The organism is Pseudomonas sp. NPDC087626, from assembly GCF_044743405.1.
Classification (GTDB): domain Bacteria; phylum Pseudomonadota; class Gammaproteobacteria; order Pseudomonadales; family Pseudomonadaceae; genus Aquipseudomonas.
On sequence record NZ_JBIUWJ010000021.1, the window covers coordinates 1 to 57,671 of the forward strand.

The 57,671-nt window shown below is 61.3% G+C and carries 44 protein-coding genes and 1 pseudogene (1 of these 45 running past the window's edge); 9 read left to right on the top strand and 36 right to left on the bottom strand.

Annotated features, from left to right (window positions below; all coding sequences use genetic code 11):
• Positions 1-238: 238 nt before the first annotated feature.
• From ACIOVD_RS17840 to ACIOVD_RS17900, 13 genes are all read right to left on the bottom strand, one after another.
• Positions 239-1,303 (bottom strand): autotransporter domain-containing protein, encoded by a 1,065-nt coding sequence (locus tag ACIOVD_RS17840; RefSeq protein ID WP_401129361.1) that lies wholly within the window; start codon positions 1,301-1,303, stop codon positions 239-241.
• 314 nt (positions 1,304-1,617) lie between these two features.
• Positions 1,618-2,418, bottom strand: coding sequence for an endonuclease/exonuclease/phosphatase family protein (locus ACIOVD_RS17845; RefSeq protein ID WP_095170507.1), 801 nt, complete (start codon positions 2,416-2,418; stop codon positions 1,618-1,620).
• Between the two features lie 101 nt (positions 2,419-2,519).
• Complete coding sequence (locus tag ACIOVD_RS17850) at positions 2,520-3,278, bottom strand: PIG-L deacetylase family protein (protein WP_401129363.1); 759 nt, start codon at positions 3,276-3,278, stop codon at positions 2,520-2,522.
• A 203-nt stretch (positions 3,279-3,481) separates the two neighbouring features.
• The gene (glgX, locus tag ACIOVD_RS17855; protein ID WP_320332283.1) at positions 3,482-5,644 is read right to left on the bottom strand and encodes a glycogen debranching protein GlgX; all 2,163 of its coding nucleotides are present in this window, start codon (positions 5,642-5,644) and stop codon (positions 3,482-3,484) included.
• Between the two features lie 120 nt (positions 5,645-5,764).
• Positions 5,765-6,037: a DUF2934 domain-containing protein gene (locus ACIOVD_RS17860; protein ID WP_401129365.1), complete on the bottom strand. Its 273-nt coding sequence runs from the start codon at positions 6,035-6,037 to the stop codon at positions 5,765-5,767.
• A gap of 21 nt (positions 6,038-6,058) precedes the next feature.
• Positions 6,059-8,830, bottom strand: coding sequence for a malto-oligosyltrehalose synthase (locus ACIOVD_RS17865; protein ID WP_401129367.1), 2,772 nt, complete (start codon positions 8,828-8,830; stop codon positions 6,059-6,061).
• Positions 8,827-10,908 carry a 4-alpha-glucanotransferase gene (gene malQ, locus ACIOVD_RS17870; RefSeq protein WP_095170498.1) on the bottom strand — a complete coding sequence of 694 codons (2,082 nt, stop codon included), beginning with the start codon at positions 10,906-10,908 and terminating at the stop codon, positions 8,827-8,829. Before malQ ends, ACIOVD_RS17865 begins: the two co-directional genes overlap by 4 nt.
• A complete protein-coding gene (treZ, locus tag ACIOVD_RS17875) occupies positions 10,905-12,710 on the bottom strand; it encodes a malto-oligosyltrehalose trehalohydrolase (RefSeq protein ID WP_401129369.1) in 1,806 nt (601 codons plus the stop codon). The genes malQ and treZ overlap by 4 nt, the downstream gene beginning before the upstream one ends.
• Before the next feature lie 13 nt (positions 12,711-12,723).
• The gene (gene glgA, locus ACIOVD_RS17880; protein ID WP_320332280.1) at positions 12,724-14,292 is read right to left on the bottom strand and encodes a glycogen synthase GlgA; all 1,569 of its coding nucleotides are present in this window, start codon (positions 14,290-14,292) and stop codon (positions 12,724-12,726) included.
• A gap of 571 nt (positions 14,293-14,863) precedes the next feature.
• Positions 14,864-15,298, bottom strand: coding sequence for a YqaA family protein (locus tag ACIOVD_RS17885; RefSeq protein ID WP_401129372.1), 435 nt, complete (start codon positions 15,296-15,298; stop codon positions 14,864-14,866).
• Entirely contained in the window at positions 15,298-15,747 is a 450-nt protein-coding gene (locus tag ACIOVD_RS17890) for a DUF411 domain-containing protein (RefSeq protein WP_159996209.1), read from the bottom strand. The genes ACIOVD_RS17885 and ACIOVD_RS17890 overlap by 1 nt, the downstream gene beginning before the upstream one ends.
• Before the next feature lie 35 nt (positions 15,748-15,782).
• Positions 15,783-16,631 (bottom strand): copper resistance protein B, encoded by an 849-nt coding sequence (locus tag ACIOVD_RS17895; protein WP_401129374.1) that lies wholly within the window; start codon positions 16,629-16,631, stop codon positions 15,783-15,785.
• Positions 16,628-18,373 (bottom strand): copper resistance system multicopper oxidase, encoded by a 1,746-nt coding sequence (locus ACIOVD_RS17900; protein WP_401129376.1) that lies wholly within the window; start codon positions 18,371-18,373, stop codon positions 16,628-16,630. Before ACIOVD_RS17900 ends, ACIOVD_RS17895 begins: the two co-directional genes overlap by 4 nt.
• A gap of 220 nt (positions 18,374-18,593) precedes the next feature.
• Between ACIOVD_RS17900 and ACIOVD_RS17905 the strand changes: the two genes are divergently transcribed.
• A complete protein-coding gene (locus ACIOVD_RS17905; RefSeq protein WP_095170484.1) occupies positions 18,594-18,782 on the top strand; it encodes a hypothetical protein in 189 nt (62 codons plus the stop codon).
• 16 nt (positions 18,783-18,798) lie between these two features.
• Here ACIOVD_RS17905 and ACIOVD_RS17910 read toward each other — a convergent pair whose 3' ends face one another.
• From ACIOVD_RS17910 to ACIOVD_RS17920, 3 genes are all read right to left on the bottom strand, one after another.
• Positions 18,799-19,179, bottom strand: a complete 381-nt coding sequence (locus tag ACIOVD_RS17910; RefSeq protein ID WP_095170482.1) for a fe2+ zn2+ uptake regulation protein — start codon at positions 19,177-19,179, stop codon at positions 18,799-18,801.
• Positions 19,180-19,413: 234 nt separating this feature from the next.
• Entirely contained in the window at positions 19,414-20,400 is a 987-nt protein-coding gene (locus ACIOVD_RS17915; RefSeq protein ID WP_095170480.1) for a FecR family protein, read from the bottom strand.
• A 97-nt stretch (positions 20,401-20,497) separates the two neighbouring features.
• Positions 20,498-25,225 (bottom strand): dermonecrotic toxin domain-containing protein, encoded by a 4,728-nt coding sequence (locus tag ACIOVD_RS17920; RefSeq protein ID WP_401129379.1) that lies wholly within the window; start codon positions 25,223-25,225, stop codon positions 20,498-20,500.
• 208 nt (positions 25,226-25,433) lie between these two features.
• On the opposite strand from ACIOVD_RS17920, the gene ACIOVD_RS17925 reads away from it, so the two are divergent.
• Entirely contained in the window at positions 25,434-26,465 is a 1,032-nt protein-coding gene (locus ACIOVD_RS17925) for an Ldh family oxidoreductase (RefSeq protein WP_401129381.1), read from the top strand.
• Positions 26,466-26,600: 135 nt separating this feature from the next.
• Here the strand turns inward: ACIOVD_RS17925 and ACIOVD_RS17930 are convergent, their stop codons facing one another.
• Entirely contained in the window at positions 26,601-26,918 is a 318-nt protein-coding gene (locus tag ACIOVD_RS17930) for a YqjD family protein (RefSeq protein WP_095170474.1), read from the bottom strand.
• Between the two features lie 165 nt (positions 26,919-27,083).
• On the opposite strand from ACIOVD_RS17930, the gene ACIOVD_RS17935 reads away from it, so the two are divergent.
• Positions 27,084-27,335 carry a hypothetical protein gene (locus ACIOVD_RS17935; protein WP_095170472.1) on the top strand — a complete coding sequence of 84 codons (252 nt, stop codon included), beginning with the start codon at positions 27,084-27,086 and terminating at the stop codon, positions 27,333-27,335.
• Positions 27,336-27,402: 67 nt separating this feature from the next.
• On the opposite strand, the gene ACIOVD_RS17940 is transcribed toward ACIOVD_RS17935, so the two are convergent.
• Genes ACIOVD_RS17940 through ACIOVD_RS17950 form a run of 3 tightly spaced genes read right to left on the bottom strand, consistent with a single transcriptional unit; the run spans position 27,403 to position 29,985 of the window.
• Positions 27,403-27,945 carry a GNAT family N-acetyltransferase gene (locus ACIOVD_RS17940; RefSeq protein WP_401129384.1) on the bottom strand — a complete coding sequence of 181 codons (543 nt, stop codon included), beginning with the start codon at positions 27,943-27,945 and terminating at the stop codon, positions 27,403-27,405.
• Between the two features lie 38 nt (positions 27,946-27,983).
• Positions 27,984-28,457, bottom strand: coding sequence for an LEA type 2 family protein (locus ACIOVD_RS17945; protein ID WP_401129386.1), 474 nt, complete (start codon positions 28,455-28,457; stop codon positions 27,984-27,986).
• 55 nt (positions 28,458-28,512) lie between these two features.
• On the bottom strand, positions 28,513-29,985 hold the full coding sequence (locus tag ACIOVD_RS17950) for a nucleobase:cation symporter-2 family protein (protein ID WP_095170467.1): 1,473 nt from the start codon (positions 29,983-29,985) through the stop codon (positions 28,513-28,515).
• Between the two features lie 230 nt (positions 29,986-30,215).
• On the opposite strand from ACIOVD_RS17950, the gene zapE reads away from it, so the two are divergent.
• Both zapE and ACIOVD_RS17960 read left to right on the top strand, forming a co-directional pair.
• Positions 30,216-31,340 carry a cell division protein ZapE gene (gene zapE / locus ACIOVD_RS17955; protein WP_401129388.1) on the top strand — a complete coding sequence of 375 codons (1,125 nt, stop codon included), beginning with the start codon at positions 30,216-30,218 and terminating at the stop codon, positions 31,338-31,340.
• Positions 31,341-31,435: 95 nt separating this feature from the next.
• A complete protein-coding gene (locus ACIOVD_RS17960; RefSeq protein WP_095170463.1) occupies positions 31,436-31,927 on the top strand; it encodes a GNAT family N-acetyltransferase in 492 nt (163 codons plus the stop codon).
• Positions 31,928-31,968: 41 nt separating this feature from the next.
• On the opposite strand, the gene ACIOVD_RS17965 is transcribed toward ACIOVD_RS17960, so the two are convergent.
• Together ACIOVD_RS17965 and ACIOVD_RS17970 are read right to left on the bottom strand one after the other, a co-directional pair.
• Positions 31,969-34,215, bottom strand: a complete 2,247-nt coding sequence (locus tag ACIOVD_RS17965; protein ID WP_401129391.1) for a TonB-dependent siderophore receptor — start codon at positions 34,213-34,215, stop codon at positions 31,969-31,971.
• Between the two features lie 173 nt (positions 34,216-34,388).
• Positions 34,389-36,128 (bottom strand): phosphoethanolamine transferase CptA, encoded by a 1,740-nt coding sequence (locus ACIOVD_RS17970; protein ID WP_095170459.1) that lies wholly within the window; start codon positions 36,126-36,128, stop codon positions 34,389-34,391.
• Positions 36,129-36,367: 239 nt separating this feature from the next.
• Here ACIOVD_RS17970 and ACIOVD_RS17975 point away from each other — a divergent pair, with 239 nt between their 5' ends.
• A complete protein-coding gene (locus ACIOVD_RS17975; RefSeq protein WP_401129393.1) occupies positions 36,368-41,308 on the top strand; it encodes a dermonecrotic toxin domain-containing protein in 4,941 nt (1,646 codons plus the stop codon).
• A 71-nt stretch (positions 41,309-41,379) separates the two neighbouring features.
• On the opposite strand, the gene ACIOVD_RS17980 is transcribed toward ACIOVD_RS17975, so the two are convergent.
• Positions 41,380-41,565 (bottom strand): DUF6026 family protein, encoded by a 186-nt coding sequence (locus ACIOVD_RS17980; RefSeq protein ID WP_095170455.1) that lies wholly within the window; start codon positions 41,563-41,565, stop codon positions 41,380-41,382.
• 222 nt (positions 41,566-41,787) lie between these two features.
• Between ACIOVD_RS17980 and gnd the strand changes: the two genes are divergently transcribed.
• Together gnd and zwf are read left to right on the top strand one after the other, a co-directional pair.
• Positions 41,788-42,822, top strand: coding sequence for a phosphogluconate dehydrogenase (NAD(+)-dependent, decarboxylating) (gene gnd / locus ACIOVD_RS17985; RefSeq protein WP_335929850.1), 1,035 nt, complete (start codon positions 41,788-41,790; stop codon positions 42,820-42,822).
• The gene (gene zwf / locus ACIOVD_RS17990; RefSeq protein ID WP_320332269.1) at positions 42,819-44,339 is read left to right on the top strand and encodes a glucose-6-phosphate dehydrogenase; all 1,521 of its coding nucleotides are present in this window, start codon (positions 42,819-42,821) and stop codon (positions 44,337-44,339) included. Before gnd ends, zwf begins: the two co-directional genes overlap by 4 nt.
• A gap of 254 nt (positions 44,340-44,593) precedes the next feature.
• Here the strand turns inward: zwf and nhaB are convergent, their stop codons facing one another.
• The 3 genes from nhaB to ACIOVD_RS18005 form a co-directional block, all read right to left on the bottom strand.
• Entirely contained in the window at positions 44,594-46,096 is a 1,503-nt protein-coding gene (gene nhaB, locus ACIOVD_RS17995; protein ID WP_401129396.1) for a sodium/proton antiporter NhaB, read from the bottom strand.
• Between the two features lie 94 nt (positions 46,097-46,190).
• The gene (locus ACIOVD_RS18000) at positions 46,191-47,489 is read right to left on the bottom strand and encodes a hypothetical protein (protein ID WP_401129398.1); all 1,299 of its coding nucleotides are present in this window, start codon (positions 47,487-47,489) and stop codon (positions 46,191-46,193) included.
• Between the two features lie 305 nt (positions 47,490-47,794).
• Positions 47,795-48,061, bottom strand: a complete 267-nt coding sequence (locus tag ACIOVD_RS18005) for a hypothetical protein (RefSeq protein ID WP_095170447.1) — start codon at positions 48,059-48,061, stop codon at positions 47,795-47,797.
• A 343-nt stretch (positions 48,062-48,404) separates the two neighbouring features.
• Between ACIOVD_RS18005 and ACIOVD_RS18010 the strand changes: the two genes are divergently transcribed.
• A complete protein-coding gene (locus tag ACIOVD_RS18010; RefSeq protein WP_401129400.1) occupies positions 48,405-49,730 on the top strand; it encodes a sigma 54-interacting transcriptional regulator in 1,326 nt (441 codons plus the stop codon).
• 66 nt (positions 49,731-49,796) lie between these two features.
• Here ACIOVD_RS18010 and ACIOVD_RS18015 read toward each other — a convergent pair whose 3' ends face one another.
• From ACIOVD_RS18015 to ACIOVD_RS18060, 10 genes and pseudogenes are all read right to left on the bottom strand, one after another.
• Positions 49,797-51,110, bottom strand: coding sequence for a hypothetical protein (locus ACIOVD_RS18015; RefSeq protein ID WP_401129402.1), 1,314 nt, complete (start codon positions 51,108-51,110; stop codon positions 49,797-49,799).
• A 46-nt stretch (positions 51,111-51,156) separates the two neighbouring features.
• On the bottom strand, positions 51,157-51,912 hold the full coding sequence (locus tag ACIOVD_RS18020) for a hypothetical protein (protein ID WP_095170444.1): 756 nt from the start codon (positions 51,910-51,912) through the stop codon (positions 51,157-51,159).
• A 47-nt stretch (positions 51,913-51,959) separates the two neighbouring features.
• Complete coding sequence (locus ACIOVD_RS18025) at positions 51,960-52,640, bottom strand: C39 family peptidase (RefSeq protein ID WP_095170443.1); 681 nt, start codon at positions 52,638-52,640, stop codon at positions 51,960-51,962.
• 64 nt (positions 52,641-52,704) lie between these two features.
• Positions 52,705-53,682: a heme utilization protein gene (locus tag ACIOVD_RS18030; RefSeq protein ID WP_095170442.1), complete on the bottom strand. Its 978-nt coding sequence runs from the start codon at positions 53,680-53,682 to the stop codon at positions 52,705-52,707.
• Positions 53,683-53,746: 64 nt separating this feature from the next.
• Positions 53,747-54,325 carry an adhesin gene (locus ACIOVD_RS18035; protein WP_401129405.1) on the bottom strand — a complete coding sequence of 193 codons (579 nt, stop codon included), beginning with the start codon at positions 54,323-54,325 and terminating at the stop codon, positions 53,747-53,749.
• Between the two features lies 1 nt (position 54,326).
• Entirely contained in the window at positions 54,327-54,773 is a 447-nt protein-coding gene (locus ACIOVD_RS18040; RefSeq protein WP_095170440.1) for a hypothetical protein, read from the bottom strand.
• A 356-nt stretch (positions 54,774-55,129) separates the two neighbouring features.
• A complete protein-coding gene (locus ACIOVD_RS18045; RefSeq protein WP_401129407.1) occupies positions 55,130-55,654 on the bottom strand; it encodes an AAA family ATPase in 525 nt (174 codons plus the stop codon).
• Positions 55,651-56,214, bottom strand: a complete 564-nt coding sequence (gene pnuC, locus ACIOVD_RS18050; protein WP_320332258.1) for a nicotinamide riboside transporter PnuC — start codon at positions 56,212-56,214, stop codon at positions 55,651-55,653. Before pnuC ends, ACIOVD_RS18045 begins: the two co-directional genes overlap by 4 nt.
• Positions 56,215-56,509: 295 nt before the next feature.
• Entirely contained in the window at positions 56,510-57,244 is a 735-nt protein-coding gene (locus ACIOVD_RS18055; protein WP_401129463.1) for a methyl-accepting chemotaxis protein, read from the bottom strand.
• A 171-nt stretch (positions 57,245-57,415) separates the two neighbouring features.
• Positions 57,416-57,671 (bottom strand): annotated as a pseudogene (locus ACIOVD_RS18060) (cache domain-containing protein); its annotated part runs 473 nt beyond the window's last position; the annotation flags it as partial.

Below are 57,671 nucleotides of genomic sequence, written 5' to 3' on the forward strand. Positions count from 1 at the left end.
GGCACCGAGTGGTGGGGAAAGAGCGTTTTGCTTACTTTTGCGCTGTTCAAAAGTGAGCCGCCGTCAGGCGGAACCATAGGAGGCCGTTACCGCAAGAATGGATATGTACTCGGTCTAATCCAACACCCCAGAGGCCCACAGGTGCAACGTCGCACCACAGTTGTGTAGATACCTATGCCGCGATGGGGCCGGCACATCCAACCTGGATGGCTGCGGACCCACCGCTATCGCGGGCAACTCACCAACGCATCCGCACGCCAAGGCTGCCGATCAGGCCGTTGAGGTCGTTGTCGTCGACGTCGCTGCTGTAGTCGGCACTGACGTAGAGGCTGACGCTGGGGCTGACCCTGGCGACGAGGCCCAGGCCCAGTTCGACGGTGGAGGAGTAGCGGCTGCTGCTGATCTTGTCGACCTGGTCCAGGGTCACCGTGTCGCTGGTGTTGATCCGGTGCCACAGGTTAGTGCGTACATAGGGTTCGACCGGCAGGCCATTGATGTCGTAGCTCCCTTTCAAGCGCGCCCCGACACGGCCACTCCAGCTGTTCAGTTCATTGGCTTGGGCGTTGCCGTTGGCGTAGGGCGTGTCCAGGGAGATGCGCTGGTTGATCAACTGCGCCTGGGGTTCGATCACCCAGTTCTTGCTGATGCCGATGGGAAAGCCCCCTTCCACCGACAGGGTCACCGCGCTGCCTTCGGTGGCTTGGCGTTCGCCCTGGGCGTTACGGCTGAAACCGCTGACCCGGCCGCCACTGGCACTCAAGTCGACGTGCCAGCCGTTGGCACCGGTCAAGCTCCAGTACGCACCGAGACTGTCGCCCTGGACGTTCAGGCTGTCGGTGCCGAGGTTGCCCAGGGCCGGACCGACCAGCATGCCATTGCTGTTCCCCTGGATCTGGTTGCTCCCTCCCAGCAGGCCCACCCGTTGGGTACTGCCGCCATTGCCGTGCACGGTCACCAGTGCCGGCCCCTTGGCTAGCGCCGTACCTATCGTGGAGAACTGTGAGTTGAGGACATCCTGCTCGGCCTGGGTGGCGGCGTGGCCGTAGACCTGTTGCCATGCCGAAGGGGCGGCCTGTTCGATGCTCAACAGATGGTTGTCGAGCCCGGGCTGGCGCATGAACTGGCCGGGCTGAGGGATGGACGGGGCAGGGAAGGCGAAGGTCGGTACGTCCTGGCGAAACCAGGGGATCGCCTCCTCTTCGGCAGACGATGCCACAACCTCCATGGACGTACACAGCAGCAGCGAAGTCGACAGGGTGTACAGGGTAACGGTTATCTCGTGCTGGATAAGGGAGGTGTTCATGGAGGTCTACCTTGCTGCATACGCATGCCATATCTGGTCTTGGCGTCTCTCCTACCCCGAATGAGGGGCGACCGATTTCGTTGGGGCAAGCCTTGGCGGCCCGCTGGAACGGGAGCTTGCGGCCTGCCCCAGGAGTTACTTCCGGGGGTAGTAAGGATTAGCTAAGAAGACCCAGAGCCCTGCGTCAAGAAATTGAACGATGAGCGGTATGGCTAATTTAGGCGTCGCAACTGACTGAAAATTGACGAGTCTCTAAGCTGTTGTTTCACTGGAAAATCATCCGGGGACGGCTCTGCGTTACGCTTTTCGCCGGATCACAGATGCACCTCGACCGCTAGCGGCAAGTGGTCGGAAAGATGGCTCCAGGGTTTGTTGCCGAGGATTCTTGGGGCGTGGCTGCTGGCGTTGCGCAGGTATACGCGGTCCAGGCGCAACAGTGGGAAACGTGCCGGATAGGTTTTGGCCGGGCGGCCGTGATGGCGTTCGAAGGCCTCATGCAAGTCATCGCGCCGAGCGAGGGTCAGGTTGCCCTGCAACTGCCAGTCATTGAAGTCGCCGGCGATGATCACCGGAGCGTCTTCGGGCAGCGACTCGATCAACTGGCAGAGCAGCGCCAGTTGCAGTTGACGATGGCTTTCCAGCAGGCTCAGGTGCACGCAGATAGCGTGGACCTCGGCATGGCCCGGTACATCCAGCACGCAGTGCAGCAAACCCCGGCGTTCGGGGCCGGTGATCGATACGTCCAGATTGCGGTGGTGGCGGATCGGGTACTTGGACAGCAGCGCGTTGCCGTGGTGGCCGTCAGGGTACACCGCATTGCGCCCGTAGGCGAAGTCGCTCCACATGCTGTCGGCGAGGAACTCGTACTGTGACATCGACGGCCAGTTACTGTGGCGCGAGGCGTGGCGATCATGCTCGCCCAATACCTCCTGGAGAAACACCAGGTCGGCCGATGTACTGCGCACGGCCTCGCGCAACTCGGGCAGGATGAAACGCCGGTTGAGGGCGGTAAAACCTTTGTGGGTGTTGACGGTCAGCACCCTGAGCCGATGTACGGCCTGGGGTGCGTCCTGCGGGGGGACGGAGCCGGGTTGACGTTCTGGGTCGGGGTTCACATGCACTCCTGGAAAGTCGCGACGGGTTATCCATGCGACTGATGTTGCAGCCGGCAGTTCAGTGTTTCGCCGCCGATCGTCGACATCTGCGCGGGGCGGCCTTACACAAAAACAATCTCATAGGGTTGGCGCAAACGCTCCAGGACCACCTTGGGCAACAGCGGTGCGATGCCCATTTGCGGGTCGCCATCCAGTTGGCTGGCATAGGCGTGGATGGCATGGCGCTTGCGCGCGATCGTCCAGCTGTCCAGACGCACCTTGTGTGCGCGGTGCCAGGGGATCTGCCCTTGGTCGCGCACCGGCCAATGCCAGGCCCAGAAAGGCAGTTCGCACAGGCGGGCACCGACCATCTGGGCGGCCTTGGCACTGGCGCGCCCGACGGTGTCATGGTCGACGTCGCCGTCTTCGCGCCAGGTGCTGAACAGCACATCCTCAGGGCGCAGGTAGCGGGCAATGAAATGTGCCAACTGCGTCTCGCGCTCGGCCAGTGCCGTGTCGGCGAAACCGCCACGAATCCACTTCAGGCTATGCATGGGCAGCCCAAGCCTGCGCAGGGCATCGACACTTTCCTGGGGGCGAAACACGCTCAGGCGTCTCTCTGGCCACAGTTGCGAACCCGGGTAGCTGGCGCTGCCGTCGGTGACGGAGATCAGTTGCAGGGGATGCCCCAGGCTGGCGAACAATTGCAGCAGGCCGCCGCAGGTCACCACTTCATCGCCAGGGTGGGGTGCGATCACCACGGCTCGGGCGCCGGCCGGGATGATCGACTGAGTGTTGATGACCGGCAGGTTGTCCAGTTGGCGGGCGCCGTTCCAGATTTGCGCGGGCAGGTGGCCGTCGAGGATCGAGGTACTTTTCATATTGATACGTCCTTGTACGGGTGAGCTGTCGGTCGTCTCCAGACGCCTGACCGACAGGTTGAGTGTCCTGGGCCGCCGAAGTTCGCGGGGCACCGTGTGGTAGATACTCAAGGGCAGCGGGCAAAGTATTGCCCATGGTTCCGGGTTTCGCCTGCGTCGGGCGGTCCCCCAGACGTTTTTTGTGATTGGCCTGGGGGACCCGCTCAGTCCTCATCTTGATGCTGCAATTCGAACAGCAGCAGCGAGCGGCCGGTGACTGAATACTGGTGCTCGAATTCGAAGCGCTCCTGGCCGCGGATCGAGGGTTCGTTGGTGTCGATCATGCAGGTCCAGAAGCCACCGTCCGGCACCGCCGGCAGGCAGAAATTGACGATGTCATGGTGCGCGTTGACCACCAGCAGCAAGGTCGCATCGGCGCCCTTGCGGCGGATTCCGGTTTCCTGGGCGCGACCGTCGAGCAACATGCCCAGGCAGCGGCCATGCCCGTCTTCCCACTGTTCGGTGCTCATCTCGCTGCCATCCGGGGCCAGCCAGGTGACGTCCTTGACCCCGATATCTTCGTTGTAGCTGCCCACCAGGAATCGCCCGCGGCGCAGGATTGGGTAGGCCAGGCGCAGTTTGATCAGGCGCTTGACGAACTTGAGCAAGGCCTTGCCGTCTTCACTCAGGTCCCAGTTGATCCAGCCGATCTCGCTGTCCTGGCAGTAGGCGTTGTTGTTGCCGTGCTGGGTCCGGGCGAATTCGTCGCCGGCCACCAGCATCGGTGTGCCCTGGGCCAACAACAGGGTGGCGAAGAAATTGCGCATCTGCCGTTGGCGCAGCTCGTTGATCTCGGGATCGTCGCTCGGGCCTTCGACGCCATGGTTCCATGACAGGTTGTTGTTGCTGCCGTCCTGGTTGTCTTCGTCGTTGGCCTCGTTGTGTTTGTCGTTGTAGGACACCAGGTCGTTAAGGGTGAAACCGTCGTGGGCGGTGATGAAGTTCACCGAGGCGTACGGCCGGCGCCCGCGCTGGTTGAACATTTCGCCGGAGGCGGTCATGCGTCCGGCGAAGTCGGCCAATTGGCCGTCGTCACCTTTCCAGAACGCACGGACGGTGTCGCGAAAACGATCGTTCCATTCCACCCAGCCTGGTGGGAAGCCACCGACCTGGTAACCCCCGGGGCCGCAGTCCCAGGGTTCGGCGATCAGCTTGACCTGGCGCAGCACCGGGTCCTGGCGGCAGGCCACGAGGAAGCTGTGGCGCTCGTCGAAACCATCGTGGTAACGGCCGAGGATGGTTGCCAGGTCGAAGCGGAAACCGTCGACGTGCATCTCCGTGGCCCAGTAGCGCAGGGAGTCGGTGACCATCTGCAGCACGCAAGGGTGGCTCAGGTCGAGGGTGTTGCCGGTCCCTGAATCGTTGATGTAGAAACGTTTGTCGTCCGGCATCAGGCGGTAGTAGGAGGCGTTGTCGATGCCGCGCATGGACAGGGTCGGTCCCTGTTCGTTACCTTCTGCGGTGTGGTTGTAGACCACGTCGAGAATCACCTCCAGATTGGCTTCGTGCAGGTGCGCGACCATCTCCTTGAACTCGGCGATCTTGCCGCTGGCCAGGTAGCGTGGGTCGGGAGCAAAAAAGGCAATGCTGTTATAGCCCCAGTAGTTGGTCATGCCTTTATGCAGCAGGTGCTGGTCGTTGACGAAGGCATGGATCGGCAGCAGTTCCACCGACGACACCCCGAGCTTGCGGATATGGTCCAGCAGGTCATCGACCATCAGTCCGGCGAAGGTGCCGCGCACCGCCTCCGGAACCGCTGGGTGGCGCATGCTGATGCCGCGCACGTGAGTCTCATAAATGATCGTTTTGTCCCAGGGCACACTGACCCGGTGGTCGTGGCCCCAGGTGTGCGCCGGGTCGATCACCTTGCACTTGGGCACGAATGGTGCACTGTCGCGTTCGTCGAAACTGAGGTCGGCGTCCGGGTGGCCGATGGTGTAGCCAAACAGCGCTTCGGACCATTTCAGCTCGCCGACCAGTTGCTTGGCGTAGGGGTCGATCAACAGTTTGTGATGGTTGAAGCGATGACCGTTCTGCGGGTCGTACGGGCCATACACGCGATAGCCATAGATCAGCCCCGGATGGGCATCGGGCAGGTAACCGTGAAAGATCTCGTCGGTGTACTCGGGCAGTTCGATGCGTTCCAGTTCGACTTCCCCGGCATCGTCGAAAATGCACAGCTCGACCTTGGCCGCGTTTGCCGAGAAGATCGCGAAGTTGACCCCCAGACCATCCCAGGTCGCACCCAGCGGGAAGGGCAGGCCTTCACGGATCCGCGAGGCTTGCGCGCCTTGGGCTTGTGTTGCGGTGTTATCGGGCGTGGTCATAAAAACTCCTGTAGCGCATTACCGGCATCGGCCTGAGGTTGTCGACGTGGACGTCGTAGCAGCTGCTACGGGTCGTTTGCACAGGTCGGCAGTTGGCACGGGCCGCGGGGCGGTTGTGGGTCAACTGGCCGGTTTGCGTGGGGCGCGGGGCTTTTTCGTGGTGGCGCTTTTTTCCCCTGGAGGGGTGACGACCTGGGCGGCACCAGCCTTGGCCTTCGTCGCGGGTGCGGCCTTGGCTTTTGTCGCCTTTACCGGCTTGGCCGGGGCCAGGGCTTCGGCTTCCGCCAGCTTGCGGGCCATCTCCCAATGGCGGGCTTCCTGTCCTTCGGGTTTACCCTCGGACTCCCAGATCTGATAGGCAAATTCACGAACGCGTCTGTCATCGGTACTCATCGCAATGCTCCTGAGTTGAACTCAAGTCTGGATAAACAGATTGACCGGGAAGTCCCCCAGCGCGGCGCTGATCAGCAGCTCTGTGTGGTGTGTGACTTCCACTGTGGAAAAAAGTCCCTTCAGTTTTCCCTCGCGAGGGGTGAACGGTAGGGTGACTCGGGTATCGCCCCACTGCAGGGCAGGCACCAGCGGGGTGGCACTGCTTTCCAGCAGCGCGGCAACCCGCACCGGCACCAGCACGATCGCCCACTGGCCCTGGTGCTCGCGGGCAAACGCCAGCACGCGCTGCGCTTGGCTGCCTTGCACCGTCAAGGGCAGGTAGCGCCCGGCGCGGAACAGTTCGGCATGCGCGGCGCGCACTGCCAGGGTGCGGGTGATCAAGGCCTGCTTGATGCGCCCGTCCTGCCAGGTGTCGAGTAACCGGGACGGATTCTGCTGGCGCTCCAGTGCCTGGATCCGTGCCTGGAAATCCACCGGCCGCCGGTTGTCCGGGTCCACCAGGCTGAAATCCCAGAACTCATTGCCCTGGTACAGGTCTGGAATCCCCGGCACTGTCATGCGCAGCAAGGTTTGCGCCAATCCGTTGAGGGCACCGCCGCAGGCGATCACCGCTACGGCGTCGGCGATACGGCTGCGCAACGCCAGGCCCTCGGGGGCGAGCAGCAGGCGCTCGGTAAACGTGCGGGCGCTCTGCTCGTAAGCGTCGTTGGCGGCACTCCAACTGCTGTGCAGCTTGGCTTCGCGCAGGGCTTTTTGTTGCCACTGCCACAGGCGCCCGCGGTAATCAGTCAGGGCCGGCAGGTCGTCGCAACGCAAGCCCAGCGGCCAACTGCCGAGCAGCGCCTGGTAGAGGATCAGTTCGTCACCGGCTGCCGGCGCCTGGCTGTCGTCCCGTAGACTCGTGGCCTCGGTGCGCCAGGTGTCGACTTGTTGCGCATACCAGGTGCTGCGCTCGCTGAGCACGGCCAACCGCGCTCGGCTGTCTTCACCGCGCTTGTGGTCGTGGGTGGCGCTGGCCAGCAGATTGTCCGGGAAGGTCGCAAGACGCTGGATGCAGGCGGCATGGAAATCGTCCAAGGGCGCACTGAAGCGCTCGGTATCAAAACCGACATCGTTACGTGACAACAGCACGCCCGAACGATACAGCGCGGTGTCTTCTACGGCCTTGGCCGCCGCCGGTGACGTCAGTTGCTGGAACCGCACACAGGCGTGCTTGAGGATCTTGCGTTGGCGCCCCACCGGACGCTCGCGCCAAGGCTGGCCGCCCAGCCACAGGGCGATGCTGTCGAGCACCGGCCAGTCGGCTTCGCCCAGGGTCTGGCGGGCACCGTCCATGGCTTGCTGGAAAAAAACCTGGTCCTCGACGGAGCGTCCGCGCGGGCTGATGTAGGTGCGGTAAACCGGGAAATGCACGATCAGTTCCTGCAGTGCCCTGCGGATCGCGCCGAGGGTCAGGTCGCGGCTCATCACATCATCGCGGGCCACTTGCAACAGGGCCTGGGCGACACTCTCAAAATCGCCGGCCAGCGAGCCGTTGAGAATCTGCTGGCGGGACAGGCGCGCTTCTTCGATGAAGGCCGACGGACGTTCGCTATGGCGTACCCACAGCTCGCCCAGGGCCAACGCACCTTGCGGGTCGTGCTGCAGCAACGACAGTTGGTTCATGAATTCATAGCCGGTGGTGCCATCGACCCGCCAGTCGCGACGCAGGGTTTCCCCGGGACCGAGGATTTTTTCCACGTAGATCGGGATGTGCCGAGACGGGACCAGGGCGTCGACCCTGCGCCGCAGTTTGCGGCAGTAGCCCCGCGGGTCGGCGAGTCCGTCGATGTGGTCGATGCGCAAGCCGTCCACCAGGCCTGCGGCAAGCAACTCGAAGATCTTGCCGTGGGTGGCTTCGAACACGGCCGGGCGTTCGACCCGCAGGCCGCCCAGTTCATTGACGTCGAAGAAGCGCCGCCAATTGATGTCGTCCGCCGCCGTGCGCCAACTGGCCAGGCGATAACTCTGGCGCTCCAGCAGGTTGTGCAGGCGGGTGAAACCCTCGGGCTGGCGAGCGTCATGCAGGGCCAGGTTGTGTTCGATGCAACGGGCCAGCGCGGGCTCCCTGGCCAACTGCGCCAAGGCCTGTTGCAAGGGGCCGGCGAGCGTATGGGCGGCGGTCTGGTAATGCAGGCGAGTAAAACCCTCGGCGAGGGTTTTCAGTGCGGCGCGCTGATCGGCGTCCAGAGGCTCGTCCGGCATCAGCAATGCTGCATAGTCACTGGGACAGATCGGGAAATGGTGCTCGTAGTGCTCGGCATAAAACCGCCCCCGCGCCGAGTCAAAACGCAGCGCCAGGCTGCCGTCCTGCAAGGCGCTGCCATAGTCGCAGCCCAGGAATGGCAGGAGCAGCTGGCCTTCGAGCAGCGGGTCGGGCGAGTGCCACTGGATATCGAAGAATTCGCCATAGGGGCTGAGTCGCCCCCACTCCAGCAGATCCAGCCACCAGGGATTATCGGCGCCACCGACGGCCATGTGATTGGACACGACGTCGAGAATCAGGCCCATGTCGTGGGCGCGCAGGGCCTTGACCAGGCGCCGTAGTGCCGCCTCACCACCCAGTTGCGGGTTGACCTGGGTGGGGTCGACCACATCATAGCCGTGCATCGAACCGCTGCGGGCACTGAGCAGCGGCGAGGCATACAGGTGACTGATGCCAAGGCGAGCGAAATAGGGCACCAGCGGCACCGCATCATCCAGGGTGAAACCTTGATGAAACTGCAGCCTGACGGTGGCCCGCAGACTGCTCATCGATCACGCTCGCTGGCTTGCAGGCGTGCGCAGGCGAGCATTTCCAGGCGTCGCGCGGCGTCGGCATCGTCCAGCAGTTGTCTGCTCTCGCCAGGCAAGCGCCGGCGCCAGTTTGGGTGGGTGTCGACGGTGCCCGGCAGATTGGCCTGTTCGTCTAGGCCCAGGGCATCTTCCAGCGGCAGCAACACCAGTGGCGCCCGGGTATGCCCGAGAAAACGCACGCTGGCATCGAGCACCTGATCGGTCTCGTGCTGCTCTTCGCGAAAGTTCTGCGGGTCCTGGCTCAGGGCGCTGCGCAGGCTGTCACGCTCGCGCTGGCGGTGGGCGCGCCAATGGCTTTCGTCGTCGCTGGTCACAAGCCCCAGGCGAGCGTTCCATTCGATATCACGGCCGTGCCACCAGCCGTTGAGCGTGGGCAGGTCGTGGGTGCTGGTGGTGGCCAGCGCGTTATCGGGCCAGTCGAGAATCGGCCGAAAGCGTGTGCTGTGATCCTGTTCGAACAGCAATACGCGCATGCCCAGAATCGAGCGGGCGATGAGTTTGTCGCGCAGGCCATCGGGCACGGTGCCGAGGTCTTCGCCGAGGACGATCGCCTGGTGCCGGTGCGACTCCAGCGTCAGCAGGCGCAACAGGTCGTCTACCGGGTAATACAAGTAGGCGCCGTCACAGGGCGGCGCGCCGAGGGGGATGACCCACAGCCGTTGCAGGCCCATCACGTGGTCGATGCGCAAACCGCCGGCGTGGGCAAAGTTGGCCCGGAGCATTTCGATGAAGGCGCGAAAACCGTTGCGCACCAGGCCTTCGGGTGAAAACGCGGAGATGCCCCAGCCCTGGCCGGCGCGATTGAGAATGTCTGGGGGCGCGCCGACGGTGAGCGAAGCCAGCAGTTCGTCCTGGCGACTCCAGGCCTGGCTGCCCCCGCCGTCCGCTCCGACCGCCAGGTCAGCAATCAGGCCGATGCCCATGCCGCTACTGCGAGCGACGTTTTGCGCACGCTGCAGGCAGCGGGCGATCAGCCATTGGCAAAAGGCGTAGAAACCGATGCGTGCGGCATGCTGCTCGGCAAACGCGGCCAGCTCCGGGCTGCGCGGATTGCGCCAGGGCTCGGGCCAGTGGCGCCAGTCCAGGCTTTCGCCACGGGCAGCGCAGGCTTCTTGCAGGGCTTCGAAACGGCAGTGGTTTTCCAGGGCTTCGCCACCGCTGTGGCGAAAGCTGCTGAAGTCGGCGTGCAACGGGTGATCGCCGCGGGTAAACCCTTCATACAGGGCCTGGTAGAGTTTCTGTTTGGCCTGGGCAGCAGCGGGCCAGTCCACCAAGGGCTGGTTTTCCAGCTGGGCGAGTTCGTCGGCCAACTCCGTGGCGTCGATGGCCATGCGCAGTGCGCGTTCGCCAAGGATCTCGCCGGGAGCGGCGTACAGGCTATTGAGGAACAGCCGGCTGGACGGTGAGTAGGGACTGAAACGCTGGGTGTCGCAGCTGAACATTGCGTGCATCGGGCTGATCGCCAGTGCTTCGGCGCCGCGTTCACCGGCAACCCGGGCCAGCTCTTCAAGGGCCAGGGTGTCACCAAAACCGCCGTCGCCCGGGCGGCGCAAGGCGTACAGCTGCACGCTCAGGCCCCAGGCGCGCGGAGTGTCGCTGTCCACGGCCGAGGCGACGCTGTGGCAGTGCAGGGGCGCCACGGCCAGGGTGAAGTAGCGACCGGCGATGCTGACTTCCTGGTAACCCACCGGGATCAGCCCCGGCAATCGCGCCTCGTCGTCGAGTTTCAGATTGAGGATGGCGCCGTCTTCCAGATGAATCTCGCAGGGCGTGTGCGGTTCGAAGTAGCGCGCCAGGTCAAGCCCGGCACCGACATCCACGGTCAACAGCGGTGGCAACTGGCTGCGCGCCTGGCTCTGCTGCACCTGCAACAGGCTGGCGTCGATTTCCTGGGCGCTGCCGGCCGGGTGGCCGAGGCCGTTGAGGACCGCGCGCAGGACTGCCGGGGCAACTTTTTGCGCACGCCCATTGGCGTCGATCCAATCCACGGCCAGGCCGGCCCGGCTGGCGAGAATTTCCAGTTGCGCATCGCTCATTGGCGCTCTCCTGCGGGGGGTAGCATGGATGCCGCTGCCGTCAGGCTGACCAGCGCGCAATAGGGAGCCAGGGTGCCTTGCTGTAATCGGGTGCACGCCTGTGGCGGGTACTCGAACAGCAGTTGGGCCTGGGCTTGCGGTATATGGGCAACAGCGTTGGCGCTGAGGTTCAACTCAAAGTGCAGCATGCTGCCGTCCCCCAGTTGCCAACGCGCGCTGATCGCCCCTTCGCCGAGCACCGAAACACCCAGGGCGTGGGCGCCGGGCAGGCGTGGGATGATTTCGCGGTGGCGAATCAGCAGCAACTGCCGGTACAGGGCCTGGGTGCTGTGGCGTATGCCGTAGTCCCCGGGGGTGAGGTTGGGCCGCGAGTCTTCGAAGGTCTGTGGGGCATTGGGGTCGGGTATGCGCTCGCGACTGTGGGGGTCGGCAAAGGCTTTGAAGCAGGCGAACTCATTGCGCCGGCCTTCGCGCACCAGTTGCGCGAGGTCGCCGTGATGGCTGGTAAAAAACAGGAAGGGTTGATCGGCGGCCACTTCGTCGCCCATGAACAGCAGGGGAATCATCGGCGACAATAACAACAGCACCGTGGCAGCGTGCAGGGCTTGGGGCGGGCACAACTGGTGCAGGCGTTCGCCAAAGGCGCGATTGCCGATCTGGTCATGGTTCTGCAGGAACAGCACAAACGCGCTGGGGGGCAGGTGACCGCTAGGCTCTCCACGGGTCTGGCCATGGCGGTTGGTGTGGCCCTGGTAGACAAACCCCTGGCTCAGGCAGCGGGCCAGTTGCTCGGTGGGGTTGTGGGCGAAGTCGGCGTAGTAGGCATCGGTTTCCCCGGTCAGCAGGACATGCAGGGCATTGTGCCCGTCGTCGTTCCACTGGGCGTCGAACCGCTGCTCCAGCAAGCTGGCCTGGTTGTGCTCGTTTTCCACGGTGAGCCACACATGCCTTGCCGGATCGATCTGCTGATGGACCCGGTTTGCCAGATCCTGGAGAAAGTCCGGGTCGTCGATGGCGTGCACGGCGTCCAGGCGTAGGCCATCGAAGCGGTACTCGAGTAACCACATCAAGGCGTTGTCGATAAAGAAATCACGCACTTCGCGGCGCCGGAAATCAATGGCCGCGCCCCACGGCGTGTGCCGGTCTTCGCGAAAGAAGCTCTTGGCGTAATGGTGCAGGTAATTGCCGTCTGGCCCGAAATGGTTGTAGACCACGTCTATGATCACCGCCAGGCCCAGGCCGTGGGCGCAGTCGATCAACTGCTTGAGCGCTTCGGGCGAGCCATAGGACGATTGCGGGGCGTAGGGCAGCACGCCGTCATAACCCCAGTTGCGCTCGCCGGGAAACTGCGCCAGAGGCATCAACTCGATTGCCGTGATGCCCAGGTCCACCAGGTGCGGCAACTGCTGCTGGACTGCGGCGAACCCGCCGAGCAGGCCGACGTGTAGCTCGTAGATCACCGCCTCATGCCAGGGCCGGCCCTGCCAGGACGAGTGTTGCCAGCGGTAGGCGAGCGGGTCGACCACGATGCTGGCCGACTCCGGCCCCGCCTCCTGGGCGCGGGAGGCGGGGTCGGGAACGTCGTGTTCACCATCGATGTTAAAGCGGTAGCGGGTTCCGGCCGGGCAGGGGGTCTTGAGGACAAACCAGCCATTGGCCTGGGGCAGCATGGGCAGCGACGGCCCCTCGTCCAACTCGACACTCACATAAAATGCATCGGGTGCCCACAGCGCAAACCGGGTGTGTTGCGCATCCAGCATGACAGCGCCGTGGGGCCAGGTTTCCATAGTCCGTAACGGCATGCACAGTTCCCTCTTATAACTTGACCGATTTCCCCAGCGCCTTGGCCACCAGTTGTTCGTAGAGTTCAGCGTAGGGTTCGACGGCCTTGCACCAATTGAAGGGTGCGGCCATGGCCCGGCAGCGCATGGCATTGAGCAGGGCAGGGAAGGCAAAGACCTTGAAGGCCCGGCTCAGCGCCTCTTCGTAGCTGGGCACGGTGGACTCGTCGAACAGAAAACCGGTGACGCCATTTTCGATGGTGTCGGCCAGGCCCCCGGTATTACGCGCGACCGGCAAGGAGCCAAAACGCTGGGCGTACATCTGGCTCAGGCCGCAGGGCTCGTAGCGCGAGGGCATCAGCAGGAAGTCACTGCCGGCGAACATGCGCCGCGCATCGGTTTCATTGAAGCCGATGCGCACGCCGATCTGCCCTGGGAAGCGCAGGGCCAGGTTGCGCATGGCTTGTTCTTCCTCCGGTTCACCACGGCCGATAATTGCGATCTGCCCGCCGGATTTGACGATGTACTCGGCCACTCCTTCGGTCAGGTCCAGGCCTTTCTGGTAGACCAGGCGCGAGACCACGGCAAACAGCGGGCCCTCGCTGTCCTGCAGGCCGAACAAGTCGCGGACCTGGGCGGCATTGGCGGCCTTGCCGTCCCAGTCACCGATGGTGAAGGGGCAGGACAGGTGCGGGTCGGTGGCTGCGTCCCAGCTTTCATCGATGCCGTTGGGGATGCCACTGAGCAGGCCCTGTTGGGTCTTGCTGGCCAGAAAACCATCGAGGCCGCAGCCAAACGCCGGGGTGGTGATTTCCTGGGCGTAGGTCGCGCTGACCGTGGTGATGTGGCTGGAATAGGCCATGCCGGCCTTGAGAAAGGACAGTTTGCCGTAGAACTCCATGCCTTCTTGCTGCAGGGCGTGTTCGGGAATTCCCAGCTCCGGGCACGAAGCCAGGCTGACCACGCCCTGGTAGGCCAGGTTGTGGATGGTAAACAGGGTCGGGGTGCGCTGCCCACGCCAGTGCATGTAGGCCGGGGCCAGGCCGGCGGGCCAGTCATGGGCGTGCACCAGGTCCGGGCACCAGTGGATTTGCGCCAGGTTGGCGGCGATGTCGGCGGCAGCCAGGCCCAGGCGGGCAAACCGGATATGGTTGTCGGGCCAGTCACGGCCATTGTTGGCACCGTAGGGCGAACCTTCGCGCTCGTACAGTTCGGGGCAGATCAATACGTAGATCACCAGCCCGTCGGGCATGTCCATGCGTCCGATCTTGCACGGTGGCAGGGCCGCGTGGCCGCCGAGTTCGCCAATGATGTGGATCGGGTTATCGCTGTGCATGACTTGCGGGTAACCCGGGATCAGCACCCGGACGTCGTGCAGGTGGGCCATGGCCCGAGGCAGTGCGGCAGAGACGTCACCCAGGCCGCCGGTCTTCACCAGGTCAGCGATTTCCGACGTCACGAACAAGACTTTCTTTTTGTTCGGATTCTGACGTGGAGTGGGCAGTACCGTCTTTGCACCGGGGGCCAGGATCGCCATCGATGTCGCCTCGCCGATGGCCTGCTGAGTACGTTCTCCCTGGATTTCTAAAGCGGCACTGTTCATGTGTTTCTCCCGTTTTATTGATCTGCTTTAGGCATCTCACCCGTGCATCAAGCGGCCGTTTCCTGTGGCCAGGCGCAAATGCGCCACGCGTCGTGGCGCAAGCGCGGCCCGATGCGTTGAAGCTCCCAAGGCTGTTGTGAACATTGCAAGGATTGCACCAGCGGCCGTGACCCCTCTAATCACCTGACCCGTCGCTATAGCGGAAAGTTTCGAGTTTTTCTCCGTTATATGACCCGACGGTCTGGCCCCGCGAAATCCAGTCTAGGCCAGAACCTAGAGCGGGGTAGGCGGGTTTTCGGATTGTTCGACAATCGGTTTGGATCAGGAGAAGACAACTGGAAAATTGTGACAATTGCACCGACGAAGGGCAGGTTTTCAGTGGTGGTCGGTTAAAAAGAGGCAGGGGATGGGTGCCTGTGGAGCGTAGGGTTGCAGGTGGCTGCACCAAATAAGTGCGCGACTTGGAGGGGGTTGGCCTGGGAAATATGCGTCATCGTTGAAGACCATCGCCGGCAAGCCGGCTCCCACAGGGTTTGCGGCGCGCCTATGGATTGTGGCGGCCTGCTCGTGATCAGCCCTGCCAGCCGAGCGTGGCCAGGGCCAGGAGGCCGTACCGGGCGCCTTTGGCCAGGGTGACGATCAGCAGGAAACGCCCAAGCGGCTCGCGCATTACGCCGGCCACCAGGGTCAATGGATCGCCGATCACCGGCAACCAGCTGAGCAGCAACGACCAGTGCCCGTAACGCTGATAATGCCGGCGGGCCCTTTCCAGGTTGGTTGGGCTGACGGGGAACCAGCGGCGATCCTTGAAGCGCTCGATGCCGCGGCCCAGCCACCAGTTGACCAGCGACCCGAGGACATTGCCCAGGGTCGCGACGGCCAGTAGCAGCCACAACCAGTACTGGCTATTGAGCAGCAATCCCACCAGCACTGCCTCGGACTGCAAGGGCAATAGTGTGGCGGCACCGAATGCCGCCGCAAACAGCCCGAGGTACGCCAGCAGCACTACTTGGCCGGGTAGTCGGCGATCACCGTTTGACTGCCATCCCTGGACACGCCGATTACCTGGTACGGGTCGACGGTATCGCCCATTTCCATGCCCGGCGAACCGGTGACCATGCCCGGTACGGCCATGCCCAGCAAGTCGTCACGCTTGGCCAGGGCCAGCACCTGTTCGGCGGGGACGTGGCCTTCGACAAACTTGCCGTTGATCAGCGCGGTATGGCAGGACGCGAGGCGCGGCGCCACCCCCAGGCGTTGCTTGACTTCGCTCATGTTGGGTTCGACGTGGTCGGTGACTTTGAAGCCGTTGTCCTGCAGGTGGCTGATCCAGGCTTTGCAGCAACCGCAGTTGGCGTCGCGATGGACGTCGATCGGGATCAGTTCGGCCGCCAGGGCCTGGGTGCTGATGAACAGGGCGCCCAGGGCGGCCAGGCGAAGTGCTGTGGTGTGCATGGGGAATCTCTTTGTCGATCGTTGCGTTGATGGGCTCAGAACCAGAGCCGCACGCCGGCGACGAAGCGCGTTTGGTTGCGCTGTTCGTCATCCTCGCCAGTGTAGTCGGCGGTGTTGCCGTAGGTGCTGCTCCAGGTCACGCCAATGTACGGGGCAAATTCGGGGACGATTTCATAACGCAGGCGCACACCGGCTTCGGTGTTGGCCAACCCCGCGCCGATCCGCCGTTCGGGGTCGTTGCGGCTGTACAGGTTGAGCTCGGCGCTGGGCTGCAGGATCAGCCGGTTGCTCAGCAGAATGTCGTACTCGCCTTCCAGGCGGAGGGCATTTTGCCCCTTTTCACCGACGAAGAGCGTGGCTTGTGTTTCAAAGTTATACAGGGCCAGGCCTTGCACCCCGAACGCGGCCCAGGTCTGCGGCGAGCCTGGCTGGAAGTCCTGGCGCAGGCCGGCGACCAGGTCCCACCAGGGGCCGATGGCATGCCCCCACAACGCCTGCACTTCGGCTTTTTCGGTGTGGCCATTGTTGCGTTCACCTTCGGTGCGCAGCCACAGCCGGTCGATATCGCCGCCCACCCAACCACTCATGTCCCAGGCCAGGGCGCTGCCGTCGTCGGCATCCTGGTACTCCAGTTGGTCGATCAGCCAGAAGCCATTGAGCGCCTTGTCGTGAACCCCATGCCCATTGACCGCCGGGAAGGCTGCCCGGCGGTCCGCGTCGCTGGGCACGGGAATCGGCGTGCGGCTCTGCAGCGTGGGCATCTGGCTGTGGTCCATGGCAGGCATCGCGCCGTGGCCCATGGCCGCGTGGTCGATGCTTTCGGCCGACTGGGTCGGGCTCAGGTAAACGCCGCACAGTGCGGCCAGCAGCAGGCGAATGTTCATGTCGGGCTCCCCGGTTCATCGACGCGCACTTCACGGAACATGCCCATCTCCATGTGCAGCAGCAGGTGGCAGTGATAGGCCCAGCGGCCCAGGGCATCGGCGGTTACCCGATAACTGCGGCGGGTACCGGGCGGCATGTCGATGGTGTGCTTGCGCACCTGGAAGCGCCCGTGCTCGTCCTCAAGATCACTCCACAGGCCGTGCAGGTGAATCGGGTGGGTCATCATCGTGTCGTTGACCAGGGTGATGCGCAGCCGCTCGCCGTAGGTCAGGCGCAGGGGTTGGGCGTCGCTGAACTTGATGCCGTCGAATGACCAGGCGAAGCGCTCCATGTGCCCGGTCAGGTGCAACTCGAGCGTGCGCGAGGGCTCGCGCCCGTCGGGGTCGGCGAAGGTGCTCTTGAGGTCGGCGTAGGTCAACACTCGGCGGCCATTGTCGCGCAGGCCGATGCCCGGGTCGGCGAGCTTGGCGCTGGGGCGCATGGTCTGCATGTCCACCAGCGGATTGGCGGTTTCCGAAGCCGGATGGCTCTGCAGTGGGGCGGCCATGCCGGGCATGTTGCTGTGATCCATGCCGGCCATCTGGCTATGATCCATGCCCGCCATGCCCGCCATGCTGCCGTGGTCCATGCCCATGTCGGCCATGCTGATTAACGGGCGCGGGTCAGGCTGCGGGACGTCGGCGCTGAGCCCCTGGCTGGTGGCGAGCGTGCCGCGGGCATAACCACTGCGGTCCATCGATTGGGCGAACAGGGTGTAGGCGCGGGCGCCGGTGGGCTGGACGATGACGTCGTAGGTCTCGGCAACGGCGATGCGCAACTCGTCGACGGTGACCGGCTGCACGTACTGGCCATCGGCCGCGACCACGGTCATCTGCAGGCCGGGAATGCGAAAGTCGAAGTAACTCATGGCCGAGCCGTTGATCAGTCGCAGGCGCAGCTTTTCCCCCGGCTGAAACAGGGCGGTCCAGTTGGTTTGTGGCGTCTGGCCGTTCAGCAAGTAGTGGTAGGTTTCGCCGCTGACGTCTGCAAGGTCGGTGGGGCTCATGTTCATTTGGGCCCACATGGTGCGGTCCGCCACTGTCGCCGCCCAGCCGTCGCGGCTGACGTCGGTTATGAAGTCGCCGACCGTGCGCTGGTGTCGGTTGTAGTAGTCGGACTGCTTTTTCAGGGTGCGCATCAGGTGTTCCGGGGCCTGGTCGCTCCAGTCGCTGAGCATCACCACGTAGTCCCGGTCGTAGGCGAAGGGTTCGGGGTCGCGGGCGTCGATCACCAGTGGGCCATAGACGCCGGCCTGTTCCTGCAGGCCGGAATGGCTGTGGTACCAGTAGGTGCCGTTCTGCTTCAGGGTGAATTGGTATTCGTACAGGCCATCGGGGGCGATGCCGTGGAAGCTCAGGCCGGGCACGCCGTCCATGTTGGCCGGCAGGATAATCCCGTGCCAGTGGATCGAGGTGTCCTGCTTGAGTCGGTTGTGCACGCGCAAGGTCACCGTGTCGCCCTCACGCCAGCGCAGCAAGGGGCCGGGAATACCGCCGTTGATGGTCATGGCGGTGCGTGGGCTGCCACTGAAGTTGACTGGCGATTCGCCGATCCACAGGTCGAAGCGGCTACCGGTCAGGGTCGAGGAGGCTGTGTCTGCGGTCACGGCCCAACTGGTGGGGCGCCACAGGCCGGTGCCCGCCAGGACAGTACCGGCGGCCAGGCTTTTGAGCAAAGAGCGTCGCGAGGGTGTTGAAGGCATAAAAAAGTCCCGTCAATCCTGAAGCTTCAGGTTTGGCAGGACCTTAAATGGCCCGCGCTGTCAGTAAACTGAGGCGTGGATTACCGATTTGTCAGCTGCGTGGCGCGCCCGGCGAAACATCTTGGGTGTACCATGTGGCCCGCGCGCTGCTGGCGCCCCCGAACAGGAATGGGGCCGGCCCGCTGCAGGACTCACACATTCACAGGATCAGGAACCCGCAATGACCCAGTCGCAACGTTTGAAATACTCTATTCTGATTTCCCTGGTGGTCCTGGCGATCATGCTTGGGCTGTCATATCTGCAGAATGCCGGGATCATCAGCGAAACGCTGTTCCAGTACATCGCCATTGGCGTGGCCGTGTCGGTGGTGGTGATCAACGGCGTGATGCGGCGCAAGGTCAAGCCCTGAGCGAGGTGGGCCAGCGTCAGTCGAGGCGCTGGAGCACGGCAGCAGCCTGTGGATGCAGGCTGTAGCTTTTATCCGGGTTGAGCACGATCACGCCTTCGCTGCACAGGCGCTTCAAGACTTCACGCACGCTGAGAAAAGACAGCGGGATGTCCAGTTCCAGCAAGTGGCTGTGCACCCCACGCACGCCCAGCGGGTGGTCGTTTTCCGCGGCGCTGAGCAGTGCATCGATCACTTTCAAGCGTATCAGGCTGGTGCGCAGGCCAAAGCTCTTGAGCAGTTGGCGGATTCGTTCGTTACCGTGGCGCTCGACCGGTTTGCCGAACACAGTGACATCCTGACCCAGGGAAACACCTTTCGGCGCGGGTTTACCATCCGTTGGCAATTGCGAGTTGTACATGCAGAAAACTCCTTTTCAGAGCCTGATCAGGAAAATGTGATTTGTGCTCTCTGTCATTAAGACGAATGAGCGGGGCAAATCATGAAGCTCTGAATGTAGAAATTTTGTCGAAAGTACGTCAGCGAAGGGTGAGACGTCGGTATTTCGGGCCAATGGCCTGTCAATTATTTTCCGCCGAATCGTATCGATGGCAAGGCAAATAATGTTTTTTCCATTGCGGGACCGGCCCCGGGGTTACTTCGGCCGGGAGTTGAGCACGGTCCGGCCGTCGGCGTTGTGCGTCAGGTACACCGGCAACACCTTGGGCAGTGAAGGCACCAGGCTGTGTAGCTGGCTGATGTTGTAGACCCCGCCGATGCGGATCATCCCGGTGTCAGTGTCGGCCAGCAGCACCGGCTCCTGCAGGTAACGATTGATCAGCGGCAGGGCTTCGTTGAGCGTCAGGTTGTCGAGCACCAGGCGGCCATCGCGCCAACTGAGGGACGTGTCGTTGGCGTAGGTCTGATTGATCTGCGGTTGGTAGTCGCCACCCTTGTAGCGCGCTTGCATGCCAGGACCCAGGCGAAAGCCATCGCCGCGCTGGGCATCATTGCTGGTCACCAGGACCGAACCTTCGAGCAAGGTCACCCGGACCTGGTCCTGGTATTTCCAGACGTTGAACTGGGTGCCAGTGACGCGAATCTGGCCGTCTGCCGCCTTGACCACGAACGGATGGCTGGCGTCATGGCTGACTCGAAAGAAGGCTTCGCCCTGTTTCAGGGTGACCCGGCGCTGGTCTTTGTAATTGCTGTAGGTCAGCACCGTGCCCAGGTTCAGTTCAACCTGGCTGCCGTCGCTCAACGTCACCTGGCGCAGTGCACCTTGGGCCTCGAAGCGCTCGTAGGAGTCTGGCAACCAACCCAGCTGCCAGCCACTGAATGCGGCCAGCGGCAAGGCCAGGGCACAGACCGCCGCCGCCATTGCCAGCCGCTGCCAGCCTGGGCGGACCACAGGGCTGGGAGCTACGGCCAAGTGTCCCGGGCGGGGCAGATGGTCACTGACCTCCCAGATCTCCAGCATCGCCTCATACTCCAACGCATGCAGGGGATGGGCGTCGCGCCATTGCACAAATGCCTGGCGCTCGGCTGCGCTGCAGTCCTGGGCATGCAAGCGCATGCACCAATGCGCTGCGGCGTCAGTGACGGCGTCGTCGTCTGCTGGAGTGAGTGGGGTTTGGCTCATTGATGCTTCCTGGTTTCGCGCATTCTAACCTTCACCACCAGCCGGCGAGAACAGCCGTCATGGCGATTGAGCATCAATGAGCGGCTTTTTCGTCAATTTACGGGACTGGGTCCAGGCGCCGGCCCATTTCACATACCAGGCGTGCCACCGAATCGGCATTGCGCAGGATGGTGTCGATGCGTCGATCGGCTGAGTCCGGGTTGAGGAAGGCAATACGCGCCTCACGCATATTATTGGTGCCGGTGGCGGACCTGACCGCCGCGCGCAATAGGCTAGCTTCCGGGGCGTCGTCAAAACTTTCCCATTCACTTTCTGCGTCGTTCCAGTAGGCGAACAGTTCCTCCGCCGGCGTGCGCAGGGACAGCGCGTTACGCTGGAACTCCTCATGTGCGGCCTTGAGCAGGCGGTGAGCGTGGGTGAGGGTCGAGACCAGGTCGCTGAAGGGTCTGCGGGCTTCCAAGGTGGCGAAGTCATAGGTATTGGAAAACAGGTGCGAAAACTCGTGGATGAGGGTCGCGGCCTGGGCGTGGGCGGTAATATCGAACGCTTCGGTCAAGGCCCCCTCATACATGTCCAGTTGCTGGCTGAAGAAGTGCTCGGTGAAATGCACCGCGCGCTGCGCGTCCTCACTGACCACAAAAGCGATCACACCCTCCGAGGGATTCAGGTTGGAGCCAACCACAAATCGATTGTGGTTGAGTTGGTCCAGGCTCGGATCCACCAGGGCTTTGCACAGGGGCACAATTGCCTCTTTGATTTTGCGCAGCAGGTTTTCATCGACGCTGTCGACGTCAAACATTTCCTTGAAGAAGACCTCCAGGCGTGCCCCGCGCTGGGTGCTCTTGAGCTGGGCCAGGTTGTGCAGGCTGTTGAAGGCGTAGAACCGAGCAAGGTCGAGTGCTTGCACGATCTGCCTGGCTTTTTCCGGGAACAGTTGGCGGATCGATTCCATGCCCCGGGCCTCGATATTGATGAGCCTGCGTACCTGGTGCCGGGTTACCAGTTTGCTGTGCAGTTTCGACAGCGCCTTGCCGTAGTGAACGCTATGCACATCAGGATCCAGCAACCATTGGCTACCCCGGTTCTGTACATAGGGCCCCTGGCGCTGGCTCTCGATGATGCGCGGTGCGATGGCTTTCTTGCTGATTTGATAGACCTTGCCTTCCACCGGGGCATAGTGCTTCCCGACAGCCAAGGGGTAGCTGCCATCGGCAGCGCGCTTGCCGGAGAGGGTCATCTGCGTGGCTTCGAACGGCTGCAGCCGGGTCCGCACGGGCGCGCAGAGGTCGATGGCCTTGGTCTCGCGGCGCACCCCTTCGGGGACATGCAACAACTTGCCGAGCCTCACCAGTTGCGCAACACCGTTGATAAAACTCGGCAGCACGCTCCTCCAGTGATGATCCTGCAAGGCCTCGGCCGACTCCTTGAAGGATGTGTAGCTTTGCCAGAGCGCTATGGGAATCGCCAGTTTGCCCGGCAAAAAACTACCGCCGTATTTCAAACCCTTGGCGAACAGAGCCTTGAGCGCGTCCCAATCGGCCAGCGCGCTACGTTCGCCCTGACTGCCCAGCAGGTGTGACAGCAGAACGCTGTTGTCGCTGAACAAGCGATGCAGCAGGTTGCCCTGGATCGGCTGGCAGGCGAGCTGGATATCGCTGTCGGGGCCGCTAGCCAGCAGGTTCTGGTAGGTCGCCTTGTGCGGGTCGGGTAAGCGGCGCAGCAGCAAATCCTGCAGCGGCCCCGGGTGGTTGATCGCAGCCACCACGCTGGCAGCGTTTTCAAACTCGCTCAAGCCCAGGTGTTTGTCATAGGGCGCATAGAGAATCTGCGGCCCGCTCTCGGGTTCGCCGATCAGGTACAACCCCAACGCCTTGACGGCAGAGGCACCTTCGGTAGCGATCAGTTCAAGGGGCCGGACGATCGCCTTGGCCTCGCTGACGCTGGCGCGCGCCAATGCATCCGGCATGTCCAACACTTGCTCGACCAGGGCCAAGCCTTGCTCGGAGAGTGCACCCTGCAGGTTCAGTGCGTGGGCGTGCAGCAGCAATTGCCAGGGTAACTGCCGGACGAAACATTGCTGGCGCTTGAGGACCGCGCTGGTGTTGCCGCTCAGGTGTTGGTTCAGTCGTTCACGGTAGGCGGTCTTGATGTCCAGTTGTAGCAACAGCTTCCTGATTTCACTGGCAGTTACCTGCGCGGGGAGCGCCAGGGCACTGCCCGAAGTGATCGCGAAACCGGCGTCATGCAGCACATGGGTGGGGTTGAGTGCGAATTCACTCAGGGTCTGTACCGGGCCGGTCAAGGCCAGTGTAGGCGTCACCTGCAACTGATCGGGGTCAAGCTCGACTCCAGGGAATCGCGCACCAAGCAGTTGCTTGAGGCGCTCGCAGACGTAGGCTGAAAAGGGTTGCAGGTCATCCAGGTAATCGCTTCCGGGGTCAAGGCTGAGACGAAATTGCTCCAGCAATTCGGCATGCTGCTGCAGTTGTCCGAGAGAGGCAGCGCCGAGCCAAGCGGGTAATGAGCCACGGGTGATGATTGCCTGGGCAATCTGCATGGCATGTTCGAGATTGAGCGGCGTGGGCGACAATTTATGCCGTACGAAATCCGCGCGTACGCTGGCATCCGACAGTCCGAGTGCGCGGGTATGCCGGCGTGCGGCGATGAAGTGGTTGATCGCCGATTGCTGACGCTCCTGCAGTACATGGCCTTCAATCAGGCGCAATGGTCCCAGGGTGTAGTGACGATGAGGGCGGTAGAGGTCACGCGTCAGGTTTTCAAGCAGCCCCTGGCGCGCACCTTCATCGAGCAAGCGCTGGCCCAGTTCGAGCTGGGCGTGGGTGATGGAAGCGAAGGCCTCCAGCCCTTGTGCCGGCGTCCAGAGGATGGCCCGTCCCGAGTGTGATGGGTCCATGCCACCCCGTTCGGTCAGCAGCAAACAATTGGCCAGCGGCATCAGGTCAGGCTCGCCCGTGCAGTGCAGGGTCAACGACCAGGCGTCGGGCCGGAAGCCGCGTAATGCGTGGCGTTGTCGTCTGGTTGCGGCATCGGGATTGAGCGCAGTGTCGACGATGGCCTTGTCGTACGCACTGAACGTACTGAGCAGTTGGCGCAGAGCGGCTTCGCCGCGAATACCGACCGCCAGGGCGTGGCCGAGGTCGGGCTTGAGACCTTCGAGGAAGGTTTGCTGGAGTGCCAGGTTGTCCGCGGGGAACGTGGCGAATTTTGCAGTCAGGGAGTCGAGTACGCTGCGCAGGGACTTGAGGTGCAGCTTGGCCCTGTCCGTCACCACGATGGAGGGGTGATGCTCACCGCTGATCAACGGCCGCAGACTCCAGCGCTGCTGATCAGCCGACTCCAGCAACGCGCTGTCGAGCATGACGCGCACATCCAGTGACTGATCGAACAATGCCGGCAGGTCGATCGCCCCTTCGCTGTTGCGAAATACATCCAATGCGTGGCTGATGCTCTGCTGTTGCTTGCTGATGATGTCCGCCACCAGGCGCTGGAACAGGCTGCCGAACAGCGGTTCGCCAGACACTTGGGGCTGCTCCAGGCGCAGCAGCAGGTTGCGCTCCGGCAGGCTCAACAGGCTGTAGACCTGATCGTCATGCCCACTGCTGGTGACCATGCGTTGCACGGTCTGTTTCAGCTCGGCGTAGTTGCCCAGCACTTGCAGGCCCAGGGGCTGGCTATACAGGTACGCATTGCTGCGGTTGCTCAGCATCAGTGTGCTGGCCGGTTCGACAAATTGCTCAGGGTGCTCCCACAGGCGCACGGTTTCTGCCTGTAACTGTTCGGCGTCGTAGTTGGTGGGGGTGTCCGCACGCTCGAGCAGCGCCACCAGGGCCTGATGCTGTTCGGGGTCAAGGATTGCATCCTGGCGCTTGCGCAGCAGGTCGAGGCGCGCCTTGTCACGCATGGCCTGGGCAAAAAAAACCTGGCGCGTACCGACGACCCCGGCGTCCGCTGCCCAATAGCTGCGTAATCGCTCGGCCAACATGGGCGCTAGCCCTTGGGCGATGGTCTTGACTGCTTTTTCCCAGGGGGCAGGGTCACGGGCAGTTGGCGTCAGGCGCGGATTGGCAAACTGCCGGCTAAGGCCCGCAGGCCATGCGCGCTGCAGGAAAAAATCAAGCAGAGCCTGGGTCAAGGGTTTGCTGTCGACCTTGCTTCGTTGACCTTCAGTGCCAAGCGCGAAGAAATCGACACGGCTTTGGCGTTGATCCAGGCCGGGGAGCGCGCTACCCAGTTCACGGTCGAGCAATTGTTCAAGCAAGTGGCTCAAGGTGGGCAATTGTTCAAGTTGTTCGCGCATCAGGCTGAGGTTGTTGCCCTGGCTGGCCGCGAATTGTCGCGCCTGGTGCTCGAACACCAGGTCGTCGATGACCGCATGGCTCAGGCTGACGCTGTTGTCTTTGGGCCATGCTTCACGCCAGGCGATGGGCAGGAAGCGCAACAGTTCCAGCCGCTTGCCGGGGGCCTTGAGCGACTCTTGTAGTGCCTGAATCACGGCACGAGGGTTGTCGAACTTCTGCAACCCGCCGTAGGGCGTGTACAGCACCGCCTTATGGTCAACCGGGGTCGGGTGCAGCATGAAGCTGCCGGCCAGGGGCTGTGGCTCGCGGTCCTTGACCTTGAGCGCGATGGACTCGACGGTCATGGGGTTGGGCTGCGCCGCACGTATCGTGTGGCTGGCGAGTTCTACACTGCGCAACCAGGCCAGGTCCGCGAGGGTGAAATCCAGGGCCCGTAACCTCGGGCTGAGGACTTTGATGTCTTGCAGGGCTTCAGGGAAAAACAGCGGTAGGAGTTGGTCAGTCATGGTGTTGGTCTCGGTGTGACGCGACGATTTTCAGTCGCTGGGGGAAAGTCCAAGGCTAAGTTGGCCGAGACGGCGCAGGGCGGTAGATAGTTAGTGGGCTGCGGATCGCCTTTCGACGGTTGACAGCGGGCGCGTCAAGGGGTGTTTAATCAGCGCCTCAGGATCCCCCGCGCTGTTGCCCCCTCCAATAAAAAATCTGGAGCTTCAGATGTCTGTGTCACACGATCAAGCTGGCTCACATGCTGTGTCGTACCCAGCACTGGTGAATCTTCTGCAAGGGATTTTTCTGCGCCATGGCACCAGTCCCGAGGTCGCCGCGGTGCTGGCCAACAACTGTGCCGGGGCCGAGCGTGATGGCGCCCACAGCCATGGGGTGTTCCGCATTCCGGGATATGTCTCGACGCTTAAAAGCGGCTGGGTCAATGGCCAGGCGGTACCCGTGGTGGAAGATGTCGCCTCGGGGTTCGTGCGGGTCGATGCGCAAAACGGCTTCGCCCAGCCGGCTTTGGCTGCTGGCCGCGAATTACTGGTGGAGAAAGCCCGCAGCGCCGGGATCGCGGTCATGGCGATCCGCAATTCCCATCACTTTGCGGCGCTCTGGCCGGACGTCGAGCCCTTTGCCTATGAGGGGCTGGTTGCGCTCAGCGTGGTCAATAGCATGACCTGCGTCGTGCCCCATGGCGCCGACCGCCCACTGTTTGGCACCAACCCGATTGCGTTTGCCGCGCCACGGGCGGATGCCGAGCCGATCGTCTTCGACCTGGCCACCAGCGCCATCGCCCACGGCGATGTGCAAATCGCTGCACGCAAGGGCGAGCGCTTGCCTCCTGGCATGGGGGTGGACAGCCTGGGCCAGCCGACTACCGACCCGAAAGCGATCCTCGAGGGCGGTGCGTTGTTACCGTTTGGCGGGCACAAGGGATCGGCGCTGTCGATGATGGTCGAGTTGCTGGCGGCGGCGTTGACGGGGGGCAATTTTTCGTTCGAGTTCGACTGGTCCAACCACCCTGGCGCCAAAACCCCATGGACCGGGCAGTTGCTGATCGTCATCGACCCGAGCAAGGCAGCGGGGCAGAACTTTGCCGAGAGAAGCCAGGAGTTGGTGCGGCAGATGCATGCAGTCGGTTTGCACCGACTGCCGGGTGACCGCCGCCATCGCGAGCGGCGTAAAGCTGAGTCGGCCGGCATAGTGCTGGACGATGAAACCCTGGCGCAGTTGCGCAGCCTGGCAGAGGACTGACCTGCTGATTTGCCGGAACCGGCTGGTTATCAACCACAGGGTCCCTATACGTGTAGGAGCAAAGCTTGCTCGCGATGCCATCACCGCAAAGCCGAGCCTTGCTCCTGCACCACCATCAACGAAGTCTTGCGGGACTCAACGGCGCCCCAACAACAACCCCACCACCAGGCCAAACCCGGCGGAGATCGCCACAGTTTGCCAAGGATGCCCGCCGATGTAGGTTTCAGTCGCCTCGACCACCGGTTGGGTGCGTTCACGCACGCTGGTGACCGAGTCGCGAGCCTGCTGCAGTTTCAGGGCAATTTGCCCGCGCAGGGTCTCGGCTTCCTCGCCGACCAGGGCGGCGCTGCTTTTCAGGAGCTTTTCCGACTCTTCGATCAGCGCTTGCAGCTCACTGAACGCCTGATCCTTGATTTGCTCTTCGTGAGCCTGGGCGGCAGTTTTTCGGGCCATCGGGTAACTCCTTGCAGGGTAAAGGGACAGTGAACAATGGAGTGTAGGCGGCGGGTAAAAGTTGCAGATTTTTTCTGCGATGGCCCTTGGTCCGGGTAAATCCGTCGCCGGAGATTTCCACCTACAGTGTAAGATGTCGCCTATTTTATGCAGCAGGTAACTCCCATGAGCTTCAATCTGGCCGACAAGCCCCTTGCCGAGCGCGCAGCGCTTGAAGATGAAAAGTCCCGTCTGTTCGACCTCTGGCAGAGCAACCTGGGCAAATCCAAGGGTGAAGCGGCCCGTCTGTTCGGTGAGCGCTCCAAGCGCAAAGGCAAATGGGCCGAATGGGTCCGCGCGGAGCTGGACGCCATGTCGCCGCCGGAGTACGCCAACATGGTGCGCAGCGAAGTCAATCGCCTGATGGCGGCCAAGTAAACGCTGCGGGTTGGCAGCGCGGTGTTCTCGGGTCCATCGCGAGCACGCCGCAAGCGGGCACTCGCTCCTACAGGCGCTGCCACTGCTCGCGGGTGATTTCCCAGGTTTCTGTGGCGTAGCGACCGCCGACGAAGTTGCCTTCATCGACCCGGATCAGGCGCATGCCGCTGCGTTCCGAGAGTCGGCGTGACGCCAGGTTGGGCGAGGCCTTGGGCACTCGCATCAGCTCGCGCCCGAGGTCCTGGAACCAGTAGCGAGTGACCTCGGCCGAAGCTTCGGCCATCAGCCCCTGGCCCTGCCACGCAGTGCCCAGCCAGAAACCACGGTTATTGTCCTGTTCGTCCATCAGGCTGATGTTGCCGATCAGTTGCTCGGGGGCCGACTTCAAGCGAATCGACCAATGCCATTCCTCGCCTCGGGCAATCGCCGGCAGGGCGATGTCACGCAGGTAGACCAAGGCACCGTCCGCTGGATACGGCCAGGGCACCAGGGCATTGAGGTAGCGCACCACGTCCCAGTGGGCGAACTGCTGCTGGATGGCCGGGGCATCGGCGAGTTCCAGCGGCTTGAGAATCAAACGCTTGGTATACAGCGTGGGGTATGGGGCCATGTAGCAATCCACCTCCTTGGTGTGATCGGCGCGCGACGTCAGCGGACACCGGCAGTTGGGCCGGCCAGGCTCAATTGGCCGCTGTCGACAAAACGCTGGGTGCCGAACAGGCCGCCCGCCAATTTTCCGCGTAGCACGTAGGGCAGGTTGTCCAGGGACTGGGTCTGGCTCAGCCCCAGGGTCTGGCGCATCACCGAGAACGCCGAAATGCTCACCGGCACGCTGATCAGCGCCTCGCTGAAGCGGGGGATCGAGCCTTGCTGGTCACTGACGCCGCTAGCCAGTGGTTGGCCGTTGACCTCAAGGTTGAGGGCCACGCCGTTGTAGTCGATCGGATTGTCGTTGGGGTTCTGCAGGCGGATCTTGACCGCAAATCGTACCTCCAGGCCCTGGCTTGGCAGCGGCTCGAGGCCGACCACGTTGACGTTCAACGGGTCGCGATCGGGAAACAGCGCGCAGCCACTCAGGCTGAGCAGCAACAGGGCAAGGCCGGCAACGATGAATCGGCGCATAGAGGGGCTCTCATCAACAAGGGTCGAACCGCCAGCGGCTCGACCCACCAGCGGGTTAGCGCTTCAAGGATGCGACCGCCGCGGGCTTGAGCGGTTCACCCGGGTGGCTGACATCGGGGTTTTCCATGACCTGGAGAATCGAGGCCTCGGGGTCGAAGTCGTCTTCTTCCAGCTCGATGAACTCCTCGGGCAAAAAGATATTCAGCACGATAGCGCACAACGCACCGACGGTGATCGGTGACTCGAAGATGTTGTGCAACGCCTTGGGCAACTCACGCAGCACTTCCGGCACTGCCGCGACACCCAGGCCCATGCCCAGGGAGATCGCCACGATCAGCATGTTACGCCGGTGCAGCCCGGCCTCGGCGAGGATCTTGATCCCGGCCACGGCCACCGTGCCGAACATCACCAGTTCAGCGCCGCCCAGTACCGGCTTGGGCATCAGTTGCAACACTGCGCCAATCATCGGGAACAGCCCCAGCAATACCAGCAGGCCGGCGATGAAAAACGCCACATAGCGGCTGGCGACGCCGGTCAGCTGGATCACCCCGTTGTTCTGGGCGAAGGTCACCATCGGCATGCTGTTGAATACCGCGGCCATCGCCGAGTTGAGACCGTCGGCCAATAGCCCGGACTTGATCCGGCGGATGTACAGCGGGCCCTTGACCGGTTGTTGCGAGATCATCGAGTTGGCCGTCAGGTCGCCCGCGGCCTCCAGGGGCGAGACCAGGAAAATCACCGCGATCGGAATGAACGCCACCCAGTCGAAATTAAACCCGTACTTGAATGGCACCGGCACGCTCATCAGGGGCACGGCGGTCATGTTGGCGAAGTCGACGTCGCCCATCAACCAGGCCACCAGGTAACCCAGGGTCAGGCCGATGACGATGGCCCCCAGGCGCAGGAATGGCACGTCGACCCGGTTCAGTACCACGATAGTGCCCAGCACCAGGGCGGCCAGCAGTAAATGGTGGGCGCCACCCAGGTCAGTCGCGCCAAAGCCGCCGGCGATGTCGGTCATGGCGACCTTGATCAGCGACAGGCCCATCAGGGTGATGATGGTGCCGGTGACGACCGGGGTGATCAGCATGCGCAGCTTGCCGATGAACTGGCTCAGCACCACCTCGATGAACGCGGCAAAAAAACACACGCCGAAAATCGTCGAGAGGATTTCATCGGTGCCGCCACCCCGCGCCTTGACCATGAAGCCGGCGCTCAGGATCACGCTGATAAACGAGAAGCTGGTGCCTTGCAGGCACAGCAGGCCGGAACCGACCGGGCCGAATCGGCGTGCCTGGACAAAAGTGCCGAGGCCGGAAACGAACAGCGCCATGCTGATCAGGTAGGGGATTTCGCTCTGCAGCCCCAGGGCGCTGCCCATGATCAGGGTCGGGGTGATGATCCCGACGAAACTCGCCAGTACGTGCTGCAGCGCGGCAAACACGGTCGCAGTGAAGTGTGGGCGGTCGTACAGGCCGTAGATCAGGTCGGAACGCAGGGCAGTTTTTGCGTGGTCAGATGAGGTCACGGGGAGAGTGCCATTAAGGCCAGGTCAGAAAATGGAGGCGCAGGATGCCAGAAAGGGGGGGCGGCCAGAAGTGCCAAGGCACTAAAGCGTTGAAGTTTGTGGGTATATCCGTTGGTGCGGTGATGGCTGATTAGGGTTCAGCCCTTACGGCCGGTCTCTACCTGGCATCTGGCGGATTATCCCTGTGGGCATGCGATACTCGGTTTTTTCCGCACTGACCCCAGGCAGCCATGACCGTCGATTCACCTCTCAGCGCTTATCAATCGGCCATCCGTCAGCAGGGCTTTGTTGTCGACGCTGCGCAGGAACGCGCAGTGTTGGCGTTGCAGGAGTGTCACCAGGCCCTGCATCAAGGCCAGGCGCCGATCACTGGGGTTTATCTGTGGGGGCCGGTGGGGCGGGGCAAGACCTGGTTGATGGATCAGTTCTACCAGACCCTGCGGGTTACGGCGCGCCGGCAGCATTTTCATCATTTCATGGCCTGGGTGCATCAGCGTTCGTTTCAACTGACCGGCACCGCCGACCCGCTGCGGGCGTTGGCCCGGGAGTTGAGCCGGGAGGTGCGGGTGCTGTGTTTTGACGAGCTGTTCGTCAATGATATTGGTGACGCGCTGATCCTCGGCCGCTTGTTCCAGGTGATGTTCGATGAAGGCGTGGTGTTGGTTTGCACTTCCAACCAACCGCCCGAGCAGTTGTATGCGGATGGCTTCAACCGTGACCGTTTTGTGCCGGCGATTGCCGCGATCCAGGCGCATATGCAGGTGGTGGCGGTGGACGGCGGTGAGGATCACCGCTTGCATCCGGGGGTGAATCTGCAGCGCTATTGGGTCTGCGAAGCAGGTGAGCCTGGGGGGCTGAGTCAGGTCTTTGCCGAGCTGACCGCGGGCCAGCCGGTGTCCAGCGCGCCGGTGACTATCGGTTACCGTACGGTGGCGGTGGTCCAGGCCAGTGACAAGGTGCTCTGGTGCCGTTATGCCGACCTCTGCGAGCAACCGTTGGCCGCCATGGACTTCATGGCGCTGTGTGATCGCTTCAGCGCTATTTTGATCAGCGAAGTGCCTAATCTCAGTGCCCGGCAACGCCCTGGGCGGATTGCCCGCGGTACCGAAGATGGCAGTGCCCGTGTCGCTGCCGGTGATCGCGAGTTGCCGCAGCTGTCCGTCCACGATGACAGCGTGCGGCGCTTCATTGCCTTGGTCGATGAGTGCTACGACCGCAAGGTCCCGTTGTATCTGGAGGCGCAGGTGCCGATGGATCAGCTGTATACCGAGGGCTACCTGGAGTTTGCCTTTCGCCGCACCTTGAGCCGTTTGAAGGAGATGCAGTTGCGGCGGTTTGCCCAGGCCCAGGGCTGATGCCACTGTTGTCCGGGCGCGCGTCACAGGGTAATGTCGATTGCCCCGGGCGCTAGCCGCAGGGATGCCCGCTTATTGTTCGATCGAGGAAGGAAATGGAATCCGCAGACATCCTGGTACTCCAGGCCAGCTACAGCAACCCGACTCACGCCGAAGCCATAGGCGTGGTACTGGACCACTATGCGCAAGACCCGATGGGCAGTGGCGCACCGTTGCCCGCCGACGTATTGCAGCAATTACCCGGTGAATTGGCCAAGCGTCCCCATGCGTTCAGCGTCCTGGCTTTCGTCAATGGTGAGCCGGCCGGGCTGGTGAATTGTTTCGAGGGGTTTTCGACCTTTGCCTGTCGCCCGCTGGTCAACGTCCATGACGTTGCGGTGGTCGGCAAGTTTCGCGGTCTGGGGCTGAGTCAGAAGATGTTGCTCAAGGTCGAGGAGATTGCCCGTCAGCGTGGCTGCTGCAAGATCACCCTGGAAGTACTGGAAGGCAACGCCGTTGCACAGGCGGCGTATGACAAATTTGGCTTCGCCCCCGGCATGTTCGATCCGGACCACGGGCGGATGCTGTTCTGGACCAAGCCGCTGTAACGTGCAGGAGCGCCGGACGGCGCTCCTGCAGTACGTGAGAGTTAGAGCTTGTAGTCCAGGCTCAAGGTGACGGTGCGCGGGTCACCCCAGAACACACCGTTGTAGAAGCCGACGTTGTCGTAGTACTTCTCGTCGAACAGGTTGTCGACGTTCAACGATGCGGTGAGGTGCTTGTCGAACTCGTAGCGCGACATCAGCTTGACCACCGAATAGCTGTTCTGGTTGATCCGGGTTTCCTTGGTCACGATGTCACCATCGGCGTCACGTCCGACGGGGCGGCTGGCGAATTCGTAGATATCGCTCTGCCAGTTCACTGCACCCCCCACCGTCAGCGCATTCCATTCACCCGGCAGGCGATACGCCGTCGAGATGCGCAGCATGTTCAATGGCTGGTTGGTGACGTTGCGCTCACCTTCACCGTTTTTCGAATGGGTGTAGGTGTAGCCGGCCGTCATGTTCCAGCCCTGCATCACCTCGCCCGATACTTCAGCCTCGAAACCGTTGACCTTGTTGCCCTTGCCGCCGGACTTGTAGAAGTCTTCACCGGTGGTTGGGTCCGGCCGCACCGAGTCATCCAATTCAGCGACGTTGTCCTGTTTGCTCCAGAACACCGCCGTGGCGACGTTCAGGCGCTCATCGAGCAAGCTGCCCTTGAGCCCCAGTTCGTAGTTCTGGCCGACAATCGGGTCCAGGTACTTACGGCTGGAATCACGCTCGGTCTGCGGCTTGAAGATGTCGGTGTAGCTGACATACGCCGTGTACTCAGGGGTGATGTCGTACAGCAAGCCGGCGTACGGGGTGAAGACGTCGTTTTGGGTCTGGCTGCTGTGATCGTTGCCGGTGCGCTGGTTCTGGTCGTTGAAGCTGTAGGAGTTGCTGTCGGTTTTCCAGCTGCCATAACGGCTGCCCAGGACCGCATGCCACTGCTCGGCCAGGCTCAGGCGGGTGGCCAGGTAACCGGCTTTTTGCTTGGTGCTGTCGTTTGAGCCTTCGATACCGGTGTCGGTGTCGCGGAACTTGGCGATGTTGCCCATGTACTTCCAGTCGGCAATGTTGTCGTAGCCCGCTGGCGTCGGTGCAGACACCAGGTACGGGTTGGACGCGCTGCGTTCGGCCTCGCCGTAGCCGATCATCAACTCGTGTTCGCGTCCGAGCAACTGATAGGGGCCGGCGAAGTTGAAGTCATAGACTTCCATCTTCTGCTCGCCCTTCATGTGGCTGCGGTAGGCGACCATGCCGCTGCGGTCGTCGTTGGGGTAACCGCCACCGCCGTAGTAGACCTTGCCGTCGGTGTCACTCTCACGGTAGGTATAGGCGCCCTTCATGTGCCAGCCATTGCCCAGGTTCTGGTCAAGGTTGGCGAAGGCGGTCTTGTCCTTCAGGGGCCAGGAGCTCCATTTGGTCGCCATGTTGGTCGAACGCGACAGGTTGGCCTTGTCGCCGTTGGATTTCCAGTACGGCACCGTGCCCCAGGACGTGCCCTGGACCTGTTTGTCCTGATAGTCGTAACCCACCGCCAGCACGGTGTCATCGGTGAGGTCCGCTTCGAGGATCCCGTAGCCGACTTCCCGTTGCAGTTGGTAGTGGTCACGGAACGATTTGCTGTCGCGGTAGGCCAGCACGCTGCGGCCACGCAGGCGGCCGTCGAACGCCAGCGGGCCACCAACATCGACGTAGCTGTAGTAATCGTCATAACTGCCGCCGCTGACGCCGGTCTTGGCTTCCCATTGAGCGGTCGGACGCTTGCGCACCATGTTGATGGTGGCCGAAGGGTCGCCCGCACCGGTGGTCAGGCCGGTGGCGCCGCGGACCACTTCGATGCGGTCGTAGATGATGGTGTCCGAGTCGGACTTCATGCGCCCGAAGGTGTTGAGCATGCCATCGATCTGGAAGTTGTTGATCGAGTAGCCGCGCGAGGAATAGCTGACCCGGTCGGAGTCGTTGTGCTGGACCACCACGCCGGTGGTCTGGCTCATGGCCTCGGACAGGGTGGTGAGCTTGAAGTCGTCCATCTGCTGGCGAGTGACCACCGAGACCGACTGCGGGGTTTCCTTGATGGAAAGATTGAGCCGTGTCGCCGTACTCATTGCACCGGTGGTGTAGGAGTCGGTGTTTTCAGTGGTGGTACCCAGACCCACTGCATTGACGTTGGTGGTATCCAGCTCGAGCGCCTTGGCGGCAGGCTCCTGCTGTTTATCCGGCTTGGTGTCCGCATGGGCGGAAGGGCACAGGGCGAGACTGCACAGGCCCAGGGTCAAGGTCATGGAACGGGTAATAGGCGCGAACATCGCAGCCGACTCCTTGTCTTCGATGGAAAATTTCCGTTTGCTCAAAGACGAAGGTGAATCAGAAAATTTAGCTCAAATGCGAATAATTATTAATCTATTTTATTCGAGGGGCTTTCGCGAAGGCTCATGGCCAGCAAAAACGGGGGGCCGGAACCGACCCCCGCAGGGTTCACTTATTGGGTAACGACGGCCGCGGTAGGCGCCTTGGGCTTCATCAGGCTGAAGTCGATCAGCGCCTTCTGCTCACGTTCGTAGGGGTTGCCAATCAACAGCGGGCGCGCCTTGAAGCTGTCGCTGACCAGGCTCTTGCTGTGGTCCAGTTCGTCGAAGCTCAAGCCGGCCAGGTCCGCCCAGGTGTGGATCAGGTGCGAACTGCTGTAGGGCCGCTGCAAGTCGCCGGCAAAATCCCAGGCGTGGTTTGCCCGCCATTTCGGCGAAGCCCAGGCCATGAACGGAATGGTGTACATGGGGGCAGTGGGTTTGGACTCGTTACGACCCAGGGTGTTGTGACCCGCCGAGTCGAACACGTCTTCGCCGTGGTCGGAGAGGTACAGCAAGAAGCCGTTCGGATCGGTCTTGGCGTAGTCCTTGATCAGGCTCGAGACCACGAAGTCGTTGTAACGCACCGCGTTGTCGTAGCTGTTGTAGGTTGGCAACTGGTCGTCGCTGACCCCGGGCGGCACGCCCTGACGGTCCTTGAAGGTGTCGTAGGTCGCAGGATAGCGGTACTGGTAGCTCATGTGGGTGCCCAGCAGATGCACCACGATGAATTTACGCGGCGCACTGTCGGCCAGGGCCTTGGTGAAGGGCTCCAGCACGTCACCATCGTACTGGCGGGCGTTCTGGTTGCGATTGTTGTTCAGGTAGACCTGCTCATCCGCCTGCTCGGAGAACGTGGTGAGCATGGTGTTGCGCTTGGTCATGGTCTGCTGGTTGGTGATCCAGTAGGTCTTGTAGCCGGCCTGCTTCATCACGCTGACCAACGATGGGGTCTTGAGGTACAGGTCCGGGTTCTCTTCGTCGGCGAAGGTCAGTACCTGTTGCAGCGCTTCAATGGTGTAGGGGCGCGGGGTGATCACGTTGTCGAACACCGCCAGTTGGTCCTTGAGCTTGTCCAGCTCCGGCGTGGTTTGCCGTGGATAGCCGTACAGGCTCATGCGCTGGCGGTTGGTCGATTCACCGATCACCAGGACCAGGGTCGCGGGCTGGCCGGCCATCGAGTCCTTGAAGTTGTGCAGCGGCGGTACCTGGCTGGCGTTGTCGAGCATGCCTTGCATGCTGGCCAGGGTTTCGCCGTAGCGGCGATAGGCAACCAGCATCTGCCATGGCACCGCCGGTTCGATGCGGGTTTCGAATTTTTCGTAGCCGGCGGCCAGGCTGCCGGTGCGCGCGGTCTGCTTGACCAGCGGGTAGCCAATGACCGCGACCAGGATTGCCGTGGCTGCCAGCAAGGCCTTGCCGCGCGGCAGGTAAACCGGGCGCAGGCGGCTCCAGAGGAACAGGGCCACGGCGGTGTGCGCGAGGAATGCGGCCACCATCCACCAGGCAAAGTACTGCGTCATGTACTCGCCGGCTTCCGAGACGTTCGACTCGAACATGATGAAGATGACGCTCTGCGAGAACTCCTGCTGGTAGATGAAGAAGTAACCCAGGCTAGCCATCGAACAGGCCCAGAGCACCACGCCAATCACCGCCGCGAGCAGGCGCGTACGGGCCGGGAACAGCAGCATCGGCGCGAGCCAGATGGCGGACATCACGAAGGCCTGGCGAAAACCGGTGAACCCGGAGGTGCCGGTCAACAGGATCAATAGTTGGGTGATGCCGGAAAAATACCAGAAGAACAGGAACAGCCAGCCCAAGCCTGCCCAATCAAACCCTTTTGCAGGCGTACTGCTGCGTTTAAACATCGCCATTCAGCGCTCCAGCTGATTAATGACTTCAACCACTGAAAGTGTTGAGCGCCAGTGACAAAAAAACGCTCGAAAATCGAGCGTCAACAGTGTTTACAAGTATCTGTAAGTTCATGTGAAAGTTTTGTGAAGCTATGGGTGAGGATACTTAGTTACCGCACGTTCTTCAGTGAAACCGCATTACATCCGGTTGAAGCAGGCCAGGGCGCCTGCTGCTCATTCCATGACAACAGGATGCTGAAATGACAGGCACTCGCGCAACACCCGAGGACGTTTCCGACACATTGGCGCAGGCGGTATACGAAGAGTTCAAGGGGCGACCGATAGTGGTCACAGCGGCCCTGAAACAATTCGGCGCGGCCCTGAACAATCGGTATCCCGGGCTGAACATCGACGTGTTGACGACCACGCTCAATTCACCCAACTGGGTCCGCACAAGTCGGGCGGCGCTAGAGGGAGAGGGCGATAGCGGACACCTCGTCGAGCACGACGATCCCTGGATCGACGGCTACACCACAACACCGCTGTTTGAAGTGATGATTCACGCCATCACTGCCAGCGCCCAATTGACCTTCACCCGTGAGCACTATTTGAGCGACGGGGACGACAGGCGAATCGCCGTCGAAATGCGCGAAGTCGAAGACCTTTTGCGACGACTGCCCAAGGTCATGCTTGCTGCATTGCAGCAGGCGCTGACGGATTACTGGAATGAGCCGGCGGTTGACGGCACCAGCCGCTGGCAATGGCTTGGCGATGTGCTCAGAAGCGCATTACTGGTCAGCATGGGGCCTTCGGGCAGCGGTGCGTTTCTGGATGCCGGGCAGGTCGATACCGTCCTGCAAGTCATTCGTTGCCCCATCAAGGAGGACCGAGTGGCTCGTTACGGACCGGACTGCACACAGGTTTTCCTCATCGACTATCACGCCCGGACCGGACGTACTCACAAAGCTCACCTGGCGTTTGATCTGGTAGCCGTGCGCACGGTATCGACGCGGGACATTGTGATGGGGTTTAGCACCAGCGGCGTTATCGAGACTTACGACACATGGCAGGCCTTCGCTGATTCAGAGGGCGACAAATGGGGGCGCAGGCAGGAACTCAGTGTGCTTGAGTTGCAACCCTATGAGTCGTTCGGCGATGTCTTTGTGACTCAGGCCCAGGCGCTGCTCAATAATCAACTTGAAAGCTTGAGCTTCTTCGGGGTATTCGAAGGCCAGGACCTGAAAGTGCTGGAAGAGCGCTATGCGAGTCTGACGGATCTGGCTCCCCATTTGCTCAAGCAGAACCCCGGTGCGTATGAGCAAGTACTGTACAGCGAAGTCGGCAGCCAGTTGCCTGACTGGATAGAACTGGCCACGCCCGCCGAGACCCAGGAGTACAGTCGCTACATGTTTCGCCTGGCCGCCCTCCAGTTGGCGAGCAAGGGGCAGGAGTACAGCCACGGGATTCGTACGGCTGAGCAATTCGCCCGGGAAGTCCTGCAGGACGGCATGGCCGCGTACGGCGAGGCGGTGGATCCAGACCAGGTCGACATCACTCAGTATCGCAATGAAGACGGTTTGTTGGTGATCGTAGGGCCAGGAACCGGACGGTTTACCAGTGAAACCCTCAGCCTGACTCATCGAGCGTTGAACAATCTTGCCGGCGTGCCTTTCCTGGTCTCTGAGTTCAAGCGCAAGGACGGTTCGGCGGCACCGGCCTGGATGACCCTCGACACCGTCAGGGAACTGATTCGCGATGCCGATATCGGCAAAAACTACCCCGATGAAGTCAAAAGGCTACTGCTCGATGATCCGGTACAGCGAGCCGAGCGCGAAAAGCTGTTCAGCGACCAATTGCGCATTCAATTACCGATGCTGGCACTGGAGAACAGGATCAGGAAGCGCTCGGGGTTCACTGATGCCGGGTATCGCTGTGTGGCGGCCATCATGGAGTCGGATCCGCAAGCCCGGCGTGTGAGCGGGCAAGTGATGCTGGCCAGGACCCTGGCCTTCAAGACCGACGTATCGAACCACACGCATGTGGTTGCCGATATGTTTGTGTTTGGCCCCGCTGATGTGACGGCCGGGCCCCATGTGCTGTATCGGCCGCTGTACCCCGAACCATTGATCGAGTTTGCTTCGCTCGACGCCTTGATGGCTGAGATCGTGAGCAATAACCCTCGAACTGCGATGTCGGCTCTCCCGGATGGCAAGTCCAACCCCTCGCTACAGCAAAGCATTCTCGACTGGCTGGCGCCCGATGCACGGAAAATCTATGACAATGGCGGTTTTCTGGAACCCCACCCGGTGGGAATCATATTCGAAACGCAGCTATGGCCATCGGCTCCCGCCCGATTCGATCTGCAGCAGCTCGACGATAAGGTGCTGGCTCATTTGTATGAAGCCAACGCCAACGTCCTGGCCCAGTTGGCTGACGAACAGACGCTGTCCAATGCCGAGTACCGCTGGAATACGCTGAAAGAGATGGGCTTGATCATCTTCAATAGCGTGCTTAACACGGTATTACCCTTTGTCAGCGGACCTGCAGCTGCCGTTGGCTGGTTGTTAGTGGTGGAAACCGCGGTTCTGGAGGCCCTTGAGCCACTGGTGAGCGGCGACAGCGCGCCGGCCAAGGACTTCACCTACAACCTGCTCATCAATCTGGCAGTGGCCCTGCTGATCCAGCGTCTTTCACCGGGCGCCGGTACAGCGGTAAAACCCTTCGAGCACCATGCGATCGTCCCCCGGCCGGGTGCTCTTGAAGTCAGCGCAGTGATCAAACCACCCATTGGGCCGGGTGCGGCCAGCGCCATCAGTGACAGCGTGCTGGATTTCTCTACCCCGGTATCGGGTGACTCGCGTCGATTGCTGGAGCGTTTCCTGAGCACCGATCAGGCCGGACGCGGGCGGGAGGTCACAACGCCAGCGCCCCAAGGCATCGTAGTGGTCGGGGGGCGCTGGTATGCAAAAGTGCCGGCTCGCCTGCGTGGGTACGGATGGGCCAATGTAGAGCCCGCCGAGGGCGGCAATGTGGTCATCCTCGATCATCTTGGGAGGCCGATAAAAGGACTGGAACTGAAGAACAATGGCCAGGATCTCTGGGAGGTAGCGCCGGAGTTTCGTGTGCGCGGGGGTGGACCGGGCATGAGTCGCTACCTGTCGGATGTCTTCGCCGATTCGCAGCTGCGGGCGCGACGTGCCGACTATGCGCTGAAAGTCAAAAGACTCAAGGATCGCCTGCCGGAACTGGATGCCAGCATCAAGCAGGCACAGGAAATTGGGCAGGCGGCACAGGAAAAGGTACTGCAACTCGCCGAAGAAATTGCGCGCAAGACGACGGCGATTGAGGCTTCCAGTGACGCCGAGCGGAGCCGGCTGCTGGAGGAACGTGTGGCGCTGAGAAAGAAATTGCACGCCGCGGACATCGAATACAAGAAGAAGGCCAGGACCTACATTGATGGCCATCTGGGGCGGATCAAACTGTGTGAGGAGATTGATGGCCTGCTTGCAAAGGACAAAGACTACCAACGTGACGCCATACTGGAAAATCTCCAGGGAATCGTTTCCGGTTATGGTGTTGTCGACGAAAACCTGATCAGGATGTCGGCGGTATGGGAAGAGTCAGGGGTTTCAATTCGGACCCTTTTTCCACTGGCCTTTGAGCTGCGCACGGCTGTCACCGATGTGCCGTACAGCGTGTTGCTGGAAGCCAGGAAACGCATCGTCAATGGATTTGTGGAGCGTATCAGGATCAGTACCCAGCTCGAGAAGACAATGACGGAACTTGAGGTTCTGGATCGCAGCGTTCGAAAAGGCTATCTGCAAAGAACCGGCTATCTATCGGAAAATACTCAAAGGCTCAAGGACATACTGGACAAGCGGGTGAGTAACACCGACTGGCTAATCGTGCATGAGATGGTGTGTTTGCGCGGTGCATTAGTGGGTGACCCTGCGCTTGAACCCAGCCTGGCGGAAGTCGCAGGACTGGAAGGGCTGGGTAAGGCGAAACTGGGCGTGGTGACGGATAACGTTTTGCGCTTGAGCACGACGCAGGGGTTTGAGCCCAGGCAACGTGTTGAGCTACTGCAGGCCGCGATCTATGTCTACAACGATGCGGAGCTGATGGCGGCCAACCTGCGCAAGATTGGCGATCGACAAAGCTACGTGGCGCAGTTTTTTCTCGAGAAATTTCTTGATGCTCTGAGGCGGGCACGAGCGATCGCGGAAACAGAACTCAGCGAATCAATCAGTGAAGACTTGCAGGAAGAGCCCGCGGAGCAAGAGGGCACGCTACCTGCCGAAGAGCGGGTGAAAAAAACCAGGAGGAGAGTCAAGCGCCCCAACGAGCGTCTGATCCAAACGGCGGATGGTTATCGAGTGGGCGATGTCCGCGAGCAAAGTTCAGGTGAAACCGGCGAAACGGTGGTGGTCCAGGACGCGGCAACGGACAAGCAGATCATTTTCTACAAGGATGAAGGGCAAGATCTTTACCGGCAGCGGGAGGAGAAGCCTGAAGTACCTGTGGTAGCTCCACCGAAGCCGGCCCTGGCGCTCCAATCGCTGCTGGACAACGGCAGGAAACTGGTCGAAGGGATAACCCCGCTGATCGCAAACTATAAAAAAGATGTCTCCCGGTACCGCGAGCCCGCCAGTGTGGAAGACCGGTTTTTGTCTCAGGCCCAAAAACTCTCGGAGCTGGCTACGCAAATCCAACATGGAATGCAAGGTGTTACAGGTGCGGATCGGGGGAGGGCAGTCAAGATATATCAGGATCTCAACAGCGCTCGAGAACAATTGATCCGCGAAGGGAAAAAGCTGCGCGTCGAGATTACCAAACAGCTGCCACCGAATGCCGGAAGCTTCGAGTACCTGCTAGGGGAGCGGGAGGTCCGCGTCGAGAATCCGTCCTGGACCGACAAGTCTACTGCCAATCAAACAAGCTATTTGCTGGAATACGACATCGTCGACAGCGCCAGCCGCATTGGTAGAAAGGTACTGTGGTACGCACACTTTCACTGTACGGCCAAATCGGTCCTGACCCTGACCGAAGCCCACCTGAAACTGGCGCGCCTGCGGTTCGTCACGGTCAAGGATCAGGTGCAACACCCCGAGCTCAACGCGGGAAAAGTGGTGTACCCGGGGGGAATGAAGGCGGCGTTCGCGAAAAAGTACTTTTTCGATGCCGTTCCACCGACGGCATAGCATGCCCTGGTGTCCTGATCAGTGCGTTGCGCTTGCCGGGGAAGCAGGCGCAACCTTTCAGGCGGGGGTGATCAATCCAGTGAGCGTATCGGCATGCGCGCAGTCAACCCTTCACCGCGCTGCGCCTGTAGCTGCTGACGCAGGTGCGCGACTTCGTTGAGCAACTGCTCGCGTTCGGCCTTGAGTTGGCGCAGTTCATCACGACGAACGGTGACGTACAGGGTTTGTACTGGGAGTGCGGTTACTACTGTGCCCATTGCTCACCTCGCAAATGGCGTCTGACAACGGTGGTCCGGCACGCAGAAGCGTGTGCGCAGCCACTTTCGACGGCGATTTTGATTTCTTTTGCCGTTGAAGGGAACTTTTTTATTTTACGTTGTCCCTGTGTCTTCGCCATTGTTTGGGACGTTATCCCTATAGTTCAGGCAAAATGCCCGGAAACTATGTAGCAACGCTCTGGACTAAGCTTGACTTGGTTCGTGGCGCTATCGACTTTTGGCACACTATTTTTTCGCAGTAAGGAGCATCAGCACATGCAATTAGGGATCATTGGACTGGGCCGCATGGGCGGCAACATTGCACGGCGCCTGATGCTCAACGGGCATAGCACTGTGGTCTACGACCGCAACACCGCGTTCGTTGATACCCTGGCTCAAGAAGGCGCGACCGGCGTTGCCGACCTGCCGGCACTGGTGGCTGGCCTGGCCAAGCCGCGCGCGGTATGGGTCATGTTGCCCGCTGGCGCACCGACCGAAGACACCATCGAAACCCTGAGCGAGCTGCTGGAAGCCGGTGACGTGATCATCGACGGCGGCAACACCTTCTATAAAGACGATATCCGTCGTGCCAAGACCTTGGCGCAAAAAGGCCTGAAGTACATCGACGTCGGCACTTCCGGCGGCGTGTGGGGCCTGGAGCGTGGTTATTGCATGATGATCGGCGGCGACTGCGACGAAGTGAAGCGTTTGGACCCGTTGTTCGAGGCGCTGGCCCCGGGCATGGGCGATATCCCGCGGACCAAGGACCGGGTGTCGGAAGATGACCGTGCCGAGCGCGGCTATATCCACGCCGGCCCCGCCGGTTCCGGGCACTTCGTTAAGATGATTCACAACGGTATTGAATACGGGATGATGCAGGCGTTTGCCGAAGGCTTCGACATCCTCAAGACCAAATCCTCGGAAATGCTGCCGGAAGACCAGCGTTTTAACCTGAACGTCGCCGATATCGCAGAGGTCTGGCGTCGTGGCAGCGTGGTTTCGTCCTGGTTGCTGGACCTGACCGCCGATGCGCTGGCCAGCGATCCGAAGCTTGAGGGTTACTCCGGCTCCGTGGCTGACAGCGGTGAAGGGCGCTGGACCATCGAGGCGGCCATGGAACAGGCAGTACCGGTGCCGGTGTTGTCCAGCTCGCTGTTCTCCCGTTATCGCTCGCGCCAGCAAGGCGTCTACGGTGACAAGATCCTTTCGGCCCAGCGCTTCGGTTTTGGTGGCCACGTCGAGACTCCGAAAAAATGACCTCGATCCGCAAGAAGTCCAAGGCACAACCAGCACCGGCGACCACACTGTTTCTGTTCGGTGCCCATGGCGACCTGGTCAAGCGCTTGCTGATGCCGGCGCTGTACAACCTCAGTCGCGATGGTTTGTTGGGGGACAACTTGCGGATCATCGGGGTGGATCACAACGCCATCAGCGATCTCGACTTCGCGAAAAAACTCGAAGACTTCATCCGCAACGAGGCGGCGAACAAGGTCGGTAACGGCCATGACTCCCTGGACCCGGCGCTCTGGGCCAAGCTGGCCAAGGGCATCAGCTACGTCCAGGGTGACTTTCTCGACGCCAGCACCTACCAGGCGCTGGCGGCGAAAATCGCCGAGAGCGGCACAGGCAATGCGGTGTTCTACCTGGCCACCGCACCGCGTTTCTTCAGCGAAGTGGTGCGCCAGCTCGGCTCGGCCGGGCTGCTGGAGGAGGGCCCCGAGGCTTTTCGCCGGGTGGTGATTGAAAAGCCCTTTGGTTCCGACCTGCATACCGCCGAAGCCTTGAACGCGTGTCTGCTCAAGGTGATGACGGAAAAGCAGATCTACCGGATCGACCACTACCTGGGCAAGGAAACCGTGCAGAACATTCTGGTCAGCCGGTTTTCCAACAGCCTGTTCGAAGCGTTCTGGAACAACCATTACATCGACCACGTCCAGATCACCGCCGCGGAAACCGTCGGCGTCGAGACCCGTGGCAGTTTTTACGAGCACACTGGCGCCCTGCGCGACATGGTGCCCAACCATCTGTTCCAGCTGTTGGCCATGGTTGCCATGGAACCGCCGGCGGCGTTTGGCGCCGATGCGGTCCGCGGTGAAAAGGCCAAGGTGGTGGGGGCGATCCGCCCCTGGTCAACGGCTGAGGCGCGTGCCAACTCGGTACGTGGTCAGTACAGCGCGGGAGACAGCGGCGGCCAGCCGGTGGCCGGTTATCGCGAGGAGCCCAAAGTGGCGCCTGACAGCACCACGGAAACCTTCGTGGCGCTCAAAGTGATGATCGACAACTGGCGCTGGGTCGGCGTGCCGTTCTACCTGCGCACCGGCAAGCGCATGAGCGTGCGCGACACGGAAATTGCCATCTGCTTCAAGCCTGCGCCCTACGCGCAGTTTCGCGATACGGAAGTCGATGAGCTACAACCGACTTACCTCAGAATTCAGATCCAGCCCAATGAAGGCATGTGGTTCGACCTGCTGGCCAAACGTCCGGGCCCGGCGCTGGACATGGCCAACATCGAACTCGGGTTTGCCTACAAGGATTTCTTCGAAATGCAGCCCTCCACGGGCTACGAAACCTTGATCTACGATTGCCTGACCGGCGATCAGACCCTGTTCCAGCGCGCCGACAACATCGAAAACGGCTGGCGTGCGGTGCAACCCTTCCTCGATGCCTGGCAGGAAGACGCCAGCGTCCAGGCCTATGCCGCCGGCACCGACGGCCCCAGCGCCGCCGACGAACTGCTGGCCCGCGACGGCCGCAAGTGGCACAGCCTGGGCTGACCCCGACGCCAGGCCGACGCGTTATCGTTGGCGACCGCGGCGCGCCCCAGACCATCGCGAGCAAGCTCGCAAGCGGGCGCCGCAAGCGGGCGCCACAATGTGAACGCTACCCCTTGTAGGAGCGAGCCTGCTCGCGAAGAACTCAAGAACGACGCGTAAATCCAGAATAAACGCGGCGCGCTCCAGACCATCGCGAGCAAGCTCGCTCCCACAAGGTTACGCGTTCAGCCTGGAGCGCGCTCGCTCGCACACCACTACAACCAGTAGCTCACCGCATACCAACCCAATACGCCCATCACCACGGTATAGGGCAACGCCATCCACACCATGCGCCCGTACGACAGGCGAATCAGCGGCGCGATCGCCGAGGTCAGCAGGAACAGGAATGCCGCCTGACCGTTGGGAGTGGCAACGCTGGGCAGGTTAGTACCGGTGTTGATGGCAATCGCCAGGGTCTCGAAGTGCTCCCGGCTCATGTGGCCGGAGAGGAACGCCTGCTTGACCTCGGTGATGTAGATAGTCGCGACGAACACATTGTCACTGATCGCCGACAACAGGCCATTGGCAATGAACAGCATGCCCGGTTGCTGCTCGACGGGCAGGGCCAGCACCCACTGGATCAACGGGGTGAACAGTTGTTGATCGTGAATGACTGCCACCACGGCAAAAAAAGCTACCAGCAGCGCGGTAAAGGGCATGGCGTCCTTGAAGGCGTTGCCGAGGCGATGTTCATCGGTAATCCCGGTCAGCGAAGTGATCAACACAATCACCATCAGCCCGATCAGGCCCACTTCAGCCACGTGCAGCGCCAGGCAGATGATCAGGATCACCGCCGCTGCGCCTTGCACCAACAAGGCTGCGCGCTGGCGGTTGGTGCGTTCGGCGTTGTCCTGCGCCGCGTAGTCGGCCAGCACCGTACGTACGGAGTCTGGGAGCAGCGTGCCATACCCGAACCAGCGCAGTTTCTCCAGCAGCACACAGGTCACCAGGCCGGCGGCCAGTACCGGCAGCGAGACCGGTGCGACCTTGAGGAAGAATTCTGCAAAGTGCCAGCCCATCTCATGGCCGATCAGCAGGTTCTGCGGCTCACCCACCAGGGTGCAGACGCCACCCAGGGCAGTCCCCACCGCGCCGTGCATCAACAGGCTGCGCAGGAAGGCGCGGAACTGTTCGAGGTCTTCGTGGTGCAACACCGGCAAGTCGTGGTCTTCATTGAACGCACTGTCCTGGCGCGGATCGTTGCCCGAGGCGACGCGGTGATAGACCGAGTAAAACCCCACCGCCGCGCTGATGATCACCGCCGTCACAGTCAAGGCGTCGAGAAACGCCGAAAGAAAGGCTGAGAGAAAGCAGAACAGCAACGCCAGCACGGCCTTGGAGCGCACGCCCAGCAACAACCGGGAAAACAGGAACAGCAGCAGGTCCTTCATGAAGTAAATCCCGGCCACCATGAACATCAGCAGCAGGATCACCGGGAAGTTGTGTAGCAACTCGTCATACAGCGCCTGGGGCGTGGTCATGCCCAGCAGCAGCGCCTCGACCATCAGCAAGCCACCCGGCATCAAGGGGTAGCACTTGAGGGCCATGGCCAGGCAGAAGATGAACTCGGCCACCAGCAACCAGCCAGCCACCACCGGGCCAGCGGTCCACAGCAGCAAGGGGTTGAGTATCAGGAAAGCGAGAATGCTCGCCTTGTACCAGCGCGGCGAATGCCCGAGGAAATTATGCGCAAACGCCTGGGCCATTGAACCGGACATCGGCTGCTCCTTTGATTAAGAAGCGCGCAACTTGCCGTAACACTCGGACAAGATCAAGTTCTTGAGTTTTATTGTTGTTCATGAAAGACCGGGGTTAAGCCCGATAGCGAACCAGCACGGCCCGATAGTGACCGTCCAGCGAGTAGCCGCCGACCACGATGCCTTCGTCCTCCTGCACCACCAGTGAGGTCGCGGTGTTCAGGCTATGCCCCAGGCGGGTGCGAGCCCAGCCGTTACCCTCGCCGAAATCCAGGTCCGGGCGGCCGTCGGCCAGGTGCCGGGCGATCAGGAAGTCTGCCTCGACCCCGCCGATAGTGGCACCCACGCTGAGCACCCGACCATCCGGGCAGGTAGTTGCAGCCGTCCATTGGCTGGGAACCTTGGCGATCTGTGTGAGGTGGGCATGGCCTGCGTTGTTAGTCATGTCTGGACGACCATCGCAACGTACGTTCAGGGACAGGCAGTGCATCGGGTCGCGACTGCTGCCAAAACACTGCAGGTGCCCATCCACGTGTTGCACCACCCGACTGACCTGGGCACTGCGCTCCTGGGCGCGGAAACTCAGGAAGCCGTGTTCGGCAAAACTGCTATCCAGGTGGCCATCCTTGTCAAAGCGTGCCAGCAAACCTTCCTGGGGCAGGTCAATTGAGCCGCCGACCACAATTGCGCCATCGCGCTGCACCAGGATGCTGGACAGCCAGGTGTTGAGGAGCAAATGGCGGACCATGACAAACCCCCGGCCATTGAACGAGGTGTCCAGGCTGCCATCCGGCTCCAGGCGAATCAGGATGCCGACATGATCGGCAAACTCGAAATGGTGATTGGCCAATAGCAGGATCCGCCCATCGGCCTGAACCTGAGCGTCGCAGGCTTCGGCGCCGGGTACGCCGGGAGGCAGCCAGGCGTCACGCAGGCCCTGGGAAAGGTTGCCCGGCAGGCGGACCACCTGTACGCCGCCATCACCGAACGAGAAGTCCGGGCGACCCTGAGAGTCGAACAAGGCGAGGGCAGGGAGGGTGCGGTATGGGCTTTCATATATCAGACCCGATACCAGGATGCGCCCGTCGGCCAAGGCCAGCACCTTGCCGCCAGAGGACTCCAGGCCTGGCGCGAATTGTCCGAGCACGCAGCCCTGAGTGCCAAAGCTCAGGTCCGGCGAACCGTCCGTGTCCAGGCGGGCCAGGCCGAAGTGGCATCCGTGGTCCAGACCGACTTTGGCCGCGACCAGCAATCGGCCCTGGCGGTCGACCGTAACGTCATTGGCCAGGCTCCACTGGCTGCCGGGGAAATCGACCCAGGCTTTGCCGGCGCAGGCAAAACTGCTGTCAAGTTGTCCTGCCGTATCTGTGGGGGCACAGTAAGCCAGGGCGCTGTGAATGGCGTGGATGGACATGCCGCTTCTCCTTGCGAGTCGACCTGATCCGGTATCGAGGAGGAGGACTTCATGAAGAAAACATTCAAGCGCTGATTCAAATAATGCACAACTGTCAGAAATTACAGGCGGTGCGGCGTTGTGTGCCAGAACAGTGTCTTTGCGAGCTGAAGTTTGGATTAGCCATGAAAAGCGACCGCTTGTCGTCAATTAACCGGAGTTTTCCTGGCTAACTAACCAAGGCTCACCGAGATTGCGGCAGAGGATGCCAGGAAGTTATCTCGATAAACAGGCGGGCCACCTGGATCAGTGACCCGCGCGCTGTTTTATTGCGGCATAGTCCAGGATTGCAACTGGTAACCTTCTTCGCTCAGTTCGGCACGCGCCTGCTTGAGCAGGCTCTCGAGCTGTACCGGGTCGGTGTAGATGCTGGACGGCACTTGCTTGCGTTCAATCGGGGTGCTGGTACGGTCGATCACGGTCAGCGTCAGTTCGCCAGTGCCATCTTGTGGGGCCCAGGCCACGCATTGGAAAGGAGTAAATGCGTGGTCGGCAATCAAAAGAGCTTCGTTGAGACGGAGCGGGGCGTTCATGGGGTCTTCTCTCGTAGTGCCCAATCAAGTGATCTGCCGTCGGTTGGGCTTACCGTTCGGCTGGTTACTTGTACTGATGCGCGCAACCACCGGGTAGGTCACACATCTTCTAAAGAAATTTAAACTTTCTTTCATAGACTTGGGATTAGCGGACACTTTGAAAGCTGAATGAAAGCTTGGGAGTCGATAGCTTGCTAAGCAACTTGCTTCTTATAACTAAAACGTCATTAACCTTATAGTTAAACGATACAAGACCCTGTCAAGTTCTTGCTAATGTTACACCCAGGTCTGCCAAACGACTGTTTCTAATAACTTTTCCATAATTTGGCGCCAAGGAACAGTCATGCTCGAAGTCCCTGCACTACGCCGTCTGTTGGTGGTGGATCCCTGTGACGATTGCCACCAATTGGTGCCCGGTCTGCGCGCCATCGGCTGGGATGTCGACAGCTGCAGCCTGGAAAATGCCGGCGACCGCAGTTGCGACGTCGGCCTGCTGCGCCTGCAACCTTTTCACCTGGAGCGGCCCGAAGCGGTCAAGGACCTCATCAGCCGCAGCGGCACCGAATGGATTGCCGTATTGAATCAGGAAGTGTTGCGCCTGCAGAACGTCGGCGACTTTGTCTGCGAATGGTTCTTCGACTTTCATACCTTGCCGTTCGACGTCTCCAGGGTCCAGGTCACCCTGGGCCGGGCCTTTGGCATGGCGCGCTTGCGCGGCCAGGGTACGATCCATGTCGACCAGCCGGCGCACGAACTGCTGGGCGACAGCAAGCCGATCCGCGAACTGCGCAAACTGCTCAGCAAGCTGGCGCCGACCGAGTCCCCGGTGTTGATCCGTGGCGAAAGCGGCACCGGCAAGGAACTGGTGGCCAGGACCCTGCACCGCCAGTCGCAACGCCACAGCAAGCCCTTTGTGGCGATCAACTGCGGGGCGATCCCCGAACACCTGATCCAGTCCGAATTGTTTGGCCATGAGAAGGGTGCCTTCACCGGCGCCCACCAGCGCAAGATCGGCCGCATCGAGGCCGCGCATGGCGGCACGCTGTTTCTCGACGAAATCGGCGACCTGCCGCTGGAATTGCAAGCCAACCTGTTGCGCTTCCTGCAGGAAAAACATATCGAGCGGGTAGGCGGCAGCCAGCCAATTGCGGTGGATGTGCGGGTACTGGCCGCCACGCACGTTGACCTCGAGTCGGCCATCGAGGCCAAGCGCTTTCGCGAAGACCTGTATTACCGGCTCAATGTCCTGCAAGTGATTACCGCGCCTTTACGCGAGCGCCATGGCGACTTGTCGATGTTGGCCAACCATTTCTCCCACTTCTATAGCCAGGAAACCGGACGCCGGCCCCGCAGTTTCAGCGAGGACGCCCTGGTGGCCATGGGCAAACACGATTGGCCGGGCAATGTCCGTGAACTGGCGAACCGGGTGCGCCGCGGCCTGGTGTTGGCCGAAGGCCGGCAGATCGAGGCCCGTGACCTCGGCTTGATCAGCCATCAGGCGATCGCCACGCCCATGGGCACCCTGGAAGACTACAAGACCCGGGCCGAACGCCAGGCCTTGTGTGATGTTCTGAACCGGCACAGCGACAACCTCAGTGTCGCCGCCCGGGTGCTGGGGGTGTCCCGGCCAACGTTCTACCGCTTGCTGCACAAGCACCAGATCCGCTAGGGCGCGGTGAAAGTGAAAGGCCCGCTGCGATCACCTCGCAGCGGGCCTTTTGCTGTGTGACACGGGTCAGAAGTAGTAAGGGAATTTCAGGCTGAAGGTGAAGTCCGGCGCATCGTCGGTCAGGCCGATCGACAGGTTGGGGACGATGGTCAGGTTGTCGCTGGCTGCCACCGTCATGCCGACGTTGAAGTAGCCGGCGTTGGCATCGCTGGACGTCACCGATTGCCAGTCGCCGCCATCAGGCTTGAGCTTGCTCTTTTTTTGCACCAGGTCGGAGACCGAGAACGACATACTCATTTTCTCGTTCAAGGCGAACGCGACACCCGCGCCGATCTGGAAACTGTCGCCCAGGCGCACCTTGCCCGGCGTCTTCTGGTTGACGTCAGCGCTGATGTCGTCAAACGACTCCTCCAGGTTGTGGGTATAGGACAGGGAGCCGAACAGCACGGCCGGATCGAAGGTCTTGACCAGGGAGATCCCTGGGGTAACCGACCAGACACCGTTACCGGTTGGCAGGTCATCCGGTACGAACAGGTTGGTATTGTCGCTGACCTGGCGCAACTTGATACCGAACGGTTCCTTGCCGGTCGGCGCCTTGACGCGCAGGGTCAGTACCGCATCCGGGGCGCTGACCGACTCGTCCATGAACTTGTAGGCGACACCGAAGTTGACGTCGCCGATGGTTGGGTCCTGGGTCACCGTCTCCTCCGTGGTGACGCTTGCCGAACCGCCAGATGCACCGCCGGACTGATAGGTCGACTCGCGGTAGACCAGGGGGACGTTGAGGTCGAACTGCCAACGGTTGTTGAGGTTGTAGCGTCCGGTGACGTCCATGGTCCAGGTGTCCGACTTGATCCGGTCCAGGTTGATGTTGCCGAGGAAGATCGAGTCCAGGGCCAGGAAACCGTTGAGGACCAGTTGCCGGGAGTCGTAGCGGGCGTAGGTCAGGCCAGTCTCGACGCTGAACTTGCCGCCACCGAAGAAGCCACTGGCTTCGTCATAGAGGTTTGACACACTCTGTGCCGGTTGGGTGTCGTCGGCCAGCGACTGGCCGTAGGAACTGCCCTTGGCGCCTCCGCCCCCAGCGGCCCCACCTGATGCTGCCCCGGCGCCTGTACCGGCGACCTGATTATTGCCGCGCATGTCGGCGGGCGATTTGGCCAGCCGTTTTGGCGGCGGTTCGGCCGGTTGATCTTCAACCTGGCGGACTCGCTGCTCGAGCACCGCCAGGGCTTTTTGCTGGACTTCGTAGCGTTGTTTCAACTCCAGAAGTTCTTGTTTCAGGGACTCTACGTCCGGGTCAGTCGCTGCTTGCAGCAGTGCAGCGGGGAATAGAGTACTCAGACATACAACCGCGCGTAATGACACCGATCGATACATGAAATAAGCCGTCCCTTTGAGCCCAATGGTCGAAAGTCAGCGTAGTTCAATATCCCATGTTGCGTAGTCCTGTGAGTTGGCTCAGGTTGCAATCCAACGCGCCGGCGCTTGGGCCATTGTTATTGAGTACCACGTTGAGTTGAGTCAGGTTATTCACCACGTTGCTGTTGCCCAGCAGGCGGGTGTTTTGCAGCAGTCCACCCTGGGCGACTTGCTGCAGGGCATTACCCTGATTATTGTTGGCGGAGATGGCCATCTGAATGCCGCCACTGGTGGCTGTCACGGCGATCGAGCCGGCGCCGTTGCTGGCATTGATGGTGTTGCCAGCGGTCAATATCTGACTGCCCGCGGGCGGAGTGATCGGCGCCGGAGCGCTGGAAGCTTCTTTGACGTTGATACCGACATCGTTGTAGGCACTGTTACCATCGCCCGCGGCACGCACGGTCTGGGTGATGCCCTGGGTCGTGCTCAAGGCGTTGCCGCCTATTACGTTGCCGCTGCCCTGTTGTGGCGTATGGCCGCCTTTGCCGGGCTCATTCACGGTCGACACGTAAAACTGTGGTTTGACCGTTGAGGACTGAATCTGCATGGAAGTGGAGGCACCGATGATGTCGCCACTGGCATTGCGCCAGGTACTGCTCATGACCACACCAAAGCTGATGATCCGCCCGGGCATGACGTAACGACCGCGCAACTGAGCCAGTTCCGAGTCTTTGATCTCTATCGGGGTAAAACCTGCGTAGGTGAGCGACGGAAAGCTCGCAGCCAAGCATGCGGCGACCACCCAATGTGAAGTTTTCATCTTCGGCTCCTGGAGCGTCCAACTGCTCCTTTATATTTATTGAGCGCCTAGAAGAAATCGCTCTGAATAAATCCAAACTCCATCAACTCGGCATCTTTGACAGGGTTGAAATTGTCCAGCTTGTTCTTGGCAGTCAGCGGTGCCGGTGGATCGAGCAAGGCGTTGGCCTTGTCGTAACCGGGGCCGATGATGGCAAACACAATACCGTTCCAACCTTTGACAAAGTCTTCGTGGGAATAACGTTTGTGGCCCAGGACCGGATCACCGATGTACACCCAGTCTTTTTGTGCCCGCTGTAGCACCACGAAGTGCTTGTAACCACGAATATCCATCAGAACCACTACGGGAATCGTTACCGCTTCCAGTTTTTCCGGAGGGATCCGGTAGCCCCGGGCACGCATGCCGATACTTTCTATGTAGCGCTTCATGTCCAGCATGGAAAAACCCTGGGTACGTACCAGGTCCTGGTCAGCGTTGACCAACATGCCTTTGATGACGTGCTCTTCATCGACATCCAGCCAGTAGGCCTGGCGTAACACCGTTGCCAGCGCGGCGGCGCCACAACTGAAATCGGTTTTCTGTTGGACCAGGTCAGCGAATTTGCGCTCGCGCAAGCTTTGCACTTCTTTGTACACCATGACGCCGCCGGGAAGGGCGGCCACTGGCATCTGTGCAGCCTGAGTCAGGCCAGTCAGACAAAGCATCAGTGAGAGGGCAGCAACACGCATGGTCGATACGCCTTGTAGGGTCTGAAGAAAAGCCCCGTTGCCGGGGCTTCCTTGGTCTTCGCAGTTAGAAGCTGTTGCCGCCAGGGCAAGCTTTGCAGCCTGCAGCGATGGACAGCGAGTTGCTTTGTTGGTTGCCCACGCCTGCTGCAACGTTGGCACCGCCGTTACCCGAGAAGCCATTCATGGAGCCGGTCATCGAAGCATTGTTGACCACTGGGTTTTTCCAGCCATCTTTGGTCAGCACTTGCTGAGTCCAGTAGCCAGCCAGTTCGATACTTCCTTGTTCTTTGAAGGTGAATTTCTGATCTTTGTTGTTGCCACCGCCATATCTGTCGTCGTCGTCGTGACCTTTTTTGCCACCGTCAATGGTGCCGTAGCCGGTGCCTTTGTAGCTGCCGTGGGCTTTGAAGCTGCCTTTGAGGTCAACTACTTTGGTTACGCGATCCGCTTTGTTTTCCACTTCAAGACCAGTAGAAGTCTGGTTGGCCGCAGCGGCTGCCGTGGCTACGCGACCTGCCGAAACAGCAATGGCGAGGTTGTTTTTCTGTTGGTTGAAGTCGCCAGCAGCCACGTTGACACCAATGTTGCCGGAGCCGTTGTTGGCTGAGTTGTTAAGCGTAGCGTTGTTTTGGGTGGAGCGGTTTTTCACATAGTTATCGGTGTTGGTTTGAGTGGCGCTGGAGAGCGCAACGGCGCTGCCGAAGATGAATTTTTCATCGGCGGTGGCGATCGCCGCAGCGTTGTCTTGCTGGTTGCCAGCACCGGCTGCAACGTTGGCGCCCATGTTGCCGTTGGAACCATTGAGCGAGTTATCAGCCTTGGCATTGTTGTTGGTGCCTTGGTTGAGCACGCTGTTGTCGCTGCTGTCCTGTTCGTCGAGGATCGCGGCGCCAGCACCGGCGGTGATGGACAGGATCTGATCCAGGGTTGGACCTTGTGGTTTAGTCGGATGATGACGTTTGCCGCCATCGGCCTGAGCCGCAATTGCCATGACCGCTGCCAGAGCGAAAACCAGTGGTTTCAGAGCTGTTGTAGGTTTCATGGTGTTTCTCCGTGCTTATTAGTTGGTTAAGTGTTGGTACTTTCTAATCGCACTGCGGTTTGGGTCAGTCAGCGACCCGGATGCTCAGGGTGTTAGCCATTCGGTTCCCCACCCCTGCACTCTGGTTCACCTGTATCACTCCTCGGCTGCCGGTGAAGGCCTGGTCGCTGGTAACGACCTGGCGGCTGCCTTGCGAAGTGCCAGTTGCTCCTGAGTCTGGTAACAGCGCCACGTTCTGTTGGGACAGGACGCTGTCGTCGATGCTTTGCGGTACGGCGCTGACGCTGATCCGCATGGCATTGATCATCTGGTTGTTGGCGCCGGCCGACTGGTTGACACCCAGTGCGCCGTTGCCATTACTGAACGCGTTGCCCGTGATGGCACTGGTTGCGTTCATCGAGCGCTCGGCAGGCGTGGTGATGGACTGGCGCAGGTTGCCGCTGGCCGAAGCCTCGGTACCGATCGCAATGGCGCGGCTGTTGACCTGTTGTTGCTGGTCGCCGGCAGCCTGGTTCATCATCATGTTGCCTTTGTAGTTGGCCCCGGAGTTGCTCAGGGTCGAGTTGTTCACGACGTTGACAGCGGAGTCGGCCATCGCGCAGGTGCTGCCCAGCAGGGCAATGAAGATCAGGGTGCGCTTCATCTCATTTCCCCATGTTGGTCAAAGGCGACAGGCCGATATTGATGGTGCGAGTGATGGTGCCGGAGATCGCGTTGCCACTGCCGCCGCCGTGTCCGGCCGACATACCGGGCAGACCATTGGGATTGGTCAGTACGTTGATCCCGGCGCCGCTTTTGGGGTTGGGTACAACGTTTTGATTGATCACCCGATAGCCACTGTTGATGCCGGCAAAGTCGCCGTCACTCAGTTCGTTGTTGGTGGCTTGCACGACCCGTGCGGACGGGTTGGCGTTGACGGTCGTGGGGTAGGGATCTTTGTCGAAAGGTTGTCTGCCGATGGAGCGGGGCTGGACGTCACGTTGAAGCACGATGACGCCATTACCCTCAGCCTGGACCGGCATACTGAGCACGGAGCTCAATGCGCATCCGAACATCAGCAAGCGGGTAAAGCCTTTATCGTTATTCTCCATGTCGGCGCTCCTTCTCTTTTATGCGCTGGCCCTGTCAGCGTTGTCAGGGAGAGAGCAGAAGCTGTGCCGCTTTTTGTTTTTTACATGAATTCAACGACTTGGCGATTCAACCGGGTAATCACCGGCTGGCACTGTATCAAGCATGAGACAGGGCACGCCGCCAGCACGTGGCAGCGGTCGAGGTAAAGCTCTGGAACAAGGGTTCTGGCGGGGCTGTATCAGTGGTGTAACAGTGCGCGTGACAACGCGGTGAACCCGCTTGTATCGGCGGTTTCGCTGCATGTAGGTGTTTCAGGAATGGACACTTGGGCCCCGGACCCGGGGCAAAAGTGCGGCTCGAAGGCCGCTTTGAGGGGTTAAACCTGGAGCAATTGCTCTACCGCAGTGAACGCCAGACGCCGCCGCTGGGCCCAGTCACCCTCGATGATTTGCAGCTTGCGTCCGTGCTGCTGCAACCAGCCACGGGTGGCATCGAAGAACGCCAGGCGTTGCTCCAATTGTGGTTGGCAACGTTGGCCGTCGTCGGTCCATTCCACCGCTTCCGGGGACAGCAGCAGATGCAGGTCGTAGTGGCGGGCGAGCAATTGTTCTTCGATCCAGGGCGGGCAGTCGCCAAACAGGGTCTGGCTCCAGAGTATGTTGCTCAGCAAGTGGGTATCGAGAATCAACAACGCCGGCTGTTGCACCCGGGCGCTGTCCTCCCAGGCCAGTTGGCCCCGGGCAATCTGCGGGATATCGGCCAGGCAGGTATCGCGTGGGTTCTGCTCGATGAAGTAGCGCACGTATTCACCCACCAGCAGCCCGCCGAAATGCTGGTGCAGTTCGGCCGACAGCCAGCTCTTGCCGCTGGATTCCGGGCCGGTGAGGACCACCACCTTCATGTGCGCAGCGCCGGGTCGGCCCGCCATTCGCGCAGGCCCTGGACCGCCAGCAGGGTAAACACCGCATAGAGCGCTGCCGTCAGGTACAGGCCCTTATAGAGGAACAGCCCGACGAAGATCACATCCACGGCGATCCACAACGGCCAGCATTGCACCCGCTTTTGTGCCATCCACCACTGGGCAACCAGGCTGAAACCGGTCAATGCGGCATCCAGCCAGGGCTGCGCGGCATCGGTCCAATGGGCCATGGCCGCGCCCAGCAACAGGCTGCCGACTGCGCCCAACGACAGGTCGCGCAGCACGCTTGCGTTGCCCAGGCGCGTCACTTGCCGGCCGTGGCGGGTTTCGCCGCCGCGCGTCCACTGCCTCCAGCCATACAGCTGCAAGCCGGCGTAGACCACCTGCAGCAACATGTCCGAGTAGAGTTTGACCTCGAAAAAAATCCAGCTGTAGAGCAGCACCATGACCAGGCCGATCGGCCAGCACCAGGGATTCTGTTTGACCGTCAGCCAGACGGCGATCACGCCGAGCGTGGCGGCAAACAGTTCAAGCCCGGACATGGCGGTTCCTTGGGGAAGTCGAAGAGGGCGCCGATTGTACAGCAGCGCCGCAAATCGAGGGCATGCCAACACATGCGTGAACGCCAGCGGGCCTTGTATGCGAGCCGGGCGGCGCTCCGTCTGCTTGCGAAGACCTCGAGCACGTTGCGTTGAGCCAGGCTTGGCGCGCAATCGTTAACGACCATCGCTGGCAAGCCAGCTCCCACAAGGGTTACGCGCGGTCCTATAGGAGCGGGCGCCCGCGTGCATCCAGTCAATACGCGTCATCGTTGACGAACATCGCTAGAAGCTCCCACTAAACCCGGAACTGCCTCAGCAGTCCATTGAGCTGTTCGCTGAGTTCCTTCAAGTGCACGCTCGCCGCACTCGATTGCTGCGCTGCCAGGGCGGTGCTGTGTGACAGGCCGGCCGCCTGGGTCACGTTCTGGTTGATGTCTTCGACCACGTGGGCCTGCTGCAGGGTGGCGCTGGCGATGGACGCATTGAGGCCGTTGAGGTTGTGCAGCGCCTGGCCGATGGCATGCAGGCTGGCACCGGCCAGTCCGGCTTGCTCGATGGTCAACTGGGAGGCGCGGCTGCTGTCGCCGATCACCTGCACGGCAGCCTCCGAATGGTTTTGCAGGCGTTCGATCATCGTCTGGATCTGCGCGGTGGATTTCTGCGTGCGTTGCGCGAGCAGGCGCACCTCGTCGGCCACCACGGCAAAACCGCGGCCCTGTTCGCCGGCCCGGGCCGCTTCGATAGCAGCGTTGAGGGCCAACAGGTTGGTCTGTTCGGCGATGGAGCGAATCACCTCCAGTACGCTACCGATCTGGGTGCTTTCGCTGGCCAGGGTGCGAATCACTTGCACCGCCTGTTCAATGGTGGCGGACAACTGATCGATCTGCTGCAGGCTGCCGTCAATGTTGACCTGGCCCTGGTGCGCCTGCGTCTGGGCATCGCGCATTTCGCTGGCGGCGTGCTCGGCATTCTTGGCGACATCCTGTACGCCGTAGGTCACTTCATTGATGGCGGTTGCCACCAACTCCATCTGTTGCGACTGCTGCTGGCTGCGGGACTGGGCTTGCGCGGCGTTATCGCCCAAGTCCGTGGAGGATTGTCCCAAGGCACTGGCCGATACCTGCAGTTGGCTGATCACTCCGCGCAATTTGGCGGTGAAGGCATTGAAATGCCTGGCCAGTTCGGTCACTTCGTCCTGGCCGTGGGTGTCGAGGCTGCGGGTCAGGTCGCTTTCGCCGCTGGCGATGTTGGCCATGGCGTCCACGGTTTCCTGCAGGGGCCGCACAATGCTGCGCGCGATCAGCATCACCAGCAGGGCCATCAGTAGCGCAATGCCCAGGCCCACTAGCGAGGCTTCCCGCACCTGGCTCCGGAACTCGAGTTGCATGTCGTCGATATAGACCCCCGAGCCAATCACCCAGCCCCAGGGTTCGAACAATTTGACGTAGGAGGTTTTC

Coding starts and splice junctions, on each gene's coding strand:
- ACIOVD_RS17840 (WP_401129361.1), bottom strand. CDS start 1,303: ATGAACACCTCCCTTATCCAGCACGAGATAACCGTTACCCTGTACACC.
- ACIOVD_RS17850 (WP_401129363.1), bottom strand. CDS start 3,278: ATGAAAAGTACCTCGATCCTCGACGGCCACCTGCCCGCGCAAATCTGG.
- glgX (WP_320332283.1), bottom strand. CDS start 5,644: ATGACCACGCCCGATAACACCGCAACACAAGCCCAAGGCGCGCAAGCC.
- ACIOVD_RS17860 (WP_401129365.1), bottom strand. CDS start 6,037: ATGAGTACCGATGACAGACGCGTTCGTGAATTTGCCTATCAGATCTGG.
- ACIOVD_RS17865 (WP_401129367.1), bottom strand. CDS start 8,830: ATGAGCAGTCTGCGGGCCACCGTCAGGCTGCAGTTTCATCAAGGTTTC.
- malQ (WP_095170498.1), bottom strand. CDS start 10,908: ATGAGCGATGCGCAACTGGAAATTCTCGCCAGCCGGGCCGGCCTGGCC.
- treZ (WP_401129369.1), bottom strand. CDS start 12,710: ATGCCGTTACGGACTATGGAAACCTGGCCCCACGGCGCTGTCATGCTG.
- glgA (WP_320332280.1), bottom strand. CDS start 14,292: ATGAACAGTGCCGCTTTAGAAATCCAGGGAGAACGTACTCAGCAGGCC.
- ACIOVD_RS17890 (WP_159996209.1), bottom strand. CDS start 15,747: ATGCACACCACAGCACTTCGCCTGGCCGCCCTGGGCGCCCTGTTCATC.
- ACIOVD_RS17895 (WP_401129374.1), bottom strand. CDS start 16,631: ATGAACATTCGCCTGCTGCTGGCCGCACTGTGCGGCGTTTACCTGAGC.
- ACIOVD_RS17900 (WP_401129376.1), bottom strand. CDS start 18,373: ATGCCTTCAACACCCTCGCGACGCTCTTTGCTCAAAAGCCTGGCCGCC.
- ACIOVD_RS17905 (WP_095170484.1), top strand. CDS start 18,594: ATGACCCAGTCGCAACGTTTGAAATACTCTATTCTGATTTCCCTGGTG.
- ACIOVD_RS17910 (WP_095170482.1), bottom strand. CDS start 19,179: ATGTACAACTCGCAATTGCCAACGGATGGTAAACCCGCGCCGAAAGGT.
- ACIOVD_RS17915 (WP_095170480.1), bottom strand. CDS start 20,400: ATGAGCCAAACCCCACTCACTCCAGCAGACGACGACGCCGTCACTGAC.
- ACIOVD_RS17920 (WP_401129379.1), bottom strand. CDS start 25,225: ATGACTGACCAACTCCTACCGCTGTTTTTCCCTGAAGCCCTGCAAGAC.
- ACIOVD_RS17925 (WP_401129381.1), top strand. CDS start 25,434: ATGTCTGTGTCACACGATCAAGCTGGCTCACATGCTGTGTCGTACCCA.
- ACIOVD_RS17930 (WP_095170474.1), bottom strand. CDS start 26,918: ATGGCCCGAAAAACTGCCGCCCAGGCTCACGAAGAGCAAATCAAGGAT.
- ACIOVD_RS17935 (WP_095170472.1), top strand. CDS start 27,084: ATGAGCTTCAATCTGGCCGACAAGCCCCTTGCCGAGCGCGCAGCGCTT.
- ACIOVD_RS17940 (WP_401129384.1), bottom strand. CDS start 27,945: ATGGCCCCATACCCCACGCTGTATACCAAGCGTTTGATTCTCAAGCCG.
- ACIOVD_RS17945 (WP_401129386.1), bottom strand. CDS start 28,457: ATGCGCCGATTCATCGTTGCCGGCCTTGCCCTGTTGCTGCTCAGCCTG.
- zapE (WP_401129388.1), top strand. CDS start 30,216: ATGACCGTCGATTCACCTCTCAGCGCTTATCAATCGGCCATCCGTCAG.
- ACIOVD_RS17960 (WP_095170463.1), top strand. CDS start 31,436: ATGGAATCCGCAGACATCCTGGTACTCCAGGCCAGCTACAGCAACCCG.
- ACIOVD_RS17965 (WP_401129391.1), bottom strand. CDS start 34,215: ATGTTCGCGCCTATTACCCGTTCCATGACCTTGACCCTGGGCCTGTGC.
- ACIOVD_RS17970 (WP_095170459.1), bottom strand. CDS start 36,128: ATGGCGATGTTTAAACGCAGCAGTACGCCTGCAAAAGGGTTTGATTGG.
- ACIOVD_RS17975 (WP_401129393.1), top strand. CDS start 36,368: ATGACAGGCACTCGCGCAACACCCGAGGACGTTTCCGACACATTGGCG.
- ACIOVD_RS17980 (WP_095170455.1), bottom strand. CDS start 41,565: ATGGGCACAGTAGTAACCGCACTCCCAGTACAAACCCTGTACGTCACC.
- zwf (WP_320332269.1), top strand. CDS start 42,819: ATGACCTCGATCCGCAAGAAGTCCAAGGCACAACCAGCACCGGCGACC.
- nhaB (WP_401129396.1), bottom strand. CDS start 46,096: ATGTCCGGTTCAATGGCCCAGGCGTTTGCGCATAATTTCCTCGGGCAT.
- ACIOVD_RS18000 (WP_401129398.1), bottom strand. CDS start 47,489: ATGTCCATCCACGCCATTCACAGCGCCCTGGCTTACTGTGCCCCCACA.
- ACIOVD_RS18005 (WP_095170447.1), bottom strand. CDS start 48,061: ATGAACGCCCCGCTCCGTCTCAACGAAGCTCTTTTGATTGCCGACCAC.
- ACIOVD_RS18010 (WP_401129400.1), top strand. CDS start 48,405: ATGCTCGAAGTCCCTGCACTACGCCGTCTGTTGGTGGTGGATCCCTGT.
- ACIOVD_RS18015 (WP_401129402.1), bottom strand. CDS start 51,110: ATGTATCGATCGGTGTCATTACGCGCGGTTGTATGTCTGAGTACTCTA.
- ACIOVD_RS18020 (WP_095170444.1), bottom strand. CDS start 51,912: ATGAAAACTTCACATTGGGTGGTCGCCGCATGCTTGGCTGCGAGCTTT.
- ACIOVD_RS18025 (WP_095170443.1), bottom strand. CDS start 52,640: ATGCGTGTTGCTGCCCTCTCACTGATGCTTTGTCTGACTGGCCTGACT.
- ACIOVD_RS18030 (WP_095170442.1), bottom strand. CDS start 53,682: ATGAAACCTACAACAGCTCTGAAACCACTGGTTTTCGCTCTGGCAGCG.
- ACIOVD_RS18035 (WP_401129405.1), bottom strand. CDS start 54,325: ATGAAGCGCACCCTGATCTTCATTGCCCTGCTGGGCAGCACCTGCGCG.
- ACIOVD_RS18040 (WP_095170440.1), bottom strand. CDS start 54,773: ATGGAGAATAACGATAAAGGCTTTACCCGCTTGCTGATGTTCGGATGC.
- ACIOVD_RS18045 (WP_401129407.1), bottom strand. CDS start 55,654: ATGAAGGTGGTGGTCCTCACCGGCCCGGAATCCAGCGGCAAGAGCTGG.
- pnuC (WP_320332258.1), bottom strand. CDS start 56,214: ATGTCCGGGCTTGAACTGTTTGCCGCCACGCTCGGCGTGATCGCCGTC.
- ACIOVD_RS18055 (WP_401129463.1), bottom strand. CDS start 57,244: ATGGAGTTGGTGGCAACCGCCATCAATGAAGTGACCTACGGCGTACAG.